Raw genomic sequence first — 57,671 nt, 5'->3', positions numbered from 1 at the left:
TCCATATTAAATGGTTTTTGTATAAAATCATCTGCGCCCATTTGCATAGCCATAACTTGGTCCATAGGATGGTCTCGTGAAGATAAAAAGATAATCGGCACTTTTGAAATATGGCGAATTTCACGACACCAGTGGAAACCATCAAATGCAGGCAACTGAATATCAATAACAACTAGTTGCGGAGTTGTATCATGAAAGCTTTCCATCACTTTTTGGAAATCCCCCGGTTTTGTAACTTCCATAGACCACTGACTGAATCTTTCTCGAATTATATCAAAAATAGCCTGATCATCTTCAATAATAAAAACTTTTATCATACATTCACCCTCTCCTACTATATTGTACAAGAAATAGCTCAAATAAAAAAAGTTTTCTCCAATAAAAGGGAAAACTTTAATAAATTTATAAACAAAAAAACCATCTCGTCGTCACGAGATGGTTTTAAAAAAAGTAATAGAAATTACTTAGTGATTGAAGCTACAACGCCAGCGCCTACAGTACGTCCACCCTCACGGATAGAGAACTTAGTACCTTCTTCAAGAGCGATAGGAGAGATTAAAGAAACAGTCATTTCGATGTTATCTCCAGGCATAACCATTTCTACGCCTTCAGGAAGATTACAAACACCAGTTACGTCAGTTGTACGGAAGTAGAACTGAGGACGGTAGTTTGAGAAGAATGGAGTATGACGTCCACCCTCTTCTTTAGAAAGAACATAAACTTCAGCTTTGAAGTCTGTGTGTGGAGTGATTGAACCTGGTTTAGCAAGTACTTGTCCACGTTGGATATCTTCACGAGCTACACCACGAAGAAGAGCACCAATGTTGTCTCCAGCTTCAGCGTAGTCTAATAATTTACGGAACATTTCAACACCTGTTACAGTTGTTTGTTTAGCTTCTTCAGCAATACCAACGATGTCTACTACGTCGCCGACTTTAACTTGACCACGTTCAACACGGCCAGTTGCAACTGTACCACGACCAGTGATAGAGAATACATCCTCTACTGGCATCATGAATGGTTTGTCAGTTTGACGTTCTGGAGTTGGGATATAAGAATCAACAGCGTCCATTAATTCAACGATTTTTTCTTCCCATTCTGCTTCGCCTTCAAGAGCTTTAAGAGCAGAACCTTTAATTACAGGAAGATCATCGCCTGGGAAATCATATTCAGATAATAGGTCACGAACTTCCATTTCTACTAATTCAAGTAGTTCTTCGTCGTCAACCATATCACATTTGTTCATGAATACTACTAGGTATGGAACACCTACTTGACGAGATAAAAGGATGTGTTCACGAGTTTGTGGCATTGGACCATCAGCAGCAGATACTACTAAGATACCGCCATCCATTTGAGCAGCACCAGTGATCATGTTTTTAACATAATCGGCGTGTCCTGGGCAGTCTACGTGAGCGTAGTGACGAGTATCAGTTTCGTATTCTACGTGAGAAGTATTGATTGTGATACCACGTTCTTTTTCTTCTGGAGCGTTGTCGATATCAGCGTATGACTTAGCTTCTCCACCCATTTTTTTAGAAAGAACTGTAGCGATTGCAGCAGTTAAAGTTGTTTTACCATGGTCAACGTGTCCGATTGTACCAATGTTAGCATGCGTTTTAGAACGGTCAAATTTTTCTTTAGCCATTAGAAAATGCCTCCTCAATAATGTTTATAATTTTAGTTTTATAGTCATATATTTCAGAGAATAGGGCCCTATCCTCTTCCATATATAGCATACAAGTTATTTATACTTTAATTAGAGTGAAAATTCAACTTAGAAATTATTCACCTTTATTTTTTTTGATGATTTCGGCAGCAATTGATTTTGGCACTTCTTCATAATGATCAAATGTCATAGAGAATACACCGCGACCTTGTGTACCAGAACGTAAAGTTGTAGCATATCCGAACATTTCAGATAGTGGAACCATTGCACGAACTACTTGAGAGTTACCGCGAGCATCCATACCCTCAACGCGTCCGCGACGAGCAGTAATGTTACCCATGATATCACCAAGATATTCTTCTGGAATTACAACTTCAACTTTCATCATTGGTTCTAAGATAACAGCGTTACATTGTTTCGCAGCTTCTTTAAGAGCCATAGATGCAGCAATTTTGAACGCCATCTCATTCGAGTCAACGTCATGGTAAGAACCGAATACTAATTTCGCTTTAATGTCGATTAGTGGGTATCCAGCAACTACACCGCGGTCAAGAGAGTCACGAAGACCCTGTTCTACTGCAGGAATGTATTCACGAGGTACTACACCACCAACGATAGCGTTTTCGAATTCAAAGCCTTTACCTTCTTCATTTGGAGAGAACTCAATCGTAACATCTCCGTATTGTCCACGACCACCAGATTGGCGAGTGAATTTACCTTGAACTTTTGCAGAGCCACGGAATGTTTCACGGTAAGATACCATTGGAGCACCTACGTTAGCTTCTACTTTGAATTCACGGCGCATACGGTCAACTAAGATATCAAGGTGAAGCTCACCCATACCAGAGATGATTGTTTGACCAGTTTCAGTGTCAGTGTGAGCACGGAAAGTTGGATCTTCTTCTTGTAGTTTTTGTAAAGCTTGACCCATTTTATCTTGGTCTGCTTTAGATTTTGGTTCTACAGAAAGTGAGATTACTGGCTCAGGGAATTCCATTGATTCAAGAATAACTAGGTTTTTCTCGTCACATAGAGTATCACCAGTAGTAGTATCTTTAAGACCTACTGCTGCTGCGATGTCCCCAGCATACACTTTAGAGATTTCTTCACGAGAGTTAGCGTGCATTTGTAGGATACGACCTACGCGTTCACGTTTACCTTTAGAAGAGTTTTGTACGTATGAACCTGAATCTAATGTTCCAGAGTACACACGGAAGAAAGTTAATTTACCTACGAATGGGTCAGTCATAACTTTGAATGCAAGAGCTGAGAATGGCTCTTCATCAGAAGGATGACGTTCTAATTCCACGTCACCATCAATATCTGTACCTTTGATTGCTGGTACATCTAATGGAGATGGTAAGTAATCGATAACTGCATTTAACATAGGGCGTACGCCTTTGTGTTTGAATGCTGTACCACAGATTACTGGGTAAAATTCTACTGCGATCGTAGCACGACGGATAGCCGCTTTAAGTTCAGCAACAGTAATTTCTTCGCCTTCTAAATATTTTTCCATGATTTCTTCATCAACACTTGCAACAGCATCGATTAATTTCTCACGGTATTCTTCAGCTAGTTCGCGGTGTTCTTCAGGAATTTCTCCTTCAGTTACTGCTGTACCTTTTTCGTCGCCGTAGAAAGTAGCTTTCATTTCAACTAAGTCGATGATAGCAGAGAACTGATCTTCAGCGCCGATTGGTAATTGAACAGGGTGAGCGTTTGCTTGTAAACGCTCATGAAGAGTTCCTACAGAATATAAGAAATCCGCTCCTGTTTTATCCATTTTGTTAATGAATACAATACGTGGAACACCATATGTTGTAGCTTGACGCCAAACAGTTTCAGTTTGAGGCTCAACACCAGATTGAGCATCAAGTACTGTTACAGCACCGTCAAGTACGCGTAATGAACGTTCTACTTCTACAGTGAAGTCTACGTGTCCAGGAGTATCGATGATATTTACACGGTGGCCTTCCCATTGGGCTGTTGTTGCTGCAGAAGTGATTGTAATACCACGTTCTTGCTCTTGCTCCATCCAGTCCATTTGAGAAGCACCTTCATGAGTTTCACCGATTTTGTGAATCTTACCAGTGTAATAAAGGATACGCTCAGTTGTTGTTGTTTTACCAGCATCAATGTGAGCCATGATCCCAATATTACGAGTATTCTCAAGTGAGAATTCGCGTTTCATAGGAAATTTCTCCTTCCATATTGGGGTTAAGCCGATTTTATATTACCAACGGTAGTGAGCAAATGCTTTATTTGCTTCTGCCATTTTGTGCATATCTTCACGTTTTTTAACTGACGCACCAGTGTTGTTAGAAGCATCTAAAATTTCGTTAGCTAGACGTTCTTCCATAGTTTTTTCGCCACGAAGACGAGAGTAGTTTACTAGGTAACGAAGACCAAGAGTTGTACGACGTTCTGGACGTACTTCTACTGGTACTTGATAGTTAGTACCACCTACACGGCGAGCACGAACTTCAAGAACTGGCATTACGTTGTTTAATGCAGCTTCAAATACTTCAATTGGATTGTTACCAGAACGTTCTTTAACTAATTCGAACGCACCGTATAAAATCTTTTGAGAAGTACCTCTTTTACCATCTACCATCATTTTATTAATTAAACGAGTTACTAGTTTTGAATTATAAATTGGATCTGGTAACACGTCACGTTTGGAAACAGGACCTTTACGAGGCATGTGTTTTCCTCCTTTCGATTAGAGCTTGAATTTTATTTATTTTTTTTCTTTTGGTCTTTTAGCACCATATAGAGAACGAGATTGCATACGGCCAGATACTGCAGCAGTATCAAGCGCACCACGAACGATGTGATAACGTACACCTGGTAAATCTTTTACACGACCTCCACGAATAAGTACAACACTGTGTTCTTGTAAGTTGTGGCCTTCACCAGGAATATAAGCGTTAACCTCAATTTGGTTTGTTAAACGTACACGAGCGTATTTACGTAACGCTGAGTTAGGTTTTTTAGGTGTCATTGTACCAACACGTGTACAAACACCGCGTTTTTGTGGTGAGTTAACATCAGTTAGAGCTTTTTGGAAGCTGTTATAACTTTTGTTTAACGCAGGTGAGTTTGATTTCTTACTTTTGGATTGGCGAGGCTTACGTACTAATTGGTTAATTGTAGGCATCGGTTTTTCCTCCCTTCATATCTTCAGTTTAAATCCACACATCCAGGTGGTTCATTTTTAGGTAAAAAACAAAGTCTTTGTGTATCATACACAAAAACCATCATTCAGTAATTGCAACAACTGCAGCACCTACTTGAATTCCGCAGGCTCTACCAAGTTCTTTTTTCGAGTCTACAAATACAATGGGAATACCATTTTTTTGTGCTAATTGCACCGCATGCGTGGTAATTCGATCATCTGCATTTAGAGCAACGAAAATTTCAGTAACATGACCAGTATATATTGCTTTTACTGCTTGCTTAGTACCGATGATTGTTTTTTTAGCCTTTTTGACTTTTTCATAAGACATTTGCATATCCTCCGAAATGATAGACAATCAACTATCAACCTAAAATATATTATCATTCAAAGTATTTATTGTCAATTAAAATCATAAAAATTCCGAGAAGAAGCGAAAAACGCTTCTTCCCGGATCATTTTATTAATCAGCAAACGCTGGTTCAGCATCTTCAATTTCGCTGTCCTCAATTTTGATTTGGCGATAACGTTGCATACCTGTACCAGCAGGAACAAGTTTACCTAGGATTACATTTTCTTTCAGTCCTAGAAGTTCATCACGCTTACCTTTAATAGCTGCATCCGTTAACACACGAGTTGTTTCTTGGAATGATGCTGCAGATAAGAATGATTCAGTTTCAAGAGAAGCTTTAGTGATACCAAGGATAAGAGGACGACATGTTGCTGGAAGTTTCCCATTTAACAACGCCTCTGCATTGGCTTCAGAGAATTGGTGAATATCAAGTAACGAGCCTGGAAGAACATCTGTTTCACCAGCTTCAATTACACGCACTTTACGAAGCATTTGGCGAACCATTACTTCGATATGTTTGTCTCCAATTTCTACACCTTGCATACGATATACTTTTTGAACTTCTTTCAATAAGTATTCTTGAACTGTTGCTACATCAGTTACTTTAATCAATTCTTTTGGATCGATAGAACCTTCAGTAAGCGTTTGTCCGTGGTGAACTTGATCGTTAACTTGTACTATAATACGACCATTGTACGGAGCCAAATATTTACGAGTTTCTACTGTACCTTGAATTGTAATTTCTTTTTGACCTTCACGAATTTCGTCAATGTCAACTACAGTACCTGCGATTTCCGTAATAACCGCTTGACCTTTAGGGTTACGCGCTTCGAAAATCTCTTGGATACGTGGAAGACCTTGTGTAATATCGCTACTTGCTACCCCACCTGTATGGAAAGTACGCATTGTTAACTGTGTACCTGGCTCACCGATAGATTGAGCTGCGATAATACCAACTGCTTCGCCGACTTCAACTTTATCACCAGTCGCTAAGTTCATGCCGTAACATTTTTTACATACACCATGTTTAGTGTTACATGTAAATGCTGAGCGGATTGTTACTTCTTCAATTCCTGCTTCAATTACTTTACGAGCTAGTTCTGGTGTTACTAATGCATTTCTTTCAACCATAACTTCATTTGTTTCTGGATGACGAATTGTTTTCTTAACATAACGGCCAAGAATACGTTCTTCAAGAGCTTCGATTACTTCTGTACCCTCTTTTAATGAACCTATTGTTAAACCACGGTCAGTACCACAGTCATCTTCGCGTACAATAACATCTTGTGCTACGTCAACTAGACGACGAGTAAGATAACCTGAATCGGCCGTTTTAAGTGCTGTATCGGTAAGACCTTTACGAGCACCATGTGTAGAGATGAAGTATTCCAATACTGTTAAACCTTCACGGAATGAAGACTTGATTGGAAGTTCGATAATACGACCAGCTGGATTGGCCATCAGACCACGCATACCAGCAAGTTGAGTAAAGTTAGATGCATTACCACGGGCACCAGAGTCACTCATCATGAAGATAGGGTTAAAGCTATCTAATGACTTCATAAGTTTCTCTTGGATTACGTCTTTCGCTGCACTCCAATAAGAGATTACACGATCGTAACGTTCTTCTTCTGTAATTAAACCACGACGGAACTGTTTCAATACTTTATCAACTTTTTCTTGAGCTTCTTCAAGAATCTCTTGTTTGTCTGGTAATACTAGGATATCTGAGATCCCGATTGTAATACCAGCTCTAGTTGCATATTTGAATCCAAGATCTTTAAGACGGTCAAGCATTTTAGAAGTTTCAGTAATGTGGAAGTTAGCAAATACTTCAGCAATAACTTTACCTAAATAGCTCTTCGTAAATGGTTTAACTGGATCAACTTCTGATAAATATTTTTTAACATCAGTATTTGTAGGAACAAAATATTTAGCTGGTGTTTCAACTTGCAAGTTAGTAATCGTTGGTTCATTAATGTACGGGAATGATTCCGGTAAAATTTCATTAAATATTACCTTACCAACTGAAGTTAATAACAACTTGCTATTTTGTTCTTCCGTAAATGTTTGATTATTCAATGATGAAGCTTTAATAGCGATACGTGTATGCAAGTGGACTTCATGGTTTTCATAAGCAACCATTAATTCTTCAGGACCATAGAATACAGCGCCTTCGCCTCGAGCCCCTTTACGTTCAAGAGTTAGATAGTAGTTACCTAGTACCATATCTTGAGATGGTGTAACAACTGGCTTACCATCTTTAGGGTTCAAGATATTTTGAGCTGCAAGCATTAATAAACGTGCTTCCGCTTGTGCTTCTGCTGATAGAGGAACATGGACCGCCATTTGGTCACCATCAAAGTCAGCGTTATATGCTGTACATACTAATGGGTGCAGACGGATTGCTTTCCCTTCAACTAAAGTCGGTTCGAAAGCTTGAATACCAAGTCTGTGAAGAGTCGGTGCACGGTTAAGTAATACTGGGTGTTCACGGATGATGTCTTCTAAAACATCCCATACTTCGTAGTGCATACGTTCAATTTTACGTTTTGCCGATTTAATATTGTGCGCAAGACCGCGCTCAACAAGTTCTTTCATAACGAAAGGTTTAAACAATTCGATTGCCATTTCTTTCGGTAAACCGCATTGATACATTTTCAAGCTAGGTCCTACAACGATTACAGAACGACCTGAATAGTCAACACGTTTACCAAGTAAGTTTTGACGGAAACGACCTTGTTTACCTTTTAACATATGAGAAAGAGATTTTAATGGACGGTTACCTGGACCAGTTACTGGACGGCCACGACGACCATTATCGATTAAAGCATCTACCGCTTCTTGAAGCATACGTTTTTCGTTTTGAACGATAATACCAGGTGCTCCAAGATCAAGAAGACGTTTTAAACGGTTGTTACGGTTAATAACTCGACGATATAAGTCATTCAAGTCACTTGTTGCAAAACGGCCACCATCTAATTGCACCATTGGACGAAGCTCTGGTGGAATAACAGGTAGTACGTCTAAAATCATCCAATCTGGACGGTTACCAGAATGACGGAATGACTCAACAACTTCTAAACGTTTAATTGCACGAGTACGGCGTTGACCTTGTGCAGTTTTAAGTTCTTCTTTTAAAGATTCTGTTTCTTTATCAAGATCGATTTCTTGTAAAAGACGTTTAATTGCTTCAGCGCCCATTGCAGCTTGGAATGTATTGCCGTATTTTTCACGATACGCGCGATATTCTTTTTCTGAAAGCAATTGTTTTTTCTCAAGTGCAGTATCGCCAGGCTCTACTACAACATAAGAAGCGAAGTAGATTACTTCTTCTAATGCACGTGGAGACATATCTAAAATAAGCCCCATACGGCTTGGAATTCCTTTGAAATACCAAATGTGTGAGACTGGAGCAGCTAATTCAATATGACCCATGCGCTCACGACGTACTTTTGCACGTGTTACTTCAACTCCACAACGATCACAAACTACACCTTTATAGCGTACACGTTTGTACTTACCGCAGTGACATTCCCAGTCCTTTGTAGGTCCGAAAATTCGTTCACAGAACAAACCATCTTTTTCTGGTTTGAGTGTACGATAGTTAATAGTTTCTGGTTTTTTTACTTCTCCATAAGACCATGAGCGGATTTTATCAGGTGAAGCTAAACCAATTTTCATATACTCAAAATTATTAACGTCTATCAAGGAGCCTACCTCCCTTTAGTATGAAGTCTTTTCGACTTTATTCTTAGCTCGACGATTGATTTAATGATAATTGGAAAGCTGGACAAGCCCTAATGGACCTGCCCGCCATTCAATTATTTGTTATTTACAATTATTCAACAGATCCTACTGGTGCTTCTTCATCAGCGCTCGGTAAGATATTAAGCGCGTCTGCTGGTTGAAGGTCTTCATCTTCATCCATGTCACGAAGCTCAATTTCTTCGTCGTCAATTGTTAGCATTTTCACATCTAAACCTAAACTTTGAAGTTCTTTAATTAATACTTTAAATGATTCAGGTACGCCTGGTTCTGGAACACTTTCACCTTTAACAATTGCTTCGTATGTTTTCACACGACCTACAACGTCATCGGATTTAACTGTCAAGATTTCTTGAAGAGTATAAGCAGCGCCATAAGCCTCAAGAGCCCAAACTTCCATCTCACCGAAACGTTGTCCACCGAATTGAGCTTTACCACCCAATGGTTGTTGCGTTACTAATGAGTATGGTCCTGTTGAACGTGCGTGAAGTTTATCATCAACCATGTGAGCAAGTTTGATCATGTACATGACACCAACAGAAACTCGGTTATCAAAAGGTTCACCTGAACGTCCATCATAAAGAATTGTTTTACCATCGCGGTTCATACCCGCTTCTTCCATTGTTTCCCAAACATCTTCTTCGTTGGCACCATCAAATACTGGTGTTGCCATGTGAACGCCTAAGTAGCGAGCTGCCATACCTAAATGTAGCTCTAATACTTGACCGATGTTCATACGTGATGGTACACCAAGTGGGTTTAACATGATATCAATTGGTGTGCCGTCTGGAAGGAATGGCATATCTTCTTCTGGAAGAATACGAGAAATTACACCCTTGTTACCGTGACGTCCGGCCATTTTATCCCCTACGCGAATTTTACGTTTTTGAACGATATATGCGCGTACAAGTTGGTTAACGCCTGGAGGTAATTCGTCGCCATCTTCACGATTGAAGACTTTAACATCAAGAACAATACCGCCTGCACCATGAGGAACACGTAGTGATGTATCACGTACTTCACGTGCTTTTTCACCGAAGATTGCATGTAATAAGCGTTCTTCAGCTGTCAATTCAGTTACACCTTTAGGAGTTACTTTACCTACAAGGATATCTCCGTCATGAACTTCAGCACCAATACGGATAATTCCACGTTCGTCAAGATTGCGTAATGCTTCTTCACCAACATTCGGAATATCACGAGTGATTTCTTCAGGTCCTAATTTAGTATCACGAGCTTCTGATTCATATTCTTCAATATGAACAGATGTATATACGTCATCTTTAACAAGACGTTCACTCATGATTACAGCATCTTCATAGTTATAACCGTTCCAAGTCATGAAGCCAACTACTACGTTACGGCCAAGTGCTAGCTCGCCACATTCCATTGAAGGACCATCAGCAAGAATATCACGTGGATTTACGCGGTCGCCAACTTTAACAATTGGACGTTGGTTATAACTTGTACCTTGGTTAGAACGAATGAATTTCTGTAATTTATATTTAGTTAAGTCGCCTTTTACTTCTTTACCGTCGATTTCTTCAATACGACGGATGTGAATAGAGCGAGCTTCAACATGTTCAACAATACCTGGGTATTTTGCAACTACTGCAGCACCAGAATCACGTGCATCTACGTGTTCCATACCAGTACCAACGAATGGCGCTTCTGGATTTAATAATGGAACAGCTTGACGTTGCATGTTCGCTCCCATTAGAGCACGGTTAGAGTCATCGTTTTCTAAGAAAGGAATACATGCTGTCGCAGCAGAAACAACTTGTTTTGGTGATACGTCCATGTAGTCAACGTTTTCACGTTTGAATATAGTGTTATCACCACGGAAACGACCTACAACTTCTTCTTTAGCAAATGAACCATCTGGATTTAAGATTGAATTCGCTTGTGCTACTACGTAGTTGTCTTCTTCGTCTGCAGTTAAATAATCGATATGGCCAGTAACTCGGCTTGTTTCAGGATCAACGCGACGGTAAGGTGTTTCGATGAAGCCAAATTTATTCACTTTCGCGAAACTTGAAAGTGAGTTTATTAAACCAATGTTCGGACCCTCAGGAGTCTCAATTGGACACATACGACCATAGTGCGAGTAGTGAACGTCACGTACTTCGAAACCAGCACGTTCACGAGTTAAACCACCAGGTCCTAAAGCTGATAGACGACGTTTGTGCGTTAATTCAGCTAACGGGTTTGTTTGGTCCATGAATTGAGATAATTGGGAACTACCAAAGAATTCCTTGATAGAAGCAATTACTGGACGAATATTGATTAATTGTTGTGGAACAATAGATTGTGTATCGTTAATCGACATACGTTCACGTACAACACGTTCCATACGAGATAAACCGATACGGAATTGATTTTGTAATAATTCACCTACAGAACGTAAGCGACGATTACCTAAATGATCTATATCATCTGTGTTACCAACACCATATAGTAAGTTGAAGAAGTAAGATACAGATGCAATTACGTCAGCAGGAGTGATATGTTTCACTTCTTCTTCTACGTACGCATTACTGATTACTTTAATTTCTTTTTGCGCTTCGTCATTAGGTGCATAGATTTTAATTTCTTGAATTAAAACGTCGCCCTCTAAAACGCCTGCAACTTTAGACATCGTTTGGAAACCAATGCCCTTTTCTAAATGTGGAATTAAGCGATCTAGTACACGACGATCGATTAAAGTTCCAGCTTCAACTAAAATTTCCCCTGTTTCAGGATCAACTAGTGTTTCTGCCACTGTTTGATTGAATAAGCGATTTTTAATATCAAGCTTTTTGTTCATTTTATAACGACCAACATTAGCTAAATCATAGCGTTTTGGGTCAAAGAAACGTGAGTACAAGAGATTTTTAGCGCTTTCTACTGTAGGTGGTTCACCTGGGCGTAGACGTTCATAAATTTCTAACAACGCTTTCTCAGTACTTTCAGTGTTATCTTTTTCTAATGTATTACGTAAATATTCATTATCACCGATAAGCTCGATGATTTCTTGGTCTGAAGCAAAACCTAATGCACGTAAAAGTACTGTTACAGGTAATTTACGTGTACGGTCGATACGAACATAGACAACATCTTTTGCGTCTGTTTCGTACTCTAACCATGCTCCACGGTTAGGAATAACTGTTGCGCCGAAGCCTTTTTTACCGTTTTTATCTGTTTTATCGTGATAGTATACACTTGGTGATCTAACTAATTGTGAAACGATAACGCGTTCTGCGCCGTTGATAACGAAAGTGCCAGTTTCAGTCATTAGTGGGAAATCACCCATAAATACTTCCTGTTCTTTCACTTCGTCTGTTTCTTTGTTGTGCAAACGTACTTTTACACGTAATGGTGCAGCGTAAGTAACATCGCGTTCTTTACATTCATCGACATCATATTTCGGTTCTCCGAGACTGTAGTCGACGAATTCAAGTGAAAGATTCCCTGTAAAGTCTTCAATCGGTGAAATATCGCGGAACATTTCACGTAAACCTTCTTCAAGAAACCACTCGTTAGATGCGGTTTGAATCTCAATTAGATTCGGAAGTTCCAGCACCTCATTAATACGCGCAAAGCTTCTACGCTGGCGGTGTTGTCCGTACTGAACTAGTTGACCTGTCAACTCATTCACCCCTCAATAAAGCGATAATAGGTCTTTGCGAAATCATACAAATGGTGTATGATATCGAAAGACAAAAAGAAAACGAGTTCGTTAAAGAGCTCATTTTCGATTAACCAAACATAACTTTGAAAAGTCTAACCATATTGATATAGTTTTTATACAAAAGGACAGACGTATTCAAATTAATATTTTTGCATTTTATTATAATATCACAGCTAATTTGTCAAGTCAATCTATAAACTTTAACAGATTATTTTTTCGCCTTGATAATCCAATAGCCTTTTTTCTTCTCTACCACTGTTACTTCAGTAAATTTCTCTTCCAAGTGCGCTATTGTCGATGGTGCACCTTGCTTCTTCTGAATAACTATCCACAACTCACCGTTATCCACAAGTTTTTCAAAAGCTTGATCATAAAAACGGAAAATTGTATCTTTTCCCGCGCGAATCGGAGGATTTGTCATTACGACAGCGACTTGTTCTTCTTGAACAGCGGAAAGTCCATCGCTCTCAAAAACCTGCACATTTTGTACCCCGTTTACCTCAGCGTTTTTCTCCGCTAATGAAACCGCACGTTCGTTAACATCCATCATATGAATGACCCGTTCAGGATAACTTTTTGCAATAGACAAGCCGATCGGACCGTAGCCACAGCCCACATCCAAAATACACCCTTCAACATTAGGCATTTCAAAACTATCAATTAACACACGGGAGCCAAAATCTACTTCGCTTTTACTAAAAACCCCTGCATCTGTTTCAAATATAAAAGAAAATCCCCTAAGAGTGAATTTCCATTTACTCGGATTACTTCCGACTTGAGGTTTTTTCGAATAATAATGTTCTGACAAGAAAATGCCCTCCATCACGTAAAATGAAGAAAAAGCTCGTCATAATTGACGAGCTTTTTTCAAATAGAAAGTAGAAATTATTTAACTTCTACGCTAGCGCCAACTTCTTCAAGTTTAGCTTTGATTTCTTCAGCGTCAGCTGCAGAAACGCCTTCTTTAATAGCTTTAGGAGCGTTATCTACTACTTCTTTAGCTTCTTTTAAGCCAAGACCAGTGATTTCACGTACCACTTTGATTACTTTAATTTTTGATTCGCCTGCAGAAGCAAGAACTACATCAAATTCAGTTTTTTCTTCTACTGCACCAGCAGCAGCACCAGCAGCAGCTACAGGAGCAGCAGCAGTAACACCGAATTCGTCTTCGATTGCTTTTACTAAATCGTTTAATTCAAGAACTGTCATAGCTTTGATAGCTTCTAAGATTTGTTCATTGTTCATTATAATTTCCTCCTATACGGAATATTAGTTTTGTTTGGCATATTATGCCGAGAAGATTAAGCTACGCTTAAAATTAAGCGCCTTGCTCTTCTTTTTGTTCTGCAACAGCTTTTGTTGCAAGAGCGAAATTGCGTACTGGTGCTTGAAGCACAGATAATAGCATAGAAAGTAGACCTTCGCGTGATGGAAGTTCTGCCAATGCTTTAACATCTTCAGCAGATGCAAATGTACCTTCGATAAGACCAGCTTTGATTTCAAGTTGTTCGTTAGCTTTTGCAAAGTCGTTAATGATTTTAGCAGGAGCAATTACATCTTCAGTTGAGAATGCGATTGCGTTTGGACCTGTAAGGAATTCATTAAGTTCTTCTTGTTCAACTTCTACAGTAGCACGGCGTACTAAAGTATTTTTGTATACTTTAAATTCAACACCAGCTTCGCGTAATTGTTTACGTAGTTCTGTTACTTGAGCAACAGAAAGGCCACGATAGTCAACAACCACTACGGATGCAGCGCTTTTGAACTTGTCAGCAATTTCTTGAACGACAGCTTGTTTAGCTTCAACTGCTTTGTTCATCTTGACACCTCCTATAAGAATGGGTCATTTATACCAACAAAAGAAAAGCCTCCTGTCTATGTAGACAAAGAGGCGGAAAGTCATCATCTTAAATAAGAGTCTGAGTTCCTTTGTCCTCGGTAGGATAATTAAGCAATTACTTGCCCCTACGGTCTACGGTACAAATGGATGATTCACAACGTTGTACATCATACCAAAATATGATGTCATTTGTCAATCAAAAATTATTTCGCAGCAACTGAAGTAGAAGCATCAACTTTGATTGATGGTCCCATTGTAGTTGTTACGTGTACTGATTTCATGTAAGTACCTTTAGCTGCAGCAGGTTTAGCTTTAATAATTACATCAACAAGAGTTGATAAGTTTTCAGCTAATTTATCAGCTTCGAATGAAGCTTTACCGATTGGAGCGTGAACGATACCAGCTTTGTCAGCACGGTATTCAACTTTACCAGCTTTGATTTCAGCGATTGCTTTAGCAACGTCGAAAGTAACTGTTCCAGTTTTAGGGTTTGGCATTAAGCCTTTTGGTCCTAATACGCGACCTAATTTACCAACTTCACCCATCATATCAGGAGTTGCAACGATTACATCGAAGTCAAACCATCCTTGTTGGATTTTAGCGATATATTCAGCATCACCAGCAAAGTCTGCACCAGCTGCTTCAGCTTCTTTAAGTTTTTCGCCTTTAGCGAAAACTAATACGCGTTGAGTTTTACCAGTTCCGTTTGGAAGTACTACTGCTCCACGGATTTGTTGGTCATTTTTACGTGTATCGATATTTAAGTTAAATGCTACTTCAACAGTTGCGTCAAAGTTAACAGTGCTTGTTTTTTTAGCCAATTCAACTGCTTCTTGTACAGAATACACTTGAGTACGGTCTACTAATTTAACTGCATCTTGCAGTTTTTTACCTTTTTTAGCCATTATAAATTTCCTCCTTGATTGTGGTTGTAGCGGAATAAACCTCCCACGAATAAAGGCTGCGAGTTTCAAATATCACTATTAGAAACATTCGCAACCCTCAAAAACAATACTTCTATCAAGTAATGGGATTAGTCTTCGATAACAATACCCATGCTACGTGCAGTACCTTCAACCATTAACATAGCTGCTTCAACTGTTGCAGCGTTAAGGTCTGGCATTTTAGTTTCAGCAATTTCGCGAACTTTATCGCGTTTCACTGTAGCTACTTTTTTACGGTTAGGTTCACCTGATCCTGATTGGATACCAGCTGCTACTTTAAGTAAAACTGCTGCCGGCGGAGTTTTTGTAATGAAAGTGAATGAACGATCTTCAAATACAGAAATCTCTACTGGAATGATTAAACCTGCTTGGTCCGCAGTACGAGCGTTGAATTCTTTACAGAACCCCATGATGTTAACACCTGCTTGACCTAATGCAGGACCTACCGGTGGCGCTGGGTTTGCTTTACCAGCTGGGATTTGAAGTTTTACAACTTTAATAACTTTTTTAGCCACGAGACACACCTCCTTAAGTCCGTGATGTGGTAATTGGGTTGCCCCTCCCACTCAATATCTGTCTGTCGGCTTATTCCGATAACATTAAAAATAAAAATGCCAGTCCATAATAAATTGACAGTCTGACCTTAGAAATAATATCACTTTTAACATTCTAAGGCAAGTATAATTGTCAATTATACTTTTAACACTTGATCGTAGTCTAATTCCATTTTAGTTTCACGACCGAACATATCAATAGTTACTTTGACTTTTCCTTTATCAGCAACAATCTCTTCGACCTTACCTTGGAAATGTGCAAACGGTCCTTCTAACACTTCAACTAAATCGCCAATAGAGAAATCGATTTCAAGTGATTTTTCTTGCATACCCATTTGTTTAAGGATGAATTCAACTTCTTCAGGTAATAATGGTGTAGGTTTTACTCCACCGCCTGATGAACCAATAAACCCAGTAACACCTGGTGTATTACGAACTACGTACCATGCATCGTCTGTCATGATTAATTCCACTAGTACATAACCAGGGAATGTCTTACGCATATATTCTTTTTTGCGGCCATCTTTAACTTCCGTCTCTTGTTGTTCAGGAATGATAACTCGGAAAATTTTATCTTGCATACCCATTGTTTCAACACGTTTTTCTAGGTTTGCTTTAACTTTATTTTCATAACCAGAGTAAGTATGAACTACATACCAATTTTTTTCCATAATAGATAGGACTACTCGTCCTTCCCTCCTTCGCTAAAGGCAAATGAAAAAACCCGTTACAGATCATTCACGGGCCATTTCAAAAATATTAACATTAATTCAATCATAAATCCAAATACATGCGGAATAATTTAGAAATACCTAAGTCTACTAACATGAAAAATGCAGCCATGAAAAGTAAAGTTGAAATAACAACAATTGTGTATTTCGTAAGTTCTTTACGCTTAGGCCAGCTTGTTTTTTGCATTTCCGACATAACACCGCGGAAAAAGTTACTAATCTTACCCATCTAACTAACCCCCGAATAAAATCATATATACAAAGCGAATCGTATTATCTAGTTTGTTTATGTAATGTATGTTCATTACAGTGAGAACAATATTTTTTCAGTTCCATCCTTGCAGTTGCACTGTCTTTAGATGCAGGAAGTGAATAGTTTCTTGAACCACACTTTTCACAGCTAAGCACGACTTTTTTTGCCATTTTATCACCTTTTCGGCATTTGTCCTTATAAAGACTAACACCTATCACAAATACTGTCAACTTGCCTACAGCTAGCATTCTTGCAATCATTCAATATCTAAATGCCGTTCTAATTTCCGTTTTACGCGTTGTAGGGCATTGTCAATCGACTTCACATGCCTGTTCAATTCAGCAGAAATTTCGTGATAAGATTGTCCATCTAAATAGAGTGCCAACACCTGACGTTCGAGATCACTTAATATTTCGCCAATTTTTTCTTCCATGTAGCTAAATTCTTCACGATGAATGATAAGCTCCTCTGGATCGTCGACAACTGAACCCGTTAACACGTCCATTAATGTGCGCTGGGATTCTTCATCAAAAATTGGTTTGTCCAATGAGATGTATGAATTAAGTGGAATATGCTTTTGTCTAGTTGCAGTTTTTATTGCAGTGATGATTTGACGTGTAATACAAAGTTCCGCAAATGCTTTGAAAGAAGATAACTTATCTCCTCTAAAATCGCGAATAGCCTTATAAAGTCCAATCATACCTTCTTGCACAATATCCTCTTTATCAGCACCAATGAGAAAATACGACTTCACTTTCATACGAACGAATGATTTATACTTCGTAATGAGGAAGTCTAACGCTTCACTATCACCACTATGGACCATTCCCACTAGCTCTTCGTCGGTATATTGCTCATATTGTTGTTGCTGCTTCAAGTGTAAATGATCGCTAATAATCAATAGTATCACTCCAATTGCGCTAGCATTGTTAAAAACAGTATAACGGAATTGGAAAATATGAGTCAATCATTCATTTTATTTCCTCTTCGCCATAACTCAAACTTTGCAGCAATATCATCTCTTAATTGTATCTTAGAGCTGGGCTTTTGCACTTGAATATCTCTTACGGTTTGCGTGATTTTAGATTGCGTAGATTGCATTTCAATTTCTAATTCTCTAGCAGATTTTCTTAATGCCCCATGCCCGAAAATGACATTTTGTTCTGTCATATCAGATGTCGCTACATAAATACGAACCCTTTTACTAATTAAAGAAGCAGTGAGCTTTTCAATTCTTTCATCCGCAGTTTCTTTAGCCCTTGTATAAATAACTTCTACGTCATGCTGCACGTTTTTTGTTTCAATTCCCGGCACGAGATACGCGTCAAAGATAACAATGACGCGCCAGCCAGAATACGCCTTATACTCTGCCATCATTTCTACCAGTCGGTCTCTCGCATCTATTAGCCTTTGCTCTTTTAATTTTCTGAGTTCTTCCCAAGCACCAATAATGTTATAACCATCAACCAACAGTATATTCATGGCATTCACCTTAAACTTCTTGGCGTTTACGCAATACTTCGTACATCAATAAAGCAGCCGCTACAGATGCATTTAGCGATGTTACATGACCAACCATTGGTAAATTATACAGGAAATCACATTTTTCCGTTAGTAAACGACTCATACCTTTTCCTTCACTGCCGATAATGACAGCTAGTGGCAAAGTCGCATCCATTTTACGATAGTCGGCTGAGCCTTTTGCGTCTGTTCCCGCGATCCAGACACCGCGTTTTTTCAACTCATCTACTGTTTGCGAAAGGTTATTGACACGTACAGTTGGAATATGTTCTATCGCACCTGTAGATGCTTTCGCTACAACAGCAGTCAAACCTACTGCTCGACGTCTTGGAATGATAATGCCATGTGCTCCCACAGCATCCGCAGTTCTCATAATAGAACCTAAATTATGTGGGTCTTCTAATTCGTCAAGAATAAGGAAAAATGGATCTTCACCACGGCTTTCTGCCAATTTAAATAAGTCATCTAATTCAGCATATTTATAAGCAGCAACAGATGCCACTATCCCTTGGTGATTAGCATCTGTTAACTGATCTAATTTTTTCTTCGGTACGAATTGCACGATAATTCCTTGTTCTTTAGCTAATGCAAGAAGTTCTGTCAAGCTACCGTGCTGAACACCTTCTGCAATCCAAATTTTATTCATCTCTCTTGCTGCACGAAGTGCCTCTAATACCGGGTTCTTCCCGGCAATCATCTCATTTGACTGTTCTTCCGTCATTCTTTGATACTCCTTTTGATTCTTCAATGATATCAATTGTATATTGAATTATTTCATTTACCCGATCCATTTGACCTGTTAAATATAAGCTGCCAATTACAGCTTCATACGCAGAACTATAACGATATGTTTGGACATCGGTATTCTTTGGTACCGAACCAGATTTTGCATTTCGACCGCGTTTTAGGACTGCCATTTCTTCTTCTGAAAAAAACTCTTCATCCATCATTCGATGAATGACACTTGACTGAGCCTTTGCAGATACATAATGCGTTGCCTCTTTATGAAGAATATTCGGTTTGACGCGTCCAGAGCGTAATAGATGCTCACGTACCGCGATTTCCAGTACAGCATCTCCCATATACGCCAGCGCCAATGCATTTAACTGTTTTACATCTTGGTTACGAAGCTCACCCACTGCCATTAACCTCGTTTCCATCTAATGCCTTGGCGTGTATCCTCTAAAATAATATTCATCTCTTTTAGTTGATCACGAATTTCGTCAGCACGTTTAAAGTTACGATCCTTACGCGCTTGTATACGTTCTTCAATAAGCGCATCGATCTCTTCATCAAGTAGTTCTTCTGCTACGTCTAATTCAATTCCGAGCACATCAGCTAACGTACGTAAAGTATCAGCAAATTTCGTCAATACTTCTTCATTCGTATTTTGTTCAAGTAAATATTTATTGGCAGTTGCTGATAACTCAAATAGCGCCGCAATTGCATTCGCAGTGTTAAAGTCATCATCCATAGCAATTTCAAACTGTTCTTTTACTTCAGCAATATTTGCTAACCACTCGTCTTTTTCTTCTCCTAAATTAGCTGTTGCAGTTAGTCGATGTTGCAAGTTGTTGTAAGAAGTACGGATACGCTCTAATCCTGCAGCTGCAGCTTCTACTAAATCTTGCGCAAAGTTAATTGGGTTGCGATAGTGTACTGATAGTATAAAGAACCTTAAAACTTGAGGGTCAATTTGCTTGCGAATATCATTTACAAGAATGAAGTTGCCAAGGGACTTAGACATTTTTTCGTTGTCAATATTAATATAGCCATTATGCATCCAGTAACGCGCAAATTGCTTACCTGTATATGCCTCAGATTGAGCTATTTCGTTTTCATGGTGTGGGAATGTTAAATCTTGCCCACCTGCGTGGATGTCAATAGTATCACCAAAATGCTCATGTACCATTACAGAACATTCAATATGCCAGCCAGGTCTACCTTGGCCCCATGGACTTTCCCAGAAGATTTCACCTGGTTTAGCGGCTTTCCAAAGAGCAAAGTCCAAAGCATCTTCTTTTTTGTCACCAGTTTCGATGCGGGCACCAACTTTCAAATCATCTACAGACTGATGAGAAAGTTTTCCATAGCCTTCAAATTTACGCGGACGATAATAAACATCCCCTTGAGATTCGTAAGCATAACCTTTTTCAATTAAAACAGCGATAAATTCAATAATTTGATCCATATGCTCCGTAACACGTGGATGTGAATCTGCTTTTTGGCAACCTAATGCTGTAATATCCTCAAAATAAGCTTGAATAAAGCGATTTGTTAAATCTGATACATCTTCACCAAGTTCATTTGCCGCTTTAATAATTTTATCGTCTACATCAGTGAAATTTGATACATACGTAACTTCAAAACCTTTATAAGTTAAGTAACGGCGCACTGTATCATATACAATTACAGGACGAGAATTCCCGATATGAATGTAGTTATAAACAGTAGGACCACATACATACATTTTCACTTTTCCTTCTTCAAGTGGTACGAAATCCTCTTTTTGTCGAGTTAATGAGTTAAAAATTTGAACACCCATTGTAATTTACATCTCCTTTTTGCTTAGTCCAATCTGTTGTTGGAGTTCTTCTATTTTCCGTTCTAACGTAGAACAACGATCTTCTACTGGATCTGGAATATTTTGATGATCTAGTTTTTGTTTCTTCTCTACTTTGATACCGTCTTGAATGACAATTTTCCCTGGAATGCCAACTACTGTAGCATTGGGTGGTACAGCTTTTAACACAACAGAACCTGCACCAATTTTGCTATTTGCACCAATCGTTATTGAACCAAGCACCTTTGCACCCGTTGCAACAAGTACATTATCTTCTAGTGTTGGGTGACGTTTCCCTTTCTCTTTTCCTGTACCACCAAGTGTAACCCCTTGATATAAGGTAACGTCATTGCCAATCTCACATGTCTCTCCAATAACAACACCCATTCCATGGTCAATAAAGAAACGGCGACCGATTTTGGCACCTGGATGAATTTCAATCCCAGTGAAAAATCTACTTACCTGAGAGATAAAACGTGCCATAAAGTAAAATTTCCTCTTGTAAAAAGCATGTGCGATGCGGTGTCCCCAAACCGCATGCAAACCAGAATAAGTTAGCACAACTTCCAAGGTGCTTCGTGCAGCAGGATCATTTTCAAAAATCGTCGCAACATCTTCCCTTATAGTTTTGAACATATATTCAAAGCTCCCCTCTTTTTTCAAAATAAAAACGCCTCTGCCCTATAGGACAGAGACGCTGGATATGCGCGGTTCCACTCTGGTTGGAAGCATCTAAAGAAATACTTCCCGCTTAAAGTCTATAACGGTGACTTACCGACTAAGCCTACTTAAAGTTCAGCTTAGTGCTCAGAGGTGCATTTCTGTATTACATTGGCTCAGACCACTTTCAGCCGGTGATGGTCCTCTCTAAAGAGCTTGCTCTACATACTTCTCCTCTTCAACGCTTTTTTATCGATAGTAGCTCCATTTTACAATGAAGCTGGAAAAAAGCAAACTAAATTACTTGATAAATTGTTCGACACGTTTAATGACAGTTTCTTTACCTAGTAATGCTATTGAGTTTGGAAGTTCTGGACCATGCATTTCACCTGTTGTAGCCACACGGATTGGCATGAATAGGTTTTTACCTTTGTGACCAGTTTCCTTTTGCACTGCTTTAATCGCTGCTTTAATAGCCGTTGGTTCGAATTCTTCTAAAGCCTCTAATTGTACTTTGAATGAAGCCATTACTTCTGGAACTTGTTCACCGGCTAATATTTCTCTTTCTTCTTCATTGTATGCAAGTTCCTCCGTAAAGAACAATTGAGATAACTCAACAATTTCAGCACCGAAGCTCATTTGTTCATGATAGAGGCCGATCAAATCAGATGCCCAAGCATGTTGTTCTTCAGTTAACTCAGCTGGTAATAGACCTGCTTTTTGTAAATGAGGTAATGCCAGTTCTACTACTTTTTCTTGAGATAATTTTTTAATATATTGGTTGTTCATCCACGTTAATTTTTGTTTATCAAACATAGATGGAGATTTTGAAAGACGTTTTTCATCAAATAGGCGGATGAAGTCTTCTTTAGAGAAGATTTCTTCTTCGCCTTCTGGTGACCAGCCTAATAAACCGAAGAAATTAAACATCGCTTCTGGTAAATAACCAAGATCGCGATATTGCGAAACAAATTGGATAATAGATTCATCACGTTTTGATAATTTTTTGTGATTTTCATTAACAATTAAAGTCATATGACCGTAACTTGGAGCTTCCCAACCAAACGCATTAAAAATCATTAATTGTTTCGGTGTATTTGATAAATGCTCTTCACCGCGGAATACATGAGTCATTTCCATGAAGTGATCATCTAATACAACTGCATAGTTATATGTTGGAATTCCATTTGCTTTGACTAGTACCCAATCACCAACATCTTTAGATTCGAACGATACCTCACCTCGAACTAAATCATCGAATTTGTATGTAACTCCCTCAGGAACGCGCATACGGATTGTGAACGCTTCACCAGCAGCTTCTTTTGCTGCAACTTCTTCAGCAGATAAATGACGGCATTTCCCATTGTACATTGGAGCAGCTACACCATTTGACTTTTGTACTTCACGATCAGCTTCTAATTCTTCTGATGTACAGAAGCATTTATAAGCCATACCTTTTTCAATTAATTGATGAGCATGGTCACGATAGATGTCTAAACGCTCCATTTGGCGATACGGCGCATAAGGTCCACCGATATCAACTGATTCATCATACTCCAAACCTAACCATTTTAAGTTATCTAATTGAGAAGCTTCGCCACCCTCGATATTACGCTCGATATCTGTATCTTCAATACGAACGATAAAATCTCCGTTATGGTGTCTTGCGTATAAGTAGTTAAATAAAGCTGTACGTGCGCCACCAATGTGTAAATGTCCTGTTGGGCTTGGTGCATAACGAACACGAACTTTTTTAGTCATGATATAATCCTCCTAGTTTTCCTGCAAAAATTCACTTCGTTCATTTTACCACTGCAAGTTTAAAATTTAAAGGAAGTCATTTTTTATTAGTAAAATGGTTGCCATTGAAGCAATTCCTTCTTCGCGACCTGTGAATCCTAATTTTTCAGTAGTTGTTGCTTTGACATTTACTTGATCCGGTTCTGCATTTAAGAGTTCCGCAATTCGATTACGCATAGGTTCAATATATGGTGCCATTTTAGGTCGTTGTGCCATGATTGTGCAATCTACATTACCAAGTACATATCCTTTACTTTCAACGATTTCCCAAATATATTCTAATAACTTTGCTGAGTCAGCATCTTTAAATGCAGGATCTGTGTCTGGGAAATGACGACCGATATCCCCTTCTCCGATTGCCCCCAAAGCAGCGTCCGTTATTGTGTGTAATAAAACATCAGCATCCGAATGACCTACTAAACCTTTTTCATGAGGAATTGTAATACCTCCGATAATTAATGGTCGACCTTCTTCAAATGCGTGTACATCAAACCCTTGTCCTACTCGAAACATAGTTATCCTCCTATACGTTGGCTTAAAATCGCCTCTCCAAATATTAAATCTTCTTTTGTTGTTATTTTAACGTTATCGTAGCTACTTTCAACGATATGTACAACCTGACCTAAACGTTCGACTAACATAGCCTCATCGGTTCCTAAAAATTGATCCTTCTCAGCCGCATTTTCTGCTTCTTGTAAAATTGTAAACTGAAATGCTTGAGGTGTTTGAATCATCCATAAGTTAGAACGATCTACCGTCTCAACTATGACACCATTTTCAACTTTTTTCATCGTATCCTTTGTACGCACACCAGCAATTACCGCACCCTTCTCTTCTGCAGCCTCTACTAGCTTGTGAATAACCGGAATTGTGATAAACGGTCTAGCAGCATCATGAACGAGTACAATTTCACCATCTTCTACTTTTTTAACACAAGAATACACGCTATCTTGGCGTTCTGCTCCGCCATCCGGTAATGCTTTAACTTTTTTAATATTATATTTCACAAGGAGCGATTGGATATATTCTCGTTCTTCAGGTTTTACCGCTAACCAAATTCCCTTACATGCAGAGTCTTGTTCAAAGACCTCCAGTGTGTGGATTAATATTGGCTTTTCACGTAGTTCTAAGAACAATTTGTTATGTCCCGCACCCATACGCTTACCGCTACCGGCTGCAGGCAAAATAACGTCATATTGCTTCAAAATTTTCACGTCCTACTCATGGAAAAGGACAAGGCAAATTGCCCTGTCTCTTTTTGTTTTCTATTATGCTACTTTACCGCCACTTTTTGGTTTTGCAAAAATCATACGACCAGCAGAAGTTTGTAAAACACTTGTCACTACGACTACAATTGCTTGCCCAATATAGGATTTCCCTTCCTCAACGACAATCATTGTACCATCATCTAAATAAGCCACACCCTGATTGTGTTCCTTACCATCCTTGATAACAACTACATGCATTTCTTCACCTGGAATAACTACAGGTTTTACAGCATTGGCTAAGTCATTAATATTCAGAACAGCCACATTATGGAGGTCACATACTTTATTTAAATTAAAGTCGTTAGTTAAAATCTGACCACTCATTTTTTTAGCTAAACGAACTAATTTTAAATCCACTTCTTGAATATCATCAAAATCAACTTCTGTAATCAAAATATCCGTTGCCCGTTCATCCTGTAAAGTTCTTAAAATATCAAGACCTCGACGACCGCGGGTACGTTTAAGTGTATCTGAAGAATCTGCAATATGTTGTAATTCTGTTAACACAAACTGCGGAACGACTAATGTACCTTCTATAAAACCAGTTCTCGAAATATCAGCAATACGCCCATCAATAATAACACTCGTATCTAGTAGTTTATAAGCAGTTGCTGGTGTTTCTGAAGCAACTTCATCAGAACTTTTCTTTTTAGCTAAATTATTTGCTCTTGCTGCGGAAAACACATGAAGTAATTCATCACGTTTTTTAAAACCTACCTGAAACCCTAAATACCCAAGAACAATAGATAACAATATCGGTAAAACTGTCGTAATGACCGGAAGTTGTATACTATCAATCGAAAACCCAACAAAATACGCCACAATTAATCCTACAATCAAACCTAATGTGCCAAATAACAAATCACCAACTGGAGCTTTCAATAACTTGTCTTCCATCCAACGAATAAAACGGACACATGAATCGGAAAATAAAAATGAAAATCCAAATAAAATGAATGCGCCAATTGTAACTGACACATATGGATTATTTAGCCATGGGTTTGAGGATAAATGAATGAATTCGTATAATGGCGGTAAAAATAATAAACCCAACGTACCTCCGATAAATAAGAAAGCAACTTGAATAACTATTTTCAACAAAATGAACACCTCCTTTATAGTTTTAATTATACATAGTTTCCCTTTTATTTGCTCGGCAAACCCCTTGGACAATTCAAATCATTTTAATTGCTTGTTTTTTCTACTTTTCATTTTCAATCATCTAGAAAAAACAACTTTTTACACAAAAAACTTAATTTATAAATTAAACAAAATATGCTCTTTACAACAGAAATCCCTCTTGTTAATGACCATCCTTTAGTCAAATGTGACATCGTTATGTCACATTTCTTGAAATCGGTTACAATCTTCATATTCGAGAAAATTCACAACGCAAAACAGGAGGATTGTTATGAATCAAACAAAAAATATTAAAATAACAACTGCAGACCCATCAGGCATCGGACTTTTTGGACTAGCCATCGTTACACTTGTAGCCTCATCTCAAAAATTAGGGTGGACTGAAGGTGTGGGTCTAGTCATTCCCTGGGCAATATTCTTAGGCGGTATCGCACAATTTTATGCCTCTATACTAGATTCTAAACATAATAATACATTCGGTACTACTGCTTTCGGAGCTTATGGACTTTTTTGGATGGCAGTGGCTACTTCTTGGTTTGTTCAATCTGGAACTTTTGGATTAACGTTACAAGAAAGTGCTGATGTACATCAATTAGGGTTCGTATACATAGGGTACCTTGTTTTTACAATATTCATGACCATTGGTGCATTAGAAACAAATAAAGTACTATTTTTCATTTTCTTCTTAATCAATTTTTTATTTGTTGGCTTATCACTAAGTTCTCTTGGCATCATGGAACACGGCATGCACCTTCTAGCAGCTTATTCTGAGTTTGGCATTGCAATCCTATCTTTATACGGTGCTGGTGCAAATGTTTTGAACAAACATTTTGGTTTCGAATTTTTACCTTTAGGTAAACCTTTCGGAATTATTACTAAACCAGTAGAAAAAGAAAAAACCGCTCACTTACAAACAAATAACCAAACATTTTAGAAAAAGCGACAACCTTTTGGTTGTCGCTTTCATTTCACTACATCATAAATCGCGGAAGCAAAGTTTCAGCGCCTCGTTTACCGTCTCTACCCCAACTACTTCAATACCCGCTGGATAATCCCAACCCCCTATGTTAGAAGCAGGAACAATAGCTCGTTTAAAGCCTAGCTTTGCAGCTTCTTGAACACGCTGCTCCACACGTGATACACGACGCACTTCACCTGTTAAACCTACTTCACCAATAATACAATCTCCTGCACTCACAGCACGGTCCTGATAGCTTGAAACAATACTTGTTAAGACTGCTAAATCGATTGCCGGTTCATCTAATTTTACGCCACCTGCTACTTTAATATATGCATCTTGAGCTTGTAACAACATACCCATACGTTTTTCAAGTACTGCCATCAACAAGGATACACGATTCTGATCAATGCCTGTAGCCATACGTTTCGGATAGTTGAAGCTTGAAGGTGTCACTAAAGCTTGGATCTCAACCAGTATTGGGCGTGTCCCTTCCATAGAGGCAACGACACTAGAACCCGCAGCCCCTTGCGAACGTTCTTGCAAGAACAATTCAGAAGGATTTAATACTTCTTTTAAACCACCCTGTAGCATTTCAAAGATGGCAATTTCATTCGTTGATCCAAAACGGTTTTTTTGGCTACGTAATATTCTATACGTATGATGACGCTCTCCTTCAAAATAAAGAACCGTATCTACCATATGTTCTAAAATACGTGGACCTGCTATTTGCCCTTCTTTCGTTACATGTCCAACAAGAAAAATAGCAATATTTTTTGTCTTAGCAATTCGCATTAACTCAGCAGTACATTCACGCACTTGTGATACACTACCTGGTGCAGAAGTTACTTCTGGATGATGTACGGTTTGAATGGAGTCAACAATGACAAACTTTGGTTGAACTTCCTCTATTGTTTGATTTAAAAACTCCAAATTCGTTTCAGAGTAAATATATAACTCAGCTGACTTCACACCTAGTCGCTCTGCACGTAATTTTGTTTGGCGAATAGATTCCTCACCTGAAATATAGAGTACCCTATGACCTTTATTAGAAAGCAACGCCGAAACTTGCAAAAGTAGTGTGGATTTACCGATTCCAGGGTCGCCACCAATTAACACTAAAGAACCTGGCACTACTCCTCCACCAAGTACACGATTTAACTCATTTAGTTCCGTTTCAACTCTAGGTGCATCTTCTGTCTCAATCGAAATAATTGGCATAGCCTTTTGAGAAGTACTTGATGAGTGCTGGAACGCTCCTCTAGGTCCTTTAGAAATGACTTCTACTTCTTCCACCATCTTATTCCATTCACCGCACCCAGGACATCTTCCCATCCATTTTGGTGATTCATAGCCACAAGAATTACATAAAAATTTCGTTTTCTTTTTAACCATATTTCCTCCCACTAATACTTCTATTGTTCTCTCTATTATAAAACAAGGCACTCCAAACATGTTGTTCGGAATGCCCTGCTTTTTCAGACCTTTGATGAACTAAGTAGCTAACTACACAATTTCATCGTTAGAATGAATTATTTTGTTACAAACTCTTTAATATTTACAACAAACTCATCGTTTTCAACATCGAAAATGACACGCTGACCTGTTAGCACTGTTCCTTTTAAAATCTCTTCAGATAAACGGTCTTCCACATGTTTTTGTATTGCTCGACGTAAAGGACGAGCACCATACTGTGGATCATAGCCTTCTTTAGCGATTTTATCTAAAGCTGCGTCAGTTAACTCTAGTTCGATATTTTGTTCTTGCAAACGTTTTGTCAATTGTTTTGCCATTAGTGCAACGATTTTCGTTAATTCTTCTTTTTGCAATGCATGGAAGACAATCATCTCATCAATACGATTTAAGAACTCAGGGCGGAATGCTTTTTTCAATTCTGACATTGTAACACTCTTATTATCTTTGTGTATGTCTTTTGCATTAGCTGAGCTAAAACCGAGTGATTTTCTATATTGAAGTTCTGAAGCACCTACGTTTGATGTCATGATAACAACTGTATTTCTAAAGTCTACTACGCGTCCCTTAGAATCTGTTAAACGACCATCTTCTAATACTTGTAATAGAATATTGAAAACATCTGGATGTGCCTTTTCAATTTCATCAAGTAAAATAACTGAATATGGTTTACGACGGACTTTTTCTGTCAACTGACCGCCCTCTTCAAATCCTACATATCCTGGAGGTGAGCCAACAAGTCTCGAAGTCGAATGTTTTTCCATGTACTCAGACATATCAACTCGGATCATAGAATCTTCATCACCAAACATTACTTCTGCTAATGCACGAGCAAGTTCTGTTTTACCAACACCAGTTGGTCCAAGGAAAATAAATGAACCGATTGGACGCTTCGGATCTTTTAACCCTGCACGTGCACGGCGGATTGCTCTAGAGATGGCTTCAACTGCCTCAGTTTGACCAACAAGGCGTTTGTGCAACTCTTCTTCAAGGTTTAGCAATTTAGCAGATTCCTCTTGTGCTAACTTCGATACCGGTATCCCCGTCCACACAGAAACTACTTCGGCCACGTCATTAACAGTTACTTTGGATTCTTCTTTACCTTGCTTTTCTTTCCACGTTTTCTTTGTAGATTCTAATTCTTCTTTTAATTTTTGTTCAGTATCGCGAAGCGAAGCCGCTTTTTCAAATTCCTGACTTTGAACAGATGCGTTTTTCTCTGATCGAATCGCTTCTAGTCTTTGCTCAAGTTCTTTTAAGTTTGGAGGAGTTGTATAAGAACGCAACCTTACTTTTGATCCCGCTTCATCAATTAAATCAATAGCCTTATCTGGTAAGAAACGATCCGAAATATAACGATCGGACATTTTCGCAGCCGCATCAATGGCTTCATCCGTAATTTTCACACGATGATGCGCTTCGTAGCGATCACGTAAACCTTTAATAATTAGTATGGCTTCTTCAACAGTTGGTTCATCGACTTGAATTGGTTGGAAACGGCGCTCCAATGCTGCATCCTTTTCAATGTATTTACGATATTCATCCAATGTTGTAGCACCGATACATTGTAATTCCCCACGCGCTAGAGATGGCTTCAAGATATTCGATGCATCAATAGCACCTTCTGCTCCACCTGCGCCAATTAATGTGTGTAGTTCATCAATAAAGAGAATAACATTACCTGCTTGGCGAATTTCATCCATCACTTTTTTCAAGCGATCTTCAAATTCACCACGGTATTTTGTACCCGCCACGACTGTTCCCATATCAAGTGTCATAACACGTTTATCTCGTAAAATTTCAGGTACTTCATTGTTTACGATTTGTTGAGCTAAGCCTTCTGCAATTGCCGTTTTACCGACACCTGGTTCCCCGATTAAAACTGGGTTGTTTTTAGTACGGCGTGATAGCACCTCAATAACTCGTGTAATTTCCTTACTACGGCCAATCACTGGATCTAAGCTGCCATCTCTTGCAACTTGAGTCAAATCACGTGCCAAGCTATCTAAAGTTGGTGTACTTGCAGCTTGTGTAGCACTATTTGCATTTTGTGCATGATCATGACTACCTAACAGCTGTAACACTTGTTGGCGCGCTTTATTTAAACTAACTCCTGCGTTGTTTAAAACACGAGCTGCTACGCCTTCTCCTTCACGAATAAGGGCTAATAATAAGTGCTCTGTACCAATATAAGAGTGACCTAGTTTACGTGATTCATCGACAGATAGTTCGATTACTTTCTTTGCACGAGGTGTGTAATGCACGATTGGACCAACGTCTTTTGTACCTACACCAACTAGCTCCTCAATACCTTCTTCTATCATTTCAGAGCTAATATCAATTGCTTCAAGCGCTTTAGCTGCTATACCGCCACCTTCACGAATTAAGCCAAGTAAAATGTGCTCTGTACCGATTGATTCATGTTTCATACGAATAGCTTCTTCTTGTGCCAATTGAAGCACCTTTTGTGCGCGTTGAGTAAATCGATTAAACATCATAAGAATCCTCTCCCTCTTCGTCAGATTGACCTTTTTTTAATTCTCTATTGCATTGCAATCGTTCTCGCAACAAACTTGCTCGGTACACATCTCGTTCGTTTGGTTGAAGTGTAGTACCTGCATGTTGTTGTAAAAAGCCAGGCTGCATATAAAGCATACATTCGTTCAAAACAGCAATAGGTATATTCTGGATTATACCCAAATATATACCCAATCGAACGTTAGATAAACAATTTGCTGCTTCTTCGCTCGTTAAAATTCTGGCATATAGTAAAGTTCCCAATGAACGATTGAGACGATCCGCTAAAGCGATTGATGCATGTTCTATTAATGCAGTACGTGCTTCTGTCTCTTTTTGAATAATTTGTTCAGTTACACTTTGTAAGTCTAATAAAATATCCTTTTCTGATTTACCAAGTGTGATCTGATTGGAGATTTGATAATAATTGCCTACCGATTCCGTCCCCTCACCATACATTCCTCTCACAACCATACCAAGTCGTGGCATCGTACTTATGAGAGAACCAATTTGGTTTGTCATAGTTAATGCAGGTAGATGCATCATAATAGACGCCCTCAAACCCGTTCCTGTATTTGTAGGGCAACTTGTTAAATAACCAAATGTATCATCAAAAGCATACGGTAAATGATGCTCTAATAGACGATCAATTTGATCTGCGCTTTTATAAGCTTTTTCTAGTTGTAGACCTGGCTGTAAACATTGTATACGAATATGATCCTCTTCATTAATCATTACGCTAATCGATTCATCTTTTGACAGCAAAACCGATCCAACTCTCTCTTTATCTGCAAGCTGAGGACTGATTAAATGTTTTTCTACTAATACTTTACGCTGTAATGCAGGCATGTCATGCAATGAAAAATAAGAGAACTGAAAATGTTGTTCTTCCTCATCATCTGCATCAATCAATACATTCGAAACAGCTTTATCAATTTGCATTGCCTCTTCATCAGAAAAAGCTCTTGGAAAACGGAAATCTGTTAAGTTACGAGCTAACCTGATGCGAGTACTCATGACGATATCACCATATTGTCCTTCTTCTTGCATCCAATTGGTCGTTGGATTGTGTAAAAAGTGCTCAATGTTCATCTTGAGACTCACCCCCTACTTGTAACTTTTTTTCAAGAGTACGGACATTATCCCGCATTGCCGCTGCATCTTCAAACCGCTCTTCCTCTATGGCCACTTTCATGTCCAACCGAATTGCCTCGATTTGTCTTTTTAATTGGTATAGCTCATTAATAGATCCTGGCACTTTTCCAATGTGTTCCACTGCTCCATTATGCAAACGTTTTAATACCTGAGGTAACTGCTCTTTAAAAGTTTCATAACAACCAGGGCAATTAAATTTTCCCTCGTTCAAAAATTGATGGTATGTCATGCCGCATTCAGGACAATTCTCCTGTTCCTGCATTTTCTGCTCATTTACATTTGGTGCTGCAACTGACCAACTCGGTGTACCAAACCAATTTGAAAAAAGTTTATGCATTGAAATTGGATCGGCATTAAAATCGAGGTTCAAATGGAAAGAATCAAGTTGTTTATTGCACACTTCACAGAAATGCCTTGTCGTTTTTTTGCCATTCTTCATTTGTGTCACCGTGATAGTGGCCGGTCTTTGTTTACAGTTTTCACAAATCATACCCTCGCACCTCTTTTACAATTGCTTGTCATATTTTATAGTCAGTAGCATTGCTTGTAGGATACGCGCGCGAAGCTCATCACGTACCGGTAAATTTATTCGTAACACAGAACGATCAAGAGCTGCTAACATCATTTTAGCTTCTCTTTTCGTAATTACACCTTCGTCAATTAAACGGAAAATTAAATCATTCGTCATAGTTTGTGAAGCACCTTCGTTCACTTGCTCAATCACTTGGTCAATTAAATCCGCCTTTGAACTAGCTTTAACACGTAAAATTCTTATATATCCTCCACCGCCACGTTTACTTTCAACTAAATAGCCACGCTCGGCGGTAAATCGAGTATTTATCACATAATTAATTTGGGAGGGTACGCATTGAAATTTATCAGCAATTTCACTCCGTTTAATCTCAATATGTCCCTCTCCACCTAATTCGATAACCTCTTTCAAATAACCTTCTATTATGTCAGAGATATTACGCATTTCAAATTCCACCTCGCTTGCATCACTGACTTTGACTATCTTTGACTATATTTGATTACATTATACACAGCCTAATAAAAAACACGCAATTGAAATGCTCATTGAAATGTGTAAGGTACCTGTTTAGCCTCGAGAAGCACCCATACCTTCAAATCGAAAATGTCTTTTCAGTTTTCGTTCAAGAAAGTGGCAGTTACCTCGGAGCCATGTCGAGGCTGGTGAGCAGAAGAAGTACTAAAAACACTCATTTTAAGGAAGATCGTAAATCTTAGTCGTCCCATCGTAACAGTTGCTCGAAAAACATCCTACTTTCTCAAGATACCCGTTTCACTTATCTAATATTCGGTCAAAACAAAAACCGCGACAGCAATTGCCATCGCGGTTTTTCAAATCAATACCATTTCCCAACAATCGGGTAATTCCACTCTGTATCATTAAGAGCCTTTACAATACCTATTACTGGAATGACAACGCCCATAATCAAAAAGACTACTAAGAACGGAAGTCCAATTAATAAAAAACTAAATATCCCTGATACAATGACTAATACCCACATAACAAATTGGAACAATAGCGCTTGAATGGACAAACGCTTAATCTGTTTATCTTCAATAAAAATATAGAATAGGATTGGCACTAAACACGGCGCAAAAAATGCACTTGCGTGAAGAATCACTTTTAACCCTTTAGATTCCACTTAGAGCAACTCACTTTCATAAATTAATATGTTTCTTATTCTATTTATACGATTAAAAAATCCATTAGTTTCATATCCTCATAAAAAAAAGGAACATTCTTTATTTCGATTCGTCCTCTGAAGTAACAAAAGTAAGAGAGGAGTTTTTCCTTTGAAAAAAGCATTATTATTCATCGGTAGCATCGCATTATGCTTAATCATTTTCATTGTAATGCCTTATTGTTTATTGAAAAATTCATTTTCAAATGATTGCGAATCTAAAACTTCCTCATGCTCTAAAACCATTGAGCATAAAATAAAAATCATCAATTCAATAAGTGAGTCAGATGTTCTGTATCAAGATCAGAATACTATCGAAGACTCAACCGATAAAAGTCATCGAGATCAATTTTTATCAAGCCTTTTCCTAAGTGATAAATAAATACCATAAAATATATAAGAGGGCAGCTATGCATAAGCGCCCTCTTTTTTATTTCTATTTATCTTATGTTTCATTCAGCATCTTCCCGTGACAATACGATACCGTTTATGAGAGGATAGTTATACACTAGTTGAAATGAGGACGATCTATGATTCGGACCCTTGGCATTACTAATAATCAAGAACTAAAAATTAATTTTCCGCTAGAAGAATTACGAAATAATCCTTTTGAATGGTATTGGGTTGATTTTGATGAACCTACTGTGGAAGAAGAACTACTGCTAGACACATTCTTTCACTTTCACCCACTAGCTATTGAAGACTGTTTAATGCGATTACAACGACCAAAACTCGATTATTATGACGACTACCAATTTTTGGTTGCGCATAAGTTAAACGAAGAAACCTTTGAAGCCGAAGAGGTCAATATGTTCGTTTCCGAAAAATTTATTGTGACTTTTCATAAATCGCCAGTTCCTGAATTTGATATCGTCCGTTCACGTATACATGATCAACCACAGTATTGGGAAAGTGGCGCTATTTTCGTCGCTTATCAAGCAATAGATAAAATCGTAGATAGCTATTTCCCAATGGTCTACAACATTGAAGATCATTTAAATACAATTGAGGACGAGCTAAATTATCAAAGCAACACAAAATCTATGCGCTATGTATTTGATTTACGTAGTGATTTACTTCATATTCGACGTACCATTTTACCTATGCGCGACCTTTTATATCGTATTTTAAACTCCGAACGCTTTACATTGATCAAATCCGAACGTGCTTACTTTGTCGATATTCATGACCATTTGATAAAGCTAACAGAAATGGTTGAATCAAACCGTGAGCTTACTGCTGATATGCGAGATAGTCATATGTCTATGAATGCCAGTCGCATGAACGGCATTATGATGATCTTGACCATTATCTCATCTATTTTCATTCCACTAACCTTTATAGCTGGTGTATACGGTATGAACTTTGAAAATATGCCCGAATTACATTGGCATTACAGCTACTTTATCGTTCTAGCTATTATGCTTATTATTGCCATATCTATGTTAGTTTGGTTTAAATACAAAGGTTGGTTCGACTTATTCAAACCATAAAAAAACGCAGGCTCTCCACAATTTAAGGAGAGTCTGCGTTTTACTTTAGTTCATCGTCTTTAGCATCTTTTAAACCAAATAATACAAAAGAAATGGCACCCGAAAATAATGCTGCACCTAAGGCAATCATTATACGTGAGTTCAAAGGAACGTCTGTATAATCCTTATTCAATAACATCAACGCCGATACCACTACAACTGCCATTATTGGTAAAGCAAATTTCATCCCTCGCTTACGATCCATTGACCAATACATCCTTTTCATCAAGACATTTCTTTTATTGTAGCATGGACAACCTACAAGAACACGGTGAAATAATATGTGACATCGTTTGTTCACTTCTCTGTGTCAGTTTTAAAGGTGCTTTTTTATAAGTAGATCCATCAAATACTCGGCGCATTACTTTATACCTCTAATATTAACTTCAAAATTCCTTATTTATTAATTAAATATTACTAAATTCTCAATAAAAAGAAATCTATATTATGTCTATAGATACGTTAAAAATGGTAGAATAGAATCATCATAAACTAAACTTCGCTTATAGTAGAATGGAGAAATTGACGTGTCAATTTGGACAATGAGAAGAACAAGAAAAGAAAAAGAACCCTATTTTCAAACAGAGAACTATATGAATCGAGTTACTTTAAACGTAACTAGACATCATGATATACAAAAACAATTTCAATTATTAGATCTAACTAAGCAAGATTTAGCTATTTTAAAACAACTACAACCATTGACTCAGGAACTCATCAACGAAATGGTTGAGAAATTTTATGAAGCTATTAGCCAATCTGATACTTTAGTGGGTATTATTCAAAAGCATTCTAAAATCAACAAATTAAAAGTAACATTAACACGTCACCTATCTGAAATGTTTGAATGTAATATTAATGATGATTACATTGAACAACGCAAGATTATCGCACAAGTACACGTTCGCATAGGCCTACAATCGAAGTGGTATATTAATTCATTCCAATCTTTAACTACCTCTTTCATTCATTTTGTTAATAGTCTAGATCTAAGTGCAAAGGAGTCGACTTTAGCAATTAGTGCATTTTCAAAGTTAATAAATCTCGAACAACAGCTAGTTATTGAGGCTTATGAAAATGAACAAGATCGTATTAGGGATAATTCAGATGAAAAGCAACAAAAAGTTGTCATCTCAGTTCAAAGTACGGCACAAGAGCTTAGTGCTATTAGCCAAGAAACAACTGCTTCTCTACAATCTTTAGCTAGCCAATCAGATGACATTGCTCAATCAACTCAACAAGGCTTAATGTTCGTAACTTCTACTCAAGAAAAATCTGATAGTGGCAGAGAGCTATTAGACGCACAAACAAAATTGATGAACAAAATGTCTTCAAGCGTCACTTTATTAGATGAGACTATGAATAGACTACGTATTTCTTCTAATGAAATCACACAAATTGTTCGTCTAGTAACAGACATTGCAGATCAAACTAATTTGCTTGCATTAAATGCGTCGATTGAAGCAGCTCGCGCGGGCGAACATGGTAAAGGCTTCGCTGTCGTAGCTGATGAAGTACGTAAATTAGCTGAGGAAACGAAGAGTGCTGTTCGAAATGTATCACTTCTTATTAAAGACACTGAAAATAACATTGAGAATATGTCCAGTTCAGTTAAGGATGTCGATGTTCAAATCTCTAAAGGTGTTGAAATGCAAAGTACCCTTTCTCAATCATTTAACATAATTGCAGAGGCGGTTGCAGGTATAAAAGAAAAAAATGAAAATACTACTAAAGACATTACTAGTATTTCTCATTTACTTGAAGATTTGAGCCAAGGAGCTGCTCAAGTATCTGCATCATCTGACCATCTAATTGAAATTACAAGCCAATTAAATTAATAAAAACAGGCTGTTCGCTATGAGTTTCATAGTGAACAGCCTGTTTTATACTATTGATAAAATCTCTTTATTCCATAAAAACCACCAAATATAAAGAGAACTCCAACTAATATGATTGCTATAATGCACATCATTTCTGACATCATTTATCCGCCCTAACTACACTCTATTACGCTGTAATATCTCGTTTAGTGAAAACAATATAACTAATCACCATGAAAATAATTACATAAACAGATAACACGGCTAACGCTAATGCCATTGTTGTACCTTCAACTATCACATAACCATTTACAAATTGTGTTAAATCCGTATATGTGAAGAATAAATATTTTACTATTTCATATTTGCTTAAGAAAACAACAATAGTACTTCCCATAAACCATAGGAACATTGAAATCCCAATTGCTAATGCATTTGAACGGAAAACAGATCCAATCATAAATGCAAATGTTGCAGTTACGAATATATTAACTGATGAAATTAAATATAAATACAATGAGCGTAGCCAAATTGACTGTTCTACCACTTCACTGCCATTCCATTTCAAGTAACTTTCACCACTTGTATCAAATAACATAAAACCAATTATGGTGGAAGTAATCCACGTGACTGCTGCCATTACTATTCCAAATAATAATACTGTCGCGAACTTAGAAGTGAGTATTTTCCAACGTTTTACTGGTCTCGTTAATAGCATTTTAATTGTGCCTTCTGAAAATTCAATTGCCACAATTCCGGCTGCAATAACGACAACAAACATTGTAACTAGCGACAACATACCACTAGAGTTTAACACAAAACTTTCCGTACTCATGTCACTTTCAGGTGCAATATCATTTTTCAAGCGATACTCTGAAATACTTTTTTGCTCGATTAGATCTTCTTTTTCATCTTTAGATAGACCATCTTCTTTTAGCATTTTGTCATTTTCAGCAACAATAGCCTTTTCCTGTTCTTTCCAACTCAACTTTGGTGCATCTTTTCCTTCAGCATTTTCTATTGTCACTGTTCCACCTGTTGAATCCTCCGTAGAGCCATACTTAGAGGATATCCACTTATTTAACCCAGCCATACCAATTACTATTACTATGAGCATGATTAACATAATCCAAGTGGCTTTTTTACGCCATAACTTCATCCACTCATTTTGAATTAGTTTCAGCAATTTGGCCACCTCCTGTCATTTCTAAGAATTGATCTTCTAACGTTTTATGATAAGGATTTATTGCATAAATATTAATGTCACTTGCAACAAGCGACTGCACTATTGCTGGAATTTGTGTTTTCTCTGCCTGTACAAGCCATCCCTTTTCATGCTGTTCAAAAGCAATACCCGCATCAGCAAAGACTGTCGTAATATTAGCATTTTGTTCTGTTTCAATATAATAGTGTGACTGCTCATCATCTTTCATTTCACGCATATCAATTAACTTACCATTTTGGATAACTGCAATTCTGTCACACATTAATTCTATTTCAGAGAGTAAGTGGCTTGATACGAAAACAGCGACGCCTTCCTCCTCCGCAATTTTACGTAAGTAGTTACGGAATTCTCGAATACCTGCTGGATCCAAGCCATTCGTAGGTTCATCTAATATTAAAAACTTCGGTTTATTTAGCAAAGCCTGTGCTAAACCTAAACGTTGACGCATCCCTAACGAGTACGTCGATACCTTTTCACGAATACGATTTTCTAAACCTACTTGGCGAATAACTTCGTTAATTCTCTCTTTTGTTACGTTTTTATTCATACGAGCGAAATGTTCCAAGTTTTTATAGCCCGATAAGTATTTATACATCTCAGGGTTTTCTACGATTACACCTACTTTGCTAATCGCTTCCTCAAAATGATTTTGGACCGACTGCCCATCGATGAAAACCTCACCGCTCGTCGGCTTCATAAGCCCTACCATCATACGGATTGTTGTCGTTTTCCCAGCACCATTTGGTCCTAAAAAGCCCGTAATTTGACCGGGATACAAAGCTAAATTTAAATCATGGATAATCTTCTTACCTTTAATTGTTTTTGATAAATTCTTGAGTTCAACAATTGGTTTATTGTCCAACTTTGTCACCTTCCTTCAATAAATTTTTCAACCATGTAATCGTATCTTGGTTGTATATTTCACGGATGTTTTCAATTTCTTCCTGACCTACAATCCTTCCTTTTTGAAGAACGATAATACTATCCAACAAAGGCTCAACTTCCCTAATTTCATGAGTCGAAAGAAAAATTGTTTGTGTTTCTGAATCTGTAAATTGAATTAGCCCTTTAATCAAATTCTCTCGTACAAGTGGGTCAAAACCCGAGAATGGTTCATCCATTAAATAATAAGATGCATCTCGCCCTAGTGTAGCTGCCATCTTCACACGCCCACGACTACCCTTTGACATATTCTTTAATTTTACATCTAATGAAATATTCAAAAATTGCGCCACAATACAAGCTTTGTCATAATGGAAGTCTACAAATTGCGTGTCGTAATATCGAAAAAGTTCTTCTCCCGTAAAGTATGGATAAAATAAATCCAAGTCAGGTAAGTAAGCGATGTGCTCAGCACTTCCTCGATTTGACCTTCTACCATCTAGCTGTACTCTTCCACTCGTAGGATGTAATAAACCAGCAATGATTTTTAGCAGTGTAGATTTACCACTACCATTTTCTCCAGCTAACCCAATAATTTTTCCTTTTGGAATGGTAAAAGAAACATCGGATAATACAGTTTTTTTGCCATATTTTTTTGAGACTTTATCAACTGTAATTATACTTACTCACCTCGTTCCTTTGATTGCAGTACCTCTATCATTTCTCTTTGAGTAAAGCCTAATGACTCCATGTTATGAATAAAGCTTTCAACTAATCCTAGCTTCATCTCTTCGCGTAATTCAGCTAGTCGCTCACGGTTTTCCGTCACGAATGTACCTTGACCACGCTTCGTTTCCGTAATATCCATTTGCTCCAACTCCTTGTATACACGCTGCATTGTATTCGCATTAACCCCGGCTTCAACAGCATACTCCCTAACTGATGGAAGGCGATCTCCCGATTTTAAGCTTCCACGAATAATATCACCGCATATACGATCTACAAGCTGTTGATAAATTGGTTTATCCTTCAAAAAATCTACACTCATCGTTGTTCAACTCCTCGGTCGAACCACTTTAACGCTATAACGTAGAAGAGAATTGTTACGATGGCATAAAATAGAATAGAACCTAAATAAAGATTCTGAATTTCTAGTGTGCCTGGGATATCAGTAATCTTTGGTACCACTTTCTCAACTACAGTCGATTTGATTTCAAACGTATAAAGCCACTTTTCCATCCATGCTAGCTCTAACATTTTTGACCAAAGTAAAGTGGCTACAATTCCAACGACCACGGTAATAAACCCAGTAAATTTCCCTGTGTAATGTCTCATTTTCATATGGAAAATCCATAACAATAACACGACAACAAACATAAACAACGAGTTTGAAACGAGTAGAAGTAGAAGATGGATCCCAAGTAAAATTAACTCTCCTAATTCAGCTATATGGCTAGCTACTAGCAAAGTAATACCCAATACACCCAACACGGTAAACACAACAATTTCAAAAAGGATACTAAAAGCAATTTTAGAGCTTATAATTTGCCCCGTCGTAGCAGGTGTATGTAACCAGACGTCTATTCTTTTAGCATCTTGATTTAAACTGATACAGAATTGGATCAATACGATAAAACTCTGTAAGAGCACCCATAAACCTGTCAACACAAGTGCGATTCCTACATACATCCCATCCCAGTCGAACATCTTCATAAGTCCTACCGGTATCAGAAAAATTGTTACCACAGTGGCCAATATAACTCCCCATATCCAAGAACGATATAATAACCATTCTCTTTGAAAAAGGCCTTTCCATTTTTCCATAAGTATCCCTCACATGTTCCAGTGTACTAGTAACATAGTACACCTAAAAAAAGGGAAAAAGCAAGTAATATTGTATTTTAATTACTAAACACCTGGTCAAAATGTTATTCATTTAAACGTTTCATCCCATGCTATTACTAAGTTTACTTCACCCTAAAATAGCATCTATTTTTTTCTGAATTTGCGTTTCTTTCTCCTCTGTCATTTCAAAACGCTTCCAAAGTTCATCACAAGTAGCAATCACTTGATTCAATGTTTGTTCTACGTGCCTTTGTGATGATTTAATACGCGAATGCAAAGACCATTCAGAGAAGATATCATCGAACACATAGTCTGCAAATGTTATAAATGAACCTCTATCGACTTGTAAATTTCCAGCTTGGATTTCCTTCACATCTAATAATTCTGTTTGAAAATTTTGAAGTGCGACCTGCGCTTTATGTATAGCATTTTCGGTATCATCTAATTCACCATGTTTTAAAGCAGTCGCAATAAAACCACCTCCTAAAAACGTATCCCATGTAGAATAGCCTTCAGCATTATCTAATCGTTTTAAAGCAAACTGCAGTGATCTCTTTGCTACGTCCCCAGCTTTCATTGCTTCTTTAATTTCCCGGCGTAAAGTCGTTAGTAGCGTTCTTTCTTCATACAAGTCTCCCAATAGACGACACTCTGGTAAATTATTTTTGAAAATAAAATCTTCCTTTTCCTTAATAATTGCAGACCATCTGTCTTCAATATTTTGCCATCTAGGGTTATAAAGTTCTGTTTGTATCTCTGCTAAATCAGCTTGTAAAGTCTCTTTCATCTTCTCAGCCTCACGCCACTTCGCTTCGGCTGATGCCATTTCCGACAATTCCTTTAATCGAATTTCATCCTGCTTGCCTGTCCAAGTTCTAAACATATTTAAAAACGAAAATCGATCTAGTTTATCGACATCCTTTGTTTCTTTCTGTAACTTTCTATAATATCTTTCTGAACGTCTTCCTATCTCTTCAAGTTGTTCTTGAAGCGCAATTTGACGACGCAAAACTTTATCTCTTTTATCCATTTCAAGCTTTAATTCTGCTTGTCGACCGTCTATTTGTTGCAACATTTATTCAACTCCCCATAATTGCCTTTTATTAACATACGAAAAAGTAATGAAATGGTTTCAGTTATTTTGATAAACTAATAGAATAATCGTGAGAGGGTGATCTTTTTGGTTACTTTATATATAACAAGACATGGACAAACAGAGTGGAATGTAGCAAAGAGGATGCAAGGTTGGTCTGACTCCCCTTTAACAGAAAAAGGACATCAAGATGCGGAGAAATTAGCTCAAAAATTAAAGAATACTCCTTTCTCAGCCGCCTATATTAGTCCAAGCGGGCGCACTGTACAAACAGCAGAAATTCTTTTAAAGGAACGCGAAGTGACAACCATTTTAGACGATGATTTAAGAGAGATTAATGCGGGAGAATGGCAAGGAATGACTTTAAGTAATATTGAATCCTCATTTCCCACCCAGTATGTGGCATATTATGAGCAGCCCGATCAGTTCAAACCCACATCCGGGGAAAGTTTCCACGATGTTGAAAAGCGGGTTCTTTCAGTTTTAAATCGTATAATTGAAGCAGACCTAGAAGGAAACGTCTTAATCGTTACACATAGCGTTGTAAAAAAATTACTTATAAACTATTTTAAAGGGAATTCATTAAACTCTCTTTGGGATCCCCCTTTTATACACGGTACGAGCTTAACCGTTGTAGAAATAGATAGTGATGGACAAGCCACTTTTAAAATGATTGGTGACACTTCACATTTCGAATAAAAAAAACCGTCCTTCTATACATGACATGATTTCATGCATGAAGGACGGCTTTTTATCAGTGTGGCATTAATCGTTTTGCTTTACGATGCTCGCGGCGTGCAGGTCCCGAATCGAATAGTCGTTTTTCCGCTTCTGTTTCAGGGAACACACCTGGCACAGGAGTAGGTTTGCCATTTTCATCAACTGCAACCATTGTTACAAAAGATTCCGTAGTTAATTTTTGTTCTCCTGTTAATAAATCTCGGGAAATTACACGTACATAAACTTCCATAGAAGATCGACCAGTAGAAGTCACTATACTTTCTAGTTCTAAAACATCACCTACATGGGCTGGTGATACGAAATCAACTGAATCAATAGAAGCTGTAACAACAGCACTTTTTGCATGTTTCATTGATGTAATTGCAGCAATTTCGTCAATATAAGCTAAAACTTTTCCTCCAAAAATAGAATTCATATGATTTGTATCCGGAGGCAGGACTAATTTCGATTGTATAGTACGGGACTCTTTCATTGGAATTGCTTCTGTCATTTTCTAAACACGCTCCTAGATCATTTTGTTTTCTCACGCTAATGTTATTTTAAAGTTAATGCGTTTGTTTTTCTACAATTCAGATTAAAATAATATCTAAAATCATTAATGACCGTTTACTAACTTAAAATTCCCTAAGGAAAACCTTCTTAGTAAACTAATGCTGCTAACAATTATAGATTTCATTTTATAGCTTCTCCAGATTGAGTCATTCGTATTCTACAAGGAATCATTAAGTTATTTTAAAGACCATTGTTTACTGTAATAAATTTCAATTCTGTCATACCTTCAACTGCAAATTTAACTCCTTCACGACCATAACCACTCATTTTCACGCCACCATATGGCATATTATCTGTACGGAATGTGGGAATATCATTAATAATTACAGATCCTGCTTCTATTTCATCGACTGCACGCATAGCATCGTCTAGCTTATTTGTGAAAATACCTGCATTCAAACCAAGGTCAGATGCGTTTAATAACTCAATAGCTTTGTCGAATGTTTCATATGGAACAATCGACACAATAGGTGCAAATACTTCTTGACAAACTACTTTCATATCTGTTTCGACATTCGTTATGACGGTCGGTGTCAACGTACGTTCAGTGAATGTTCCGCCAGTTGCAACAATTGCCCCTTGAGCTTTTGCTTCTTCAATCCACTCTGTAATTCTTGTTACTTCTTTCGGATTAATCATTGCGCTGACATCCGTCAATTTATCAAACGGATCACCTACTTTTAACTTTTCTGTTTCTGCCACGAACGCTTTTGTAAATTCATCGTAAATCGATTCATGAACAAAAATGCGTTGTAATGAAATACAAACTTGTCCTGCAAAACCGAATGCCCCATTCACACAGCGTCCTACAATTTTTTCAATATGTGCACTTGGCTCTATAATTAACCCTGCATTTGAACCAAGTTCAAGTGTGATTTTACGTAAGCCAACCTGTTCTTTGATTTTCAACCCGACAGCTCCACTTCCAGTAAACGTTACTTTTTTCACCGCTGAATTTGTAACCAGCTCCTCACTAAGCTCACTGCCGCTACCCGTGACAATTTGAAGCACACCATCTGGCAAACCCGCTTCTTTAAAAATTTCTGCCATCACAATACTGCTTAACGGCGTTTGCGTTGCTGGCTTTAGGACAACCGTATTTCCTACAGCAAGAGCTGGTCCTAATTTGTGTGCTACCAAATTAAATGGAAAGTTAAATGGTGTAATAGCAGAAACCACACCAAGGGGTACGCGCTTCGTCCAACCGATTCGATTCATTACCCCTGGTGCTGCATCCATCGGTACTGTTACACCATGTAATTGTTTTGCTTCCTCTGCTGCAAATTGATACGTAGCAATAGTACGATCCAACTCACCTAAGCTAGCTGTAATTGGTTTTCCTGCCTCTAACGTCAAAATTTCTGCTAATTCCTCACGACGTCTACGCATAATTTCAACCACACGATATAAAATTTCTGCTCGTTCATATGCCGTTGTTTTTTTATAAGATTGAAAAGCATTATGCGCTCCTTCAATAGCTTGTTTCACATCTGCTGGTGTTGCCTTTGCTACTTTAGCAATCACTTCACCACTATAAGGAGATTGTAGTTCATAGCTTTCTAATACCTCTTGCCATTTACCATCTATCCAAAGTTTCGTTTCTTCCATTTTAAGTCCTCCTATATGTAGATCACTACTCCTTCCATATTATCACTATTTTTTTGAACCAATGCAGGTGGGCGTTTAATTACCACCATTGCTATTTGCTGCAGTAGATGCACTGACAATTACAGCAGTTGAAATCATTGCAGCCTGCTGGGCCTGTAAAATAGATTCTATGGATGTGAGTACTGTCATTGTCGTTCCAGTTTGTGTTTCAATTAATTGTTTTGTTTCAAGCTGAACCGCAATAGGTAAAATCATCTCTTTATAACCCCATTTAAAGAGATTCATCTGTTCAAGGTCATAATAGACATCAACAATTTGCTGCAAGAGTTCATCTTTTGCACAGATAGCCCCCAACAAACCGATTACCATATAATGCGTTCTCTTTACTTTAATACCCGCTTTTTTAAAATAATCACGTACATACAATACATTTTCTACAAGTTGCCGGTTATAACTAGCATTTGTAATGGTCATAATTTGCGAAGTCCATTGTAGTTCATCACTACTATAAAAATGATTACCCTTTAAATCTTTAAAATAATCATTCATTGTTGTAGCGCGCTCTTGTATATCCCCTTCTTGTTTACTTAGCAGCACAGCAAATGGAATATCTTCATGTGATGTAAGAAACGGATGATGCTTCCGAATTGCATCATAAAGCTCTTTTCCCCTCACCCCTTGTTCATCTTCTGATATAACATCACCATTGATAAAAAGCGCTGCTAAATAAGAATACATGGACCGCTTAAATCCTACTTGCTTCAGGATTTCTTCACGTGCTATTAATTGCCCAACTGCTGTACCTGGCATCTCATCTGTGCTATCTAAGAAAGCAACCATACTATGATGAATATGGGATCTTAGAGGTGATAATAATTTTGTCTGTGCTTTAATTTCATCTGATATCTCTATAAATCGTTTTGCATCAAAAGTACGCCCAGTTATAACATAATAGCTAGCTATAGAGATTAAAAAGCGTTTATCTACACCCCAGCTCACTGCATTTTTCAATTTTCCATATGTATCTTGTATATCCCGCTTCACTTGCACCATTTCCATATTATCCATCTCCTTTTTTAAATTATACGTATTAGTTAATGGCTGGTTTCATTTTGTTATAATGTAAATAATTTACGAATGAGGTGAGTAGCATGACAGAATTTGATATCATACAAGAAACGAAAATCTTTCAATCAAAAGACACATTAAAAGTACAACTCCAAGAACTTGGCATAGGTGCGGGTGATTCTATAATTGTTCACTCTTCCCTTAGCAAAATGGGATGGATTGCAGGTGCTGAACAGGCCGTAATTGAGGCTTTAATGGCGATCATAACTGATAAAGGTACAATCGTTATGCCTTCTCAATCTGCTACCAATTCTGAACCATCATATTGGGCCCTACCACCTGCACCAGAGCCTTGGCATCAAGCAATTCGTGATTCAATCCCAGCTTATGATCCGCATTTATCTTCCTTGCGTGGTATGGGGAAAATAGCAGAATGCTTTCTAAGACACCCCTCAACGGTTCGTAGCATGCATCCATCACATTCCTTTATGGCATGGGGATTAAATGCAAAAGAATGGATGAGTTCGCATCCAATTGAAAGCTCATTTGGACTTGAATCACCTCTTGGTAAAATGCTTCAACACGATATGAAGGTATTATTAATTGGTGTTGATTATGATTCTTGTACAGCACTTCATTTATCAGAGTACCTTGCAAATGTACAAAATACATCTCCTCAAGGGGCAGCTATGTTAATCGAGGGTAAGCGCCAATGGGTTACCTTTAATATGCTAAATGTAGATTCAGACCGCTTCCTTGAGATTGGTAACTCATTTGAAAAGGCGCATTCTGAACATGTACATTATGGGACGTTAGGGCAAGCCATCACTAAAGTTATTGCAATGAAACCACTTATCGAATACGGTACAATCTGGCTAAATGATCATACAAAAAACTCTTGAAGAATAAGGAACACAAAAGGGTCTCTAGCTACTTAATGCTAGAGACCCTTTTCTTTTATAAAAGCTTTTTCACTTCTATATATTCTTCGTCAGTAAACGCACGCGAACGTGTTAAAAAACGTTTACCTTCAACACCTTCAAGGGAAAACATGCCTCCACGCCCATTCACAACATCAATAATAAGCTGAGTATGCTTCCAATAATCATATTGGCTTTCGTGCATATAGAAAGGAACTTCTCCTATTGAACCAAGAAGTACATCGACATCCCCTAGGATTAAATCCCCTTCTGCATAGCACATCGGTGAAGAACCATCACAACATCCACCTGATTGGTGGAACATGATAGGTCCATGTTTACTTTTAAGCAAGTCGATTAACGCTAACGCCTCATCTGTTGCAATAACACGTACTACCATGCTCTGAACACACCTTTCTTAGAAGAACCCTTGTGCGCCTTCAGCGTAACTTACTAGTAAGTTTTTAGTTTGTTGGTAATGATCTAGCATCATTTTGTGATTTTCGCGGCCAATACCAGATAACTTATAACCACCAAATGCAGCATGTGCTGGGTATTGGTGATATGTGTTTGTCCAAACACGACCTGCTTGGATTTCACGACCCATGCGGTAAGCTGTATTCATATCACGGGACCAAACACCTGCACCTAATCCGTATAGAGTATCATTTGCAAGTTCAAGCGCCTCTGCTTTGTCTTTGAAAGTTGTCACTGAAAGCACAGGTCCAAAAATTTCTTCTTGGAAAATGCGCATTTTGTTATTTCCTTTGAAGACAGTTGGTTTCACGTAATAACCAGTTGCAAGTTCACCATCAAGTTCGTTTTGTCCGCCACCGACTAAGCACTCTGCACCTTCTTGTTTACCAATATCAATGTATGAAAGGATTTTCTCAAGTTGTTCTTGAGAAGCTTGAGCACCCATCATGACATCGGTATCAAGAGGATTACCAATCTTAATCTCAGCAACGCGTTTTAATGCTTTTTCTATGAATCTATCATAAATAGATTCTTGGATTAAAGCACGTGAAGGACATGTACATACTTCACCTTGGTTTAGGGCAAACATAACAAAACCTTCAACCGCTTTATCTAAAAATGCATCATCTTGATCCATTACATCTTCAAAGAAGATATTTGGTGATTTACCACCAAGCTCAAGAGTTACAGGAATTAAATTTTGAGTTGCATATTGCATGATTAAACGACCAGTCGTTGTTTCACCAGTAAAAGCAATTTTACCAATTCTTGTACTTGTAGCAAGTGGTTTACCTGCTTCTAGACCAAATCCATTAACAACGTTTAATACGCCTGCTGGTAATAGATCTTGGATTAACTCTAATAATACAAGGATTGATGTTGGTGTTTGCTCAGCTGGTTTTAAAACGATACAGTTTCCTGCCGCTAATGCTGGAGCCATTTTCCAAACACCCATTAGTATAGGGAAATTCCAAGGGATAATTTGTCCAACAACACCGATTGGCTCATGGAAATGATATGCTACAGTATCATTATCAATTTGACTAATTGAACCTTCTTGAGCTCGGATAGCACCAGCGAAATATCTGAAGTGATCAATCGCCAATGGTAAATCAGCATTTAACGTTTCACGTACTGCCTTACCATTATCCCAACTCTCAGCTACAGCTAAAAGTTCGAGGTTTTCTTCTATGCGATCAGCGATTTTATTTAAGATACGCGCACGTTCAGTAACAGAAGTAGTCCCCCAACTATCTTTTGCTGCATGTGCTGCGTCTAATGCAAGTTCAATATCTTCAGCAGTTGAGCGTGCTACTTTTGTAAACACTTGCCCTGTTACTGGTGATACGTTTTCAAAATATTGACCATTAACTGGTGCTACCCATTCGCCTCCAATAAAGTTTTCATATTGCCCTTTAAAGTTGACTAAAGCACCTTCAGTATTAGGATTAGCATAAATCATTATTTATCTCCCCTTTTGCAATAATTTAAAACCGCCCACATAGAATACGCTTACATTTACATTTATTAAATATATAATCTATTATTCAAGTGGTTGTCTACAATTACTATATTCCCTTATTTTAGAATAAATTACAACTTAAAGAGCTCAATTTTTCTGAAAAGAATTTATGCTATCATGTATAATTATATTACTCAAAAAAAGGTGGAAGATTATGCGTATAAATAAGTATTTAAGCGAAGCAGGAATAGTTTCAAGACGCGGAGCTGACAAATGGATAGCAGATGGTAAAGTAACGATTAATGGTGAACCAGCAACTTTAGGAAGCCAAGTAGAAGACGGAGATAAAGTGTGTGTAGACGGTAAACCAGTCGGAAAACAAAATCAATTTGTCTACATTAAATTAAACAAACCAGTTGGTATAACAAGTACAACAGAAAAACATATTAAAGGTAATATCGTAGACTTCGTTAACCACCCACTACGAATTTTCCATATAGGTCGCTTAGATAAAGATTCAGAAGGACTTATATTATTAACAAATGATGGCGATATTGTAAATGAGATATTACGTTCTGAAAACAAACATGAAAAAGAATATATTGTTAAAGTGGATCAACCTATCACTACTCACTTCTTAAAAAGAATGGCTGAAGGCGTAGATATTTTAGATACTACTACGTTACCTTGTAAAGTTGAAAAATTATCTAGTAACACTTTTAAAATCATTTTAACGCAAGGTTTAAACCGCCAAATCCGTAGAATGTGTTCATCTTTAGGCTATGCCGTAACAAGCTTACAGCGCATCCGTATTATGAATATTGAACTCGATGGCCTACGTGTCGGTGAATGGCGTGACCTAACTGATAAAGAAAGCTCAAAGTTATTTAGTTTACTGAATTATAAACCTAAAAATTAATTTAATGGAAATGATAGATATGTGGGAGGGCTAGACAATGATTTCAATCAAGAGTACAGAAAATTTGACTGGTGCCTGCATTAGTGGCGACTTTTGGGACTTCGAAGAGCTTGTCCATGCACTGCACCACATCACGACTCTTGATGATCTACAATCCTCCTATGAAGGCGTTTGCATTAGGATTTTAGGTGTCTGCTACGATATAAGGCTTGCTGCTCAAGGTAAGCATAATATCGATTTCGTTAAAAATGGTATGCAAAAAGACATTATAAAGTCACAGAATGTCATTGTTCCTGAACAAAATGTATATCTATCCGTTGAAGTATTGTGGCCAGAATTACTTTTCACAACAATCGTTCTAAATGAATTATTCCGATTACAGCAAGAACATAACAATTGTCATGAGTGGAATCTACATATGGCTACAGTTCGGAAATTCCAAGCCAATGTAATCGACTGTCTGAAGGATTCAATGAACCCCAGTGATTTCAAGCTTTTCATTAATATGCTTCAAGTCCATCAAACATCTATAGCAGAATATGCTGTTCAATATATAGATCTCTTAAACCTGAAGTTCATTGAGATGACGCCAGAAGAAAGGCAATCAAATTTATTAACGTTTGCTTATAAAATTGCATTTGAAGACACTGAATACCTCGCATTAAAAAAACAATTACTAGAAACATCCAGGATTACCAAAATCCCCATTCATAAAATGAAGCTACCCTTAAAATACCCTAAAGAAATTAAATGGTAATATAACGTATGGAAGGCGCAAATTGCACAGACAGAAATGTACTATTGTAATGATTCATTTTCCAGTCCCCAACAATCAAAGCGCTGGGCACTTAGCTTGTTTAGGAAGTACGTAAGGCTACTAAATTCAATAGTAGCCTTATTCATTAGCTTATTTTATTCAACGCTTTTGAGATGGAATAGAAATAATCATCAAGTGCTTTCAACTCCTCATCACACAAATCATCCATTCTATAGGATAAATATAATTTTTTTAGATTTTTTAACACTCTTAAAAAATCTAGTGCTAAAACTTTTGGAGTTGTTTTAGCTAAAGTATTTTCACCCTTTAAGGGATGAACAGTAATATTTACATCATGATTGTTGATTTTAAAAGCTAACTTATTATCACAAGTCTTCCCGAAATCAGAATAGCTGGATTGCTTCTGTTGTAATAATAAATTTAGGATTCCTTCGCACATACTTTCTATTAACATAAAATGGTGCATTGTTTCGAATTCACACTTACCATTATCACCATAAGCAAACGTGAGAATAGCATTAAATTCAAATAGATTCGACCAGTGCACTTCTCCATCATGGATATCTATAAATGAGTCGTCATTATCCAATATGGTTATCTTAATCATTAGTATTCACTCCAGACTTAATAGCTATTTATCACATTATGGTTTATAGATTTTGCTAACGTATAGACCTGCAATAAGACCCTATAAATTTTATATTTTTACATTACATAAAAACACCTTCGATTAGTTGTACGTATTGTTTACATACTGGTTCCGAAGGTGTTTCTATTTTTTTATAAATTAAAGTTGAGACATATTTTTTACAACCCACCTAGATATGCGGCTTTAACTTGCTCAGTTTCCTTCAGTTCTTTTGCTGTTCCGGATAACACTACTCGCCCAGTCTCAATAACATAAGCTCGGTCAGCAACAGATAATGCCATATGTGCATTTTGTTCCACAAGTAGTATTGTAGTGCCTTCTTTATTTATTTCTTTTACAATACTAAAAATCGTTTTTACCATAAGAGGCGCAAGCCCCATAGATGGCTCATCAAGCAATAATAACTTTGGTTTTGCCATAATTGCACGACCCATTGCGAGCATTTGTTGCTCACCGCCAGATAAAGTACCTGACTGTTGTTTACGACGTTCTAGCAAACGAGGGAATAGCTCAAAAACCCGTTGTAAATCCTTTGCTATGCCTCCTTTATCTTTACGTAAATAGGCACCTAACTCCAGGTTTTCCTCAACTGTCATATTTGCAAATACACGACGTCCCTCAGGAACATGTGAAATACCTGCTTTAACAATAGACTGTGCTTGCTTCCCTGCAATAGAAGAACCTAAATACTCAATTGTTCCCTGCTTAGGTTTTAACAATCCTGATAATGTTTTTAATAGCGTACTTTTACCCGCGCCATTTGCACCGATTAATGTTACGATTTCACCTTCATTTACCTCCAAGGAGACGCCTTTTAATGCTTGAATATTGCCATAATATACATTGATGTCATTTACTTTAAGCATATTATTCTGTAACCTCCTCACCAAGGTAAGCTTCAATAACCTTTGGATTGTTGCGAATTTCTTCGGGAATACCATCCGCGATTAATTGACCATGATCCAATACATAAATTCGTTCGCAAATGCCCATTACCAATCCCATATCATGCTCAATTAATAAGATAGTTAAATCGAATCTCTTTCGAATTAATGCAATTAACTCCATCAAGTCTTTTGTTTCTTGTGGATTCATACCTGCTGCAGGTTCATCAAGAAGCAGTAGTTTTGGACCTGCAGCTAGTGCACGTGCAATTTCAAGTCGACGCTGCATTCCATACGGTAAGTTTTTTGCTAATTCGTCTTTGTATTTATCTAGACCAAATATTTTCAAGAATTCAATCGATATCTCTTCCATTTTGGCTTCTCCAGAAAAAAAGCTAGGCAAACGAAATACTGAACTGAATATGGAGTGCTTTGCTAACGAATGATTTGCTACTTTAACATTATCTAATACAGATAATTCTTTAAATAGACGGATGTTTTGGAATGTACGACTGACGCCACTTTTTGTTACTTGGTGCGGTGACATATTATTTGTTCGCTTGCCATCAAATAAAATTTCACCTTCAGTAGGTTTATAAACACCCGTTAGCATATTGAAGCTCGTGGTTTTACCGGCACCATTAGGACCAATTAAACCGATTAATTCGCCTTGAAATAGCTCTAGATTCAAACCTTGCACGGCCTTTAATCCACCGAATTGAATGCCGACATTTTCTACTTTTAGAAGAAGGTTATTGGTCATCTATATTACCTCCTTTAGAACGCTTCCCGAATCTAAAATAGTCTGTTATTTCTTTTGTCCCCATCAAACCTGATGGACGATAAAGCATTACGATAATTAATACTAAACTATAAATAATCATACGCGTTTCTGGGAATTCCGTTAGATACATTGAGACAACTGTCAAAAGTATCGCTGCAATAATTGCACCTGACATACTCCCTAAACCACCTAATACAACGTAAATCAAAATATCAAAAGATTTTAAAAAGCCGAATTGCGAAGGTTGAATGATATAGAAGTTATGTGAGAACAAACCACCTGCAAGGCCCGCAAAGAATGAACCTAACGCAAAGGCAACAACTTTATAATAGGTTGTGTTAATCCCCATAGCATCTGCTGCAATCTCATCTTCACGAACAGCTATACAAGCTCGGCCATGCCTAGATTTTGTAAAGTTCGCAATAATAATGACTGTAATAAAAACACCAAAGAATGCATAAGTCCATGTAGTCATTTGTGTAATCTGCATACCTGCTGCGCCACCAACATAATCCGTGTTTAAGAAAATAATTCGGATAATTTCGGCAAAACCGAGAGTCGCAATTGCTAAATAATCACCTTTTAAGCGTAAAGATGGAATACCTACAATTAATCCTGCAAGTGCCGCTACAACTGCACCAATAAATAGTGCAACTGGGAATGGTAGCCCTAAATTCATCGTACAAATCGCTGAAATGTAAGCACCTACCGCTAAGAATCCTGCATGACCAATCGAGAATTGTCCCGTAATCCCAATGACAAGATGTAAACTTACAGCCAAAGTGATATTGATGGCAATCGTAATTAATAAATTTGAGTAATACATATCCAGTTGTTCGCTAGTAATCATGAATTGAACAATCGCGTAAACGACAAGAGCAATAATTGTATATAGCCAAAATACTTTAGACTTTTTCATAAGTACCACTCACCTACACTTTCTCACGGGTGTTTTTACCAAAGATACCCGACGGTCTAAAGATTAGAATTAAAATTAAGATTACAAATGCCGCAGCATCCCGCCATAAAGAGAAACCAAGAGCACTAACAATTGACTCTACAACTCCTAGTACCATACCACCGGCCATTGCACCAGGGATAATACCAATTCCACCAAGCACTGCAGCTACGAAAGCTTTAACTCCTGGAATAACCCCCATTAATGGGTCAATTTTTGTATAATATACACCGAAAATTACACCTGCGGCTCCAGCTAATGCTGAGCCAATAGCAAAGGTAGCAGAAATTGTATTATCCACATTGATACCCATTAATCGGGCTGCCTCTACATCATGTGATACTGCACGCATCGCCTTGCCAATTTTCGTTTTATGTACAATAAATTGTAGTATGATCATTAAACTTAATGAGACTGACAAAATCATAATTGACTGAGCACTAATTTGAGCTCCCAAAAAATTGAATGTACTTTTTGATAAGACATCTGGATACGCTTCTGGTTGAGCTCCGCGGAAATAAATTACACTGTATTCGATTAACAATGACACACCGATTGCTGTGATTAATGCCGCTATTCTCGTAGCATTACGAAGTCTTTTATATGCAATCCGCTCAATGAGTACTCCAAAAATCGCACACACTACCATCGCTAAAAGCAACGCCGGGAAAAAACCTAAGCCCCATCCTGATATTGCATAAAACCCGATAAATGCACCGATCATGAATACATCACCGTGCGCAAAGTTAATTAGCTTGATAATACCGTAAACCATCGTATAACCTAATGCGATTAATGCATAAATACTACCGAGTGAAATACCATTTACTAGTTGTTGCACCCATTCCATTAAAATCTCACTCCTTTTAAACCCGCATCGGGCAATTTAAAACGCGAAAAGGGAGGTCTGTGCCTCCCCTTTCGGTTAGAAAATCATTAAGGATTAACTTTAGAGTTGAACACTTGTTTACCGTCTTTAAATTCAAGAACTGTTGCTGTTTTCACTGGATGATGATTTTCATCAACTGAGAATGTACCCGTTACTAATGGCAAATCTTTTGTTGCCGCTAACTCTTTTTGAACTGCTTCACCATCTGTTGATCCTGCACGTTCAATTGCATCTTTTAACCAATAAACTGTGTCATAACCAAGAGCGTTAAATGCATCTGGTGCTTTATCTTTATTTGCATCTTTAAATGCTGATACGAACTTTTGAATCTTTTCATCTGGATCTTCAGAAGAATAATGGTTTGTAAAGAATGTGTTGTTTAATGCATCTTTACCAGCTAATTCAACCATTTTTGGTGAATCCCAACCGTCTCCACCCATAAGAGGTACATCAATACCTGCTTCACGAGCTTGTTTCACAATTAAGCCAACCTCTTCATAGTAACCAGGGATATAAATGAATTCTGGTTTCTTTGATTTTAAACGCGTTAATATAGATTTGAAATCTGTATCTTTAGCTATATACGCTTCTTCAGCTACTACTTTACCGCCATTAGCTTCAACTGTTTCTTTAAATGATTTAGCTAAGCCCTTTGCATAATCACTAGAGCTATCAGCATAAATTGCTACGTTCTTAAGCTTTAAATCTTTTGTTGCATAATTTGCCGCAATTTGCCCTTGGAAGGGATCAATGAAACAAGTACGGAATGCATAATCATTGACAGAGCCATCCTCGTTTACTGTAACAGTTGTAGATGTAGCAGATGGTCCAATGATTGGCATTTTGTTTTTCTCTGCAATTTGTACAGCCGCTACTGTATTACCTGATGTTGCGGAACCAATTTGTGCTACTACCTTTTCTTGAGTTGCTAATTTAATCGCTGCTGATGTTGCTTCAGCTGCATCTGATTTGTTATCAATTTTAACGGTCTTAATTTGTTTACCATCAATACCGCCTGCTTTATTAATCTCATCAATTGCTAATTCAGCCCCTGCTGCAACACCTGAACCGTAAGATGCTACGCCACCTGATAGCTCTAAGTTCATACCAATTTTAATAACGTCACTGTCTTTACCACCTCCGCTACCTCCACTAGTTGCACCATCTTTTTCACCACAACCTGCTAAAACACCTATGATTAATGAAGAAGCTAGGAATACTGAAGCAAATCTTTTAAGTTTGTTTTTTGATATCATATGAATCCCCCTTTAAGTATAATACTATATTTTTAGATATTTCTGATAATTATAAACAATTAGGTTACTATAAGCAATACAGTAAAATAATTTTTAATGGATTATCAGTTTTTTACAGGTTTCAAAGTACATTCAATATATTAAAACATTCTTACAATTCCGTCTATATTATTTTTCAGTTTATTTAAAATATTCTTATATATTATGTTGATATTATTATTTTATACTATTTATATACTATTATCCTTTTCAAATAGTATATTTATGTCATTTTATACTCATAAAGAAACCTCGAGAAATATAATATCCCTCGAGGTTTCTTTATTAAAATTAGTTATTTTCTTTTTTCGATAATTTCCCTGGCCAAAATGCGAAGCGACCAGAAACAGTTGTTAATGCTGGTACTAATAATGGACGAACAATAAAAGTATCTAACAAAATACCAATTGCAGTCACAACACCAAATTGTACAAGTACCTGAATTGGCAATGTTGCCAATACAGCAAATGTTCCAGCTAAAATTAGCCCTGCGGATGTAATGACACTACTTGTATGAACAACACCGTCAGCCACTGCATCCTTATGGCTTTGAGTCCGTCGTTTCTTCCATATCTCTGACACCATGAAAATATTATAATCTTCACCTAATGCTACTAAAAATACGAACGAATACAGTGGGATGGATCCCTGTATTGCATCTGCTCCAAAACCATAATGCAACACTAGCCATCCTGCACCCAATGCACCTAAAAATGAAAGAACAACAGTACCTAATAGATAAACAGTTGCTGTAATTGAGCGCAAATACACTAATAATAGTAATGCTATGATAGCAATCATTGTTGGCATAATAACTGATTCATCTCGGGCAATCGTCGTTTTTGTATCATATTGAGTGGCAGTTTCTCCACCAATCCAAAAACTATTTGTGGCATTCTCTATATCAGCTTCTTTTAATAACGAATTAACTTCCTTCTTCAAATCAGGAATATGCTCTAATGATTCAGCGGAATATGGATTATCAGAAAGTGTTAACTCATACAACTGAATATCTTTATTATTACTGCCTTGACGTACATCATTTACGCCGTCTATATAATCTAATTTAGCAAGATTTTTTTGTAAATTTACATCTTTACCTTTTGTATCAACAATTATCTTCACAGGAGCGAGTTCTCCAGGAGAAAAGTTGTCTGAAATAAGCTTAAATCCTTCTCTTGATTCCATCTCTTCGGGGAATGAAGAAAGAATATCGAAAGTAAATTGTACTCGTGGCACGAAAGCTGCTAAGCCTCCAAGTAAAATTACAGTTGCCGTAATAACAAGCCAGGGCCTATGTGTTACTAAATGACCCACTTTGCGGCTAAATTTATGCTGTAGCTTCGGTTCTTTATAAGGTTTATTTTTTTTCTTAGCTCTAGCTTTTTCCATATCCACTGTACGTGGCACAAACGGATAAAATGCTATACGTCCAAATAAGACTAGCAATGCGGGTAATAAGGTTAGCGCTGCAATTCCCATAACTAATATTGCAAAACTAAATGGTACTGCGAATCTTTGGAAAGAACCATAATGTGCGAGTCCAAGCGTTCCTAGACCA

At 37.6% G+C, this 57,671-nt stretch carries 59 protein-coding genes and 2 other annotated features (2 of these 61 cut by a window edge); of the genes, 8 read left to right on the top strand and 51 right to left on the bottom strand.

Annotation, left to right across the window (positions count from 1 at the left end; translation table 11 throughout):
- The 26 genes from BK137_RS14145 to BK137_RS14020 all read right to left on the bottom strand — a co-directional run.
- A protein-coding gene (locus tag BK137_RS14145; protein ID WP_038179189.1) for a response regulator transcription factor crosses the window boundary here: on the bottom strand, window positions 1-314 show its 5' portion. 370 nt of this gene lie to the left of the window's left edge; only the first 314 of its 684 coding nucleotides appear in the window; the start codon lies at window positions 312-314; its stop codon lies beyond the left edge, outside the window.
- A 146-nt stretch (window positions 315-460) separates the two neighbouring features.
- The gene (gene tuf, locus BK137_RS14140; RefSeq protein WP_038179057.1) at window positions 461-1,648 is read right to left on the bottom strand and encodes an elongation factor Tu; all 1,188 of its coding nucleotides are present in this window, start codon (window positions 1,646-1,648) and stop codon (window positions 461-463) included.
- A gap of 136 nt (window positions 1,649-1,784) precedes the next feature.
- Entirely contained in the window at window positions 1,785-3,863 is a 2,079-nt protein-coding gene (gene fusA / locus BK137_RS14135) for an elongation factor G (RefSeq protein ID WP_038179055.1), read from the bottom strand.
- A gap of 42 nt (window positions 3,864-3,905) precedes the next feature.
- A complete protein-coding gene (rpsG, locus tag BK137_RS14130; RefSeq protein WP_038179053.1) occupies window positions 3,906-4,376 on the bottom strand; it encodes a 30S ribosomal protein S7 in 471 nt (156 codons plus the stop codon).
- A gap of 36 nt (window positions 4,377-4,412) precedes the next feature.
- Window positions 4,413-4,832 (bottom strand): 30S ribosomal protein S12, encoded by a 420-nt coding sequence (rpsL, locus tag BK137_RS14125; RefSeq protein WP_038179051.1) that lies wholly within the window; start codon window positions 4,830-4,832, stop codon window positions 4,413-4,415.
- A gap of 100 nt (window positions 4,833-4,932) precedes the next feature.
- On the bottom strand, window positions 4,933-5,181 hold the full coding sequence (locus BK137_RS14120; protein WP_038179049.1) for a ribosomal L7Ae/L30e/S12e/Gadd45 family protein: 249 nt from the start codon (window positions 5,179-5,181) through the stop codon (window positions 4,933-4,935).
- A gap of 132 nt (window positions 5,182-5,313) precedes the next feature.
- Window positions 5,314-8,913 carry a DNA-directed RNA polymerase subunit beta' gene (gene rpoC / locus BK137_RS14115; protein ID WP_038179047.1) on the bottom strand — a complete coding sequence of 1,200 codons (3,600 nt, stop codon included), beginning with the start codon at window positions 8,911-8,913 and terminating at the stop codon, window positions 5,314-5,316.
- Window positions 8,914-9,043: 130 nt separating this feature from the next.
- Window positions 9,044-12,607: a DNA-directed RNA polymerase subunit beta gene (gene rpoB, locus BK137_RS14110; RefSeq protein ID WP_179078273.1), complete on the bottom strand. Its 3,564-nt coding sequence runs from the start codon at window positions 12,605-12,607 to the stop codon at window positions 9,044-9,046.
- 241 nt (window positions 12,608-12,848) lie between these two features.
- Window positions 12,849-13,448 carry a class I SAM-dependent methyltransferase gene (locus BK137_RS14105; RefSeq protein ID WP_038179042.1) on the bottom strand — a complete coding sequence of 200 codons (600 nt, stop codon included), beginning with the start codon at window positions 13,446-13,448 and terminating at the stop codon, window positions 12,849-12,851.
- Between the two features lie 77 nt (window positions 13,449-13,525).
- The gene (rplL, locus tag BK137_RS14100; RefSeq protein ID WP_038179034.1) at window positions 13,526-13,885 is read right to left on the bottom strand and encodes a 50S ribosomal protein L7/L12; all 360 of its coding nucleotides are present in this window, start codon (window positions 13,883-13,885) and stop codon (window positions 13,526-13,528) included.
- A 73-nt stretch (window positions 13,886-13,958) separates the two neighbouring features.
- A complete protein-coding gene (gene rplJ, locus BK137_RS14095) occupies window positions 13,959-14,459 on the bottom strand; it encodes a 50S ribosomal protein L10 (RefSeq protein WP_038179033.1) in 501 nt (166 codons plus the stop codon).
- A 32-nt stretch (window positions 14,460-14,491) separates the two neighbouring features.
- Window positions 14,492-14,636, bottom strand: a sequence feature (ribosomal protein L10 leader region).
- 47 nt (window positions 14,637-14,683) lie between these two features.
- Window positions 14,684-15,385 carry a 50S ribosomal protein L1 gene (rplA, locus tag BK137_RS14090; protein ID WP_038179031.1) on the bottom strand — a complete coding sequence of 234 codons (702 nt, stop codon included), beginning with the start codon at window positions 15,383-15,385 and terminating at the stop codon, window positions 14,684-14,686.
- A 128-nt stretch (window positions 15,386-15,513) separates the two neighbouring features.
- Entirely contained in the window at window positions 15,514-15,939 is a 426-nt protein-coding gene (rplK, locus tag BK137_RS14085; protein WP_038179029.1) for a 50S ribosomal protein L11, read from the bottom strand.
- A 176-nt stretch (window positions 15,940-16,115) separates the two neighbouring features.
- A complete protein-coding gene (gene nusG / locus BK137_RS14080; RefSeq protein WP_038179027.1) occupies window positions 16,116-16,649 on the bottom strand; it encodes a transcription termination/antitermination protein NusG in 534 nt (177 codons plus the stop codon).
- Window positions 16,650-16,752: 103 nt separating this feature from the next.
- Window positions 16,753-16,938, bottom strand: a complete 186-nt coding sequence (secE, locus tag BK137_RS14075) for a preprotein translocase subunit SecE (RefSeq protein ID WP_038179025.1) — start codon at window positions 16,936-16,938, stop codon at window positions 16,753-16,755.
- Window positions 16,939-16,982: 44 nt separating this feature from the next.
- The gene (gene rpmG, locus BK137_RS14070; RefSeq protein ID WP_038179187.1) at window positions 16,983-17,132 is read right to left on the bottom strand and encodes a 50S ribosomal protein L33; all 150 of its coding nucleotides are present in this window, start codon (window positions 17,130-17,132) and stop codon (window positions 16,983-16,985) included.
- Window positions 17,133-17,218: 86 nt separating this feature from the next.
- The gene (gene sigH / locus BK137_RS14065; RefSeq protein WP_179078272.1) at window positions 17,219-17,863 is read right to left on the bottom strand and encodes an RNA polymerase sporulation sigma factor SigH; all 645 of its coding nucleotides are present in this window, start codon (window positions 17,861-17,863) and stop codon (window positions 17,219-17,221) included.
- 62 nt (window positions 17,864-17,925) lie between these two features.
- Window positions 17,926-18,444, bottom strand: coding sequence for an NYN domain-containing protein (locus BK137_RS14060; protein ID WP_038179024.1), 519 nt, complete (start codon window positions 18,442-18,444; stop codon window positions 17,926-17,928).
- Window positions 18,445-18,454: 10 nt separating this feature from the next.
- Window positions 18,455-19,204, bottom strand: a complete 750-nt coding sequence (gene rlmB, locus BK137_RS14055) for a 23S rRNA (guanosine(2251)-2'-O)-methyltransferase RlmB (protein ID WP_038179021.1) — start codon at window positions 19,202-19,204, stop codon at window positions 18,455-18,457.
- On the bottom strand, window positions 19,182-19,628 hold the full coding sequence (locus BK137_RS14050; protein WP_038179019.1) for a Mini-ribonuclease 3: 447 nt from the start codon (window positions 19,626-19,628) through the stop codon (window positions 19,182-19,184). The genes rlmB and BK137_RS14050 overlap by 23 nt, the downstream gene beginning before the upstream one ends.
- Entirely contained in the window at window positions 19,628-21,028 is a 1,401-nt protein-coding gene (gene cysS, locus BK137_RS14045) for a cysteine--tRNA ligase (RefSeq protein ID WP_038179017.1), read from the bottom strand. Before cysS ends, BK137_RS14050 begins: the two co-directional genes overlap by 1 nt.
- A 6-nt stretch (window positions 21,029-21,034) precedes the next feature.
- The gene (gene cysE / locus BK137_RS14040; protein ID WP_038179016.1) at window positions 21,035-21,682 is read right to left on the bottom strand and encodes a serine O-acetyltransferase; all 648 of its coding nucleotides are present in this window, start codon (window positions 21,680-21,682) and stop codon (window positions 21,035-21,037) included.
- A gap of 51 nt (window positions 21,683-21,733) precedes the next feature.
- Window positions 21,734-21,957: a binding site (T-box leader), on the bottom strand.
- A 49-nt stretch (window positions 21,958-22,006) separates the two neighbouring features.
- Window positions 22,007-23,467: a glutamate--tRNA ligase gene (gene gltX / locus BK137_RS14035; protein ID WP_038179013.1), complete on the bottom strand. Its 1,461-nt coding sequence runs from the start codon at window positions 23,465-23,467 to the stop codon at window positions 22,007-22,009.
- Between the two features lie 66 nt (window positions 23,468-23,533).
- On the bottom strand, window positions 23,534-24,019 hold the full coding sequence (gene ispF / locus BK137_RS14030) for a 2-C-methyl-D-erythritol 2,4-cyclodiphosphate synthase (protein WP_038179011.1): 486 nt from the start codon (window positions 24,017-24,019) through the stop codon (window positions 23,534-23,536).
- A 2-nt stretch (window positions 24,020-24,021) separates the two neighbouring features.
- Window positions 24,022-24,711: a 2-C-methyl-D-erythritol 4-phosphate cytidylyltransferase gene (gene ispD / locus BK137_RS14025; protein WP_038179009.1), complete on the bottom strand. Its 690-nt coding sequence runs from the start codon at window positions 24,709-24,711 to the stop codon at window positions 24,022-24,024.
- Window positions 24,712-24,774: 63 nt separating this feature from the next.
- On the bottom strand, window positions 24,775-25,875 hold the full coding sequence (locus BK137_RS14020; protein WP_038179007.1) for a PIN/TRAM domain-containing protein: 1,101 nt from the start codon (window positions 25,873-25,875) through the stop codon (window positions 24,775-24,777).
- A gap of 310 nt (window positions 25,876-26,185) precedes the next feature.
- On the opposite strand from BK137_RS14020, the gene BK137_RS14015 reads away from it, so the two are divergent.
- Complete coding sequence (locus tag BK137_RS14015) at window positions 26,186-26,848, top strand: acetate uptake transporter (protein ID WP_038179005.1); 663 nt, start codon at window positions 26,186-26,188, stop codon at window positions 26,846-26,848.
- A gap of 42 nt (window positions 26,849-26,890) precedes the next feature.
- On the opposite strand, the gene radA is transcribed toward BK137_RS14015, so the two are convergent.
- The 6 genes from radA to BK137_RS13985 all read right to left on the bottom strand — a co-directional run bounded on the left by radA (window position 26,891) and on the right by BK137_RS13985 (window position 33,690).
- Window positions 26,891-28,267: a DNA repair protein RadA gene (gene radA, locus BK137_RS14010; RefSeq protein ID WP_038179003.1), complete on the bottom strand. Its 1,377-nt coding sequence runs from the start codon at window positions 28,265-28,267 to the stop codon at window positions 26,891-26,893.
- Between the two features lie 137 nt (window positions 28,268-28,404).
- A complete protein-coding gene (locus tag BK137_RS14005) occupies window positions 28,405-30,843 on the bottom strand; it encodes an ATP-dependent Clp protease ATP-binding subunit (protein ID WP_038179001.1) in 2,439 nt (812 codons plus the stop codon).
- Window positions 30,833-31,954, bottom strand: coding sequence for a protein-arginine kinase McsB (mcsB, locus tag BK137_RS14000; RefSeq protein WP_038178999.1), 1,122 nt, complete (start codon window positions 31,952-31,954; stop codon window positions 30,833-30,835). Before mcsB ends, BK137_RS14005 begins: the two co-directional genes overlap by 11 nt.
- Complete coding sequence (locus BK137_RS13995) at window positions 31,944-32,507, bottom strand: nucleotide excision repair protein (RefSeq protein ID WP_038178997.1); 564 nt, start codon at window positions 32,505-32,507, stop codon at window positions 31,944-31,946. The genes mcsB and BK137_RS13995 overlap by 11 nt, the downstream gene beginning before the upstream one ends.
- A gap of 15 nt (window positions 32,508-32,522) precedes the next feature.
- Complete coding sequence (locus BK137_RS13990) at window positions 32,523-32,993, bottom strand: CtsR family transcriptional regulator (RefSeq protein ID WP_038178995.1); 471 nt, start codon at window positions 32,991-32,993, stop codon at window positions 32,523-32,525.
- 391 nt (window positions 32,994-33,384) lie between these two features.
- Window positions 33,385-33,690: a DUF4870 domain-containing protein gene (locus BK137_RS13985; protein ID WP_038178993.1), complete on the bottom strand. Its 306-nt coding sequence runs from the start codon at window positions 33,688-33,690 to the stop codon at window positions 33,385-33,387.
- Between the two features lie 151 nt (window positions 33,691-33,841).
- On the opposite strand from BK137_RS13985, the gene BK137_RS13980 reads away from it, so the two are divergent.
- Together BK137_RS13980 and corA are read left to right on the top strand one after the other, a co-directional pair.
- Entirely contained in the window at window positions 33,842-34,111 is a 270-nt protein-coding gene (locus tag BK137_RS13980; RefSeq protein WP_038178991.1) for a hypothetical protein, read from the top strand.
- A 148-nt stretch (window positions 34,112-34,259) separates the two neighbouring features.
- A complete protein-coding gene (gene corA / locus BK137_RS13975; protein ID WP_038178989.1) occupies window positions 34,260-35,222 on the top strand; it encodes a magnesium/cobalt transporter CorA in 963 nt (320 codons plus the stop codon).
- Between the two features lie 40 nt (window positions 35,223-35,262).
- Here corA and BK137_RS13970 read toward each other — a convergent pair whose 3' ends face one another.
- A complete protein-coding gene (locus BK137_RS13970) occupies window positions 35,263-35,466 on the bottom strand; it encodes a hypothetical protein (protein WP_038178987.1) in 204 nt (67 codons plus the stop codon).
- A 322-nt stretch (window positions 35,467-35,788) separates the two neighbouring features.
- Here BK137_RS13970 and BK137_RS13965 point away from each other — a divergent pair, with 322 nt between their 5' ends.
- Window positions 35,789-37,099: a globin-coupled sensor protein gene (locus BK137_RS13965; protein WP_235175665.1), complete on the top strand. Its 1,311-nt coding sequence runs from the start codon at window positions 35,789-35,791 to the stop codon at window positions 37,097-37,099.
- 169 nt (window positions 37,100-37,268) lie between these two features.
- On the opposite strand, the gene BK137_RS13960 is transcribed toward BK137_RS13965, so the two are convergent.
- From BK137_RS13960 to BK137_RS13935, 6 genes are all read right to left on the bottom strand, one after another.
- Window positions 37,269-38,276 (bottom strand): ABC transporter permease subunit, encoded by a 1,008-nt coding sequence (locus tag BK137_RS13960; RefSeq protein ID WP_235175664.1) that lies wholly within the window; start codon window positions 38,274-38,276, stop codon window positions 37,269-37,271.
- Window positions 38,245-39,168, bottom strand: coding sequence for an ABC transporter ATP-binding protein (locus tag BK137_RS13955; RefSeq protein ID WP_038178983.1), 924 nt, complete (start codon window positions 39,166-39,168; stop codon window positions 38,245-38,247). The genes BK137_RS13960 and BK137_RS13955 overlap by 32 nt, the downstream gene beginning before the upstream one ends.
- Window positions 39,158-39,781, bottom strand: a complete 624-nt coding sequence (locus tag BK137_RS13950; protein WP_235175666.1) for an ATP-binding cassette domain-containing protein — start codon at window positions 39,779-39,781, stop codon at window positions 39,158-39,160. Before BK137_RS13950 ends, BK137_RS13955 begins: the two co-directional genes overlap by 11 nt.
- A gap of 89 nt (window positions 39,782-39,870) precedes the next feature.
- Complete coding sequence (locus tag BK137_RS13945; protein WP_038178979.1) at window positions 39,871-40,236, bottom strand: GntR family transcriptional regulator; 366 nt, start codon at window positions 40,234-40,236, stop codon at window positions 39,871-39,873.
- Complete coding sequence (locus BK137_RS13940; protein WP_038178977.1) at window positions 40,233-41,012, bottom strand: hypothetical protein; 780 nt, start codon at window positions 41,010-41,012, stop codon at window positions 40,233-40,235. Before BK137_RS13940 ends, BK137_RS13945 begins: the two co-directional genes overlap by 4 nt.
- 148 nt (window positions 41,013-41,160) lie before the next feature.
- Window positions 41,161-42,108, bottom strand: coding sequence for a hypothetical protein (locus BK137_RS13935; RefSeq protein ID WP_038178975.1), 948 nt, complete (start codon window positions 42,106-42,108; stop codon window positions 41,161-41,163).
- A 96-nt stretch (window positions 42,109-42,204) separates the two neighbouring features.
- On the opposite strand from BK137_RS13935, the gene BK137_RS13930 reads away from it, so the two are divergent.
- Window positions 42,205-42,825, top strand: coding sequence for a histidine phosphatase family protein (locus BK137_RS13930; RefSeq protein WP_235175663.1), 621 nt, complete (start codon window positions 42,205-42,207; stop codon window positions 42,823-42,825).
- A 55-nt stretch (window positions 42,826-42,880) separates the two neighbouring features.
- Here BK137_RS13930 and BK137_RS13925 read toward each other — a convergent pair whose 3' ends face one another.
- The 3 genes from BK137_RS13925 to BK137_RS13915 form a co-directional block, all read right to left on the bottom strand.
- On the bottom strand, window positions 42,881-43,357 hold the full coding sequence (locus BK137_RS13925; protein WP_038178972.1) for an acyl-CoA thioesterase: 477 nt from the start codon (window positions 43,355-43,357) through the stop codon (window positions 42,881-42,883).
- Between the two features lie 242 nt (window positions 43,358-43,599).
- Window positions 43,600-45,027 (bottom strand): aldehyde dehydrogenase family protein, encoded by a 1,428-nt coding sequence (locus BK137_RS13920; protein ID WP_038178971.1) that lies wholly within the window; start codon window positions 45,025-45,027, stop codon window positions 43,600-43,602.
- Between the two features lie 75 nt (window positions 45,028-45,102).
- Window positions 45,103-46,086, bottom strand: a complete 984-nt coding sequence (locus BK137_RS13915; RefSeq protein WP_038178970.1) for a DUF4003 family protein — start codon at window positions 46,084-46,086, stop codon at window positions 45,103-45,105.
- A 92-nt stretch (window positions 46,087-46,178) separates the two neighbouring features.
- On the opposite strand from BK137_RS13915, the gene BK137_RS13910 reads away from it, so the two are divergent.
- Window positions 46,179-46,997 carry an AAC(3) family N-acetyltransferase gene (locus tag BK137_RS13910; protein WP_038178969.1) on the top strand — a complete coding sequence of 273 codons (819 nt, stop codon included), beginning with the start codon at window positions 46,179-46,181 and terminating at the stop codon, window positions 46,995-46,997.
- 55 nt (window positions 46,998-47,052) lie between these two features.
- On the opposite strand, the gene BK137_RS13905 is transcribed toward BK137_RS13910, so the two are convergent.
- Both BK137_RS13905 and adh read right to left on the bottom strand, forming a co-directional pair.
- Window positions 47,053-47,415 carry a DUF779 domain-containing protein gene (locus BK137_RS13905; RefSeq protein ID WP_038178968.1) on the bottom strand — a complete coding sequence of 121 codons (363 nt, stop codon included), beginning with the start codon at window positions 47,413-47,415 and terminating at the stop codon, window positions 47,053-47,055.
- An 18-nt stretch (window positions 47,416-47,433) separates the two neighbouring features.
- Complete coding sequence (adh, locus tag BK137_RS13900) at window positions 47,434-48,954, bottom strand: aldehyde dehydrogenase (RefSeq protein ID WP_038178967.1); 1,521 nt, start codon at window positions 48,952-48,954, stop codon at window positions 47,434-47,436.
- Window positions 48,955-49,168: 214 nt separating this feature from the next.
- Between adh and rluF the strand changes: the two genes are divergently transcribed.
- Complete coding sequence (rluF, locus tag BK137_RS13895) at window positions 49,169-49,873, top strand: 23S rRNA pseudouridine(2604) synthase RluF (RefSeq protein WP_038178966.1); 705 nt, start codon at window positions 49,169-49,171, stop codon at window positions 49,871-49,873.
- 37 nt (window positions 49,874-49,910) lie between these two features.
- Window positions 49,911-50,630 carry a DUF6904 family protein gene (locus tag BK137_RS13890; protein WP_038178965.1) on the top strand — a complete coding sequence of 240 codons (720 nt, stop codon included), beginning with the start codon at window positions 49,911-49,913 and terminating at the stop codon, window positions 50,628-50,630.
- Between the two features lie 145 nt (window positions 50,631-50,775).
- On the opposite strand, the gene BK137_RS13885 is transcribed toward BK137_RS13890, so the two are convergent.
- The 7 genes from BK137_RS13885 to BK137_RS13855 all read right to left on the bottom strand — a co-directional run.
- Window positions 50,776-51,258: a hypothetical protein gene (locus tag BK137_RS13885; RefSeq protein WP_038178964.1), complete on the bottom strand. Its 483-nt coding sequence runs from the start codon at window positions 51,256-51,258 to the stop codon at window positions 50,776-50,778.
- 200 nt (window positions 51,259-51,458) lie between these two features.
- Window positions 51,459-52,166 (bottom strand): ABC transporter ATP-binding protein, encoded by a 708-nt coding sequence (locus tag BK137_RS13880; protein WP_038178962.1) that lies wholly within the window; start codon window positions 52,164-52,166, stop codon window positions 51,459-51,461.
- Between the two features lies 1 nt (window position 52,167).
- Window positions 52,168-52,947, bottom strand: a complete 780-nt coding sequence (locus BK137_RS13875) for an ABC transporter ATP-binding protein (RefSeq protein ID WP_038178960.1) — start codon at window positions 52,945-52,947, stop codon at window positions 52,168-52,170.
- On the bottom strand, window positions 52,937-53,887 hold the full coding sequence (locus tag BK137_RS13870; RefSeq protein WP_038178958.1) for a branched-chain amino acid ABC transporter permease: 951 nt from the start codon (window positions 53,885-53,887) through the stop codon (window positions 52,937-52,939). The genes BK137_RS13875 and BK137_RS13870 overlap by 11 nt, the downstream gene beginning before the upstream one ends.
- Window positions 53,888-53,900: 13 nt before the next feature.
- Window positions 53,901-54,776 (bottom strand): branched-chain amino acid ABC transporter permease, encoded by an 876-nt coding sequence (locus BK137_RS13865; RefSeq protein ID WP_038178956.1) that lies wholly within the window; start codon window positions 54,774-54,776, stop codon window positions 53,901-53,903.
- Between the two features lie 86 nt (window positions 54,777-54,862).
- On the bottom strand, window positions 54,863-56,071 hold the full coding sequence (locus BK137_RS13860; protein WP_038178954.1) for an ABC transporter substrate-binding protein: 1,209 nt from the start codon (window positions 56,069-56,071) through the stop codon (window positions 54,863-54,865).
- A gap of 330 nt (window positions 56,072-56,401) precedes the next feature.
- Window positions 56,402-57,671 carry the 3' portion of an MMPL family transporter gene (locus tag BK137_RS13855; RefSeq protein WP_038178952.1) on the bottom strand. It continues 944 nt past the right edge of the window, so only the last 1,270 of its 2,214 coding nucleotides appear in the window; its start codon lies beyond the right edge, outside the window — the gene reads right to left on this strand; its stop codon occupies window positions 56,402-56,404.

It is taken from the genome of Viridibacillus arenosi (genome assembly GCF_001955655.1).
GTDB classification, from domain to species: Bacteria; Bacillota; Bacilli; order Bacillales_A; family Planococcaceae; genus Viridibacillus; species Viridibacillus arenosi.
The sequence above is the reverse complement of the archived record's forward strand: the minus strand, read 5'-3'. Positions and strand labels throughout refer to the sequence as shown.

Bases quoted from the DNA above. Each gene is read 5' to 3' on its own strand.
- tuf (WP_038179057.1), bottom strand. From the start codon at position 1,648: ATGGCTAAAGAAAAATTTGACCGTTCTAAAACGCATGCTAACATTGGT.
- fusA (WP_038179055.1), bottom strand. From the start codon at position 3,863: ATGAAACGCGAATTCTCACTTGAGAATACTCGTAATATTGGGATCATG.
- rpsG (WP_038179053.1), bottom strand. From the start codon at position 4,376: ATGCCTCGTAAAGGTCCTGTTTCCAAACGTGACGTGTTACCAGATCCA.
- rpsL (WP_038179051.1), bottom strand. From the start codon at position 4,832: ATGCCTACAATTAACCAATTAGTACGTAAGCCTCGCCAATCCAAAAGT.
- BK137_RS14120 (WP_038179049.1), bottom strand. From the start codon at position 5,181: ATGTCTTATGAAAAAGTCAAAAAGGCTAAAAAAACAATCATCGGTACT.
- rplL (WP_038179034.1), bottom strand. From the start codon at position 13,885: ATGAACAATGAACAAATCTTAGAAGCTATCAAAGCTATGACAGTTCTT.
- rplJ (WP_038179033.1), bottom strand. From the start codon at position 14,459: ATGAACAAAGCAGTTGAAGCTAAACAAGCTGTCGTTCAAGAAATTGCT.
- rplA (WP_038179031.1), bottom strand. From the start codon at position 15,385: ATGGCTAAAAAAGGTAAAAAACTGCAAGATGCAGTTAAATTAGTAGAC.
- nusG (WP_038179027.1), bottom strand. From the start codon at position 16,649: ATGGAAAAAAATTGGTATGTAGTTCATACTTACTCTGGTTATGAAAAT.
- secE (WP_038179025.1), bottom strand. From the start codon at position 16,938: ATGGGTAAGATTAGTAACTTTTTCCGCGGTGTTATGTCGGAAATGCAA.
- rpmG (WP_038179187.1), bottom strand. From the start codon at position 17,132: ATGGCAAAAAAAGTCGTGCTTAGCTGTGAAAAGTGTGGTTCAAGAAAC.
- BK137_RS14060 (WP_038179024.1), bottom strand. From the start codon at position 18,444: ATGAATATACTGTTGGTTGATGGTTATAACATTATTGGTGCTTGGGAA.
- rlmB (WP_038179021.1), bottom strand. From the start codon at position 19,204: ATGACGGAAGAACAGTCAAATGAGATGATTGCCGGGAAGAACCCGGTA.
- BK137_RS14050 (WP_038179019.1), bottom strand. From the start codon at position 19,628: ATGGCAGTGGGTGAGCTTCGTAACCAAGATGTAAAACAGTTAAATGCA.
- cysS (WP_038179017.1), bottom strand. From the start codon at position 21,028: ATGGGTGTTCAAATTTTTAACTCATTAACTCGACAAAAAGAGGATTTC.
- cysE (WP_038179016.1), bottom strand. From the start codon at position 21,682: ATGTTCAAAACTATAAGGGAAGATGTTGCGACGATTTTTGAAAATGAT.
- gltX (WP_038179013.1), bottom strand. From the start codon at position 23,467: ATGACTAAAAAAGTTCGTGTTCGTTATGCACCAAGCCCAACAGGACAT.
- ispF (WP_038179011.1), bottom strand. From the start codon at position 24,019: ATGTTTCGAGTAGGACAAGGGTTTGATGTACACGCATTTGAAGAAGGT.
- BK137_RS14015 (WP_038179005.1), top strand. From the start codon at position 26,186: ATGAATCAAACAAAAAATATTAAAATAACAACTGCAGACCCATCAGGC.
- radA (WP_038179003.1), bottom strand. From the start codon at position 28,267: ATGGTTAAAAAGAAAACGAAATTTTTATGTAATTCTTGTGGCTATGAA.
- BK137_RS14005 (WP_038179001.1), bottom strand. From the start codon at position 30,843: ATGATGTTTAATCGATTTACTCAACGCGCACAAAAGGTGCTTCAATTG.
- mcsB (WP_038178999.1), bottom strand. From the start codon at position 31,954: ATGAACATTGAGCACTTTTTACACAATCCAACGACCAATTGGATGCAA.
- BK137_RS13995 (WP_038178997.1), bottom strand. From the start codon at position 32,507: ATGATTTGTGAAAACTGTAAACAAAGACCGGCCACTATCACGGTGACA.
- BK137_RS13990 (WP_038178995.1), bottom strand. From the start codon at position 32,993: ATGCGTAATATCTCTGACATAATAGAAGGTTATTTGAAAGAGGTTATC.
- corA (WP_038178989.1), top strand. From the start codon at position 34,260: ATGATTCGGACCCTTGGCATTACTAATAATCAAGAACTAAAAATTAAT.
- BK137_RS13970 (WP_038178987.1), bottom strand. From the start codon at position 35,466: ATGGATCGTAAGCGAGGGATGAAATTTGCTTTACCAATAATGGCAGTT.
- BK137_RS13945 (WP_038178979.1), bottom strand. From the start codon at position 40,236: ATGAGTGTAGATTTTTTGAAGGATAAACCAATTTATCAACAGCTTGTA.
- BK137_RS13940 (WP_038178977.1), bottom strand. From the start codon at position 41,012: ATGGAAAAATGGAAAGGCCTTTTTCAAAGAGAATGGTTATTATATCGT.
- BK137_RS13935 (WP_038178975.1), bottom strand. From the start codon at position 42,108: ATGTTGCAACAAATAGACGGTCGACAAGCAGAATTAAAGCTTGAAATG.
- BK137_RS13925 (WP_038178972.1), bottom strand. From the start codon at position 43,357: ATGACAGAAGCAATTCCAATGAAAGAGTCCCGTACTATACAATCGAAA.
- BK137_RS13920 (WP_038178971.1), bottom strand. From the start codon at position 45,027: ATGGAAGAAACGAAACTTTGGATAGATGGTAAATGGCAAGAGGTATTA.
- BK137_RS13915 (WP_038178970.1), bottom strand. From the start codon at position 46,086: ATGGAAATGGTGCAAGTGAAGCGGGATATACAAGATACATATGGAAAA.
- BK137_RS13910 (WP_038178969.1), top strand. From the start codon at position 46,179: ATGACAGAATTTGATATCATACAAGAAACGAAAATCTTTCAATCAAAA.
- BK137_RS13905 (WP_038178968.1), bottom strand. From the start codon at position 47,415: ATGGTAGTACGTGTTATTGCAACAGATGAGGCGTTAGCGTTAATCGAC.
- adh (WP_038178967.1), bottom strand. From the start codon at position 48,954: ATGATTTATGCTAATCCTAATACTGAAGGTGCTTTAGTCAACTTTAAA.
- rluF (WP_038178966.1), top strand. From the start codon at position 49,169: ATGCGTATAAATAAGTATTTAAGCGAAGCAGGAATAGTTTCAAGACGC.
- BK137_RS13890 (WP_038178965.1), top strand. From the start codon at position 49,911: ATGATTTCAATCAAGAGTACAGAAAATTTGACTGGTGCCTGCATTAGT.
- BK137_RS13885 (WP_038178964.1), bottom strand. From the start codon at position 51,258: ATGATTAAGATAACCATATTGGATAATGACGACTCATTTATAGATATC.
- BK137_RS13880 (WP_038178962.1), bottom strand. From the start codon at position 52,166: ATGCTTAAAGTAAATGACATCAATGTATATTATGGCAATATTCAAGCA.
- BK137_RS13875 (WP_038178960.1), bottom strand. From the start codon at position 52,947: ATGACCAATAACCTTCTTCTAAAAGTAGAAAATGTCGGCATTCAATTC.
- BK137_RS13870 (WP_038178958.1), bottom strand. From the start codon at position 53,887: ATGAAAAAGTCTAAAGTATTTTGGCTATATACAATTATTGCTCTTGTC.
- BK137_RS13865 (WP_038178956.1), bottom strand. From the start codon at position 54,776: ATGGAATGGGTGCAACAACTAGTAAATGGTATTTCACTCGGTAGTATT.
- BK137_RS13860 (WP_038178954.1), bottom strand. From the start codon at position 56,071: ATGATATCAAAAAACAAACTTAAAAGATTTGCTTCAGTATTCCTAGCT.